At 54.4% G+C, this 57,671-nt stretch carries 46 protein-coding genes and 1 tRNA gene; 24 read left to right on the top strand and 23 right to left on the bottom strand.

Going from position 1 to position 57,671, the window contains the following annotated elements; translation table 11 throughout:
- Window positions 1-227: 227 nt before the first annotated feature.
- Both A6X21_RS01475 and A6X21_RS01470 read left to right on the top strand, forming a co-directional pair.
- Complete coding sequence (locus A6X21_RS01475; protein ID WP_068845549.1) at window positions 228-2,831, top strand: redoxin domain-containing protein; 2,604 nt, start codon at window positions 228-230, stop codon at window positions 2,829-2,831.
- 222 nt (window positions 2,832-3,053) lie between these two features.
- On the top strand, window positions 3,054-3,959 hold the full coding sequence (locus A6X21_RS01470) for a TylF/MycF family methyltransferase (protein ID WP_165603649.1): 906 nt from the start codon (window positions 3,054-3,056) through the stop codon (window positions 3,957-3,959).
- On the opposite strand, the gene A6X21_RS01465 is transcribed toward A6X21_RS01470, so the two are convergent.
- Window positions 3,935-7,465: a hypothetical protein gene (locus A6X21_RS01465; protein WP_131818133.1), complete on the bottom strand. Its 3,531-nt coding sequence runs from the start codon at window positions 7,463-7,465 to the stop codon at window positions 3,935-3,937. The genes A6X21_RS01470 and A6X21_RS01465 overlap by 25 nt on opposite strands.
- 87 nt (window positions 7,466-7,552) lie before the next feature.
- Complete coding sequence (locus A6X21_RS01460) at window positions 7,553-8,470, bottom strand: hypothetical protein (protein ID WP_131818132.1); 918 nt, start codon at window positions 8,468-8,470, stop codon at window positions 7,553-7,555.
- 239 nt (window positions 8,471-8,709) lie between these two features.
- On the opposite strand from A6X21_RS01460, the gene A6X21_RS25695 reads away from it, so the two are divergent.
- Window positions 8,710-8,808: a 50S ribosomal protein bL37 gene (locus tag A6X21_RS25695; RefSeq protein ID WP_369299131.1), complete on the top strand. Its 99-nt coding sequence runs from the start codon at window positions 8,710-8,712 to the stop codon at window positions 8,806-8,808.
- A 211-nt stretch (window positions 8,809-9,019) separates the two neighbouring features.
- Here A6X21_RS25695 and A6X21_RS01455 read toward each other — a convergent pair whose 3' ends face one another.
- Window positions 9,020-9,328: a branched-chain amino acid aminotransferase gene (locus A6X21_RS01455; RefSeq protein ID WP_068845545.1), complete on the bottom strand. Its 309-nt coding sequence runs from the start codon at window positions 9,326-9,328 to the stop codon at window positions 9,020-9,022.
- A gap of 772 nt (window positions 9,329-10,100) precedes the next feature.
- Here A6X21_RS01455 and A6X21_RS01445 point away from each other — a divergent pair.
- Both A6X21_RS01445 and A6X21_RS01440 read left to right on the top strand, forming a co-directional pair.
- Complete coding sequence (locus tag A6X21_RS01445) at window positions 10,101-10,343, top strand: hypothetical protein (RefSeq protein WP_013112178.1); 243 nt, start codon at window positions 10,101-10,103, stop codon at window positions 10,341-10,343.
- A gap of 97 nt (window positions 10,344-10,440) precedes the next feature.
- Window positions 10,441-10,527, top strand: a tRNA-Ser gene (locus A6X21_RS01440).
- 136 nt (window positions 10,528-10,663) lie between these two features.
- Here the strand turns inward: A6X21_RS01440 and A6X21_RS01435 are convergent.
- The 5 genes from A6X21_RS01435 to A6X21_RS01415 form a co-directional block, all read right to left on the bottom strand.
- Complete coding sequence (locus tag A6X21_RS01435; protein WP_068845541.1) at window positions 10,664-11,929, bottom strand: tyrosine-type recombinase/integrase; 1,266 nt, start codon at window positions 11,927-11,929, stop codon at window positions 10,664-10,666.
- Window positions 11,930-12,091: 162 nt separating this feature from the next.
- Window positions 12,092-12,358: a helix-turn-helix domain-containing protein gene (locus tag A6X21_RS01430; protein WP_068845539.1), complete on the bottom strand. Its 267-nt coding sequence runs from the start codon at window positions 12,356-12,358 to the stop codon at window positions 12,092-12,094.
- Window positions 12,359-12,431: 73 nt separating this feature from the next.
- Complete coding sequence (locus A6X21_RS01425; RefSeq protein WP_131818131.1) at window positions 12,432-12,917, bottom strand: hypothetical protein; 486 nt, start codon at window positions 12,915-12,917, stop codon at window positions 12,432-12,434.
- 141 nt (window positions 12,918-13,058) lie between these two features.
- Window positions 13,059-13,535, bottom strand: a complete 477-nt coding sequence (locus A6X21_RS01420) for a hypothetical protein (protein ID WP_068845534.1) — start codon at window positions 13,533-13,535, stop codon at window positions 13,059-13,061.
- An 85-nt stretch (window positions 13,536-13,620) separates the two neighbouring features.
- Window positions 13,621-14,070: a hypothetical protein gene (locus A6X21_RS01415; RefSeq protein WP_068845533.1), complete on the bottom strand. Its 450-nt coding sequence runs from the start codon at window positions 14,068-14,070 to the stop codon at window positions 13,621-13,623.
- Between the two features lie 728 nt (window positions 14,071-14,798).
- On the opposite strand from A6X21_RS01415, the gene A6X21_RS01405 reads away from it, so the two are divergent.
- Window positions 14,799-16,403, top strand: coding sequence for a DNA cytosine methyltransferase (locus A6X21_RS01405; RefSeq protein WP_068845530.1), 1,605 nt, complete (start codon window positions 14,799-14,801; stop codon window positions 16,401-16,403).
- Window positions 16,400-16,813, top strand: coding sequence for a very short patch repair endonuclease (locus tag A6X21_RS23530; protein ID WP_083233320.1), 414 nt, complete (start codon window positions 16,400-16,402; stop codon window positions 16,811-16,813). Before A6X21_RS01405 ends, A6X21_RS23530 begins: the two co-directional genes overlap by 4 nt.
- A 74-nt stretch (window positions 16,814-16,887) precedes the next feature.
- Here A6X21_RS23530 and A6X21_RS01395 read toward each other — a convergent pair whose 3' ends face one another.
- The 8 genes from A6X21_RS01395 to A6X21_RS01360 all read right to left on the bottom strand — a co-directional run bounded on the left by A6X21_RS01395 (window position 16,888) and on the right by A6X21_RS01360 (window position 27,318).
- The gene (locus A6X21_RS01395; RefSeq protein WP_068845526.1) at window positions 16,888-17,499 is read right to left on the bottom strand and encodes a hypothetical protein; all 612 of its coding nucleotides are present in this window, start codon (window positions 17,497-17,499) and stop codon (window positions 16,888-16,890) included.
- Window positions 17,492-18,406 (bottom strand): hypothetical protein, encoded by a 915-nt coding sequence (locus A6X21_RS01390; protein WP_068845524.1) that lies wholly within the window; start codon window positions 18,404-18,406, stop codon window positions 17,492-17,494. Before A6X21_RS01390 ends, A6X21_RS01395 begins: the two co-directional genes overlap by 8 nt.
- Window positions 18,403-20,493, bottom strand: a complete 2,091-nt coding sequence (locus tag A6X21_RS01385; protein ID WP_068845522.1) for an ATP-binding protein — start codon at window positions 20,491-20,493, stop codon at window positions 18,403-18,405. Before A6X21_RS01385 ends, A6X21_RS01390 begins: the two co-directional genes overlap by 4 nt.
- A gap of 125 nt (window positions 20,494-20,618) precedes the next feature.
- Entirely contained in the window at window positions 20,619-21,368 is a 750-nt protein-coding gene (locus tag A6X21_RS01380; RefSeq protein WP_068845521.1) for a hypothetical protein, read from the bottom strand.
- Between the two features lie 4 nt (window positions 21,369-21,372).
- Window positions 21,373-22,119, bottom strand: a complete 747-nt coding sequence (locus tag A6X21_RS01375; RefSeq protein ID WP_068845519.1) for a hypothetical protein — start codon at window positions 22,117-22,119, stop codon at window positions 21,373-21,375.
- Window positions 22,109-24,070: a hypothetical protein gene (locus tag A6X21_RS01370; RefSeq protein WP_068845517.1), complete on the bottom strand. Its 1,962-nt coding sequence runs from the start codon at window positions 24,068-24,070 to the stop codon at window positions 22,109-22,111. Before A6X21_RS01370 ends, A6X21_RS01375 begins: the two co-directional genes overlap by 11 nt.
- Before the next feature lie 17 nt (window positions 24,071-24,087).
- Window positions 24,088-24,684 (bottom strand): hypothetical protein, encoded by a 597-nt coding sequence (locus A6X21_RS01365; protein ID WP_068845516.1) that lies wholly within the window; start codon window positions 24,682-24,684, stop codon window positions 24,088-24,090.
- Window positions 24,685-24,804: 120 nt separating this feature from the next.
- The gene (locus A6X21_RS01360) at window positions 24,805-27,318 is read right to left on the bottom strand and encodes a recombinase family protein (RefSeq protein ID WP_068845514.1); all 2,514 of its coding nucleotides are present in this window, start codon (window positions 27,316-27,318) and stop codon (window positions 24,805-24,807) included.
- Between the two features lie 446 nt (window positions 27,319-27,764).
- Between A6X21_RS01360 and A6X21_RS24205 the strand changes: the two genes are divergently transcribed.
- The 4 genes from A6X21_RS24205 to A6X21_RS01330 all read left to right on the top strand — a co-directional run bounded on the left by A6X21_RS24205 (window position 27,765) and on the right by A6X21_RS01330 (window position 31,303).
- Entirely contained in the window at window positions 27,765-28,073 is a 309-nt protein-coding gene (locus A6X21_RS24205) for a hypothetical protein (RefSeq protein ID WP_131818130.1), read from the top strand.
- A 220-nt stretch (window positions 28,074-28,293) separates the two neighbouring features.
- Entirely contained in the window at window positions 28,294-28,578 is a 285-nt protein-coding gene (locus A6X21_RS01350; protein WP_131818129.1) for a hypothetical protein, read from the top strand.
- Between the two features lie 1,016 nt (window positions 28,579-29,594).
- The gene (locus A6X21_RS01340) at window positions 29,595-30,110 is read left to right on the top strand and encodes a hypothetical protein (RefSeq protein WP_131818128.1); all 516 of its coding nucleotides are present in this window, start codon (window positions 29,595-29,597) and stop codon (window positions 30,108-30,110) included.
- 770 nt (window positions 30,111-30,880) lie between these two features.
- Window positions 30,881-31,303: a protein-tyrosine phosphatase family protein gene (locus A6X21_RS01330; protein WP_068845497.1), complete on the top strand. Its 423-nt coding sequence runs from the start codon at window positions 30,881-30,883 to the stop codon at window positions 31,301-31,303.
- Window positions 31,304-31,382: 79 nt separating this feature from the next.
- On the opposite strand, the gene A6X21_RS01325 is transcribed toward A6X21_RS01330, so the two are convergent.
- A complete protein-coding gene (locus A6X21_RS01325) occupies window positions 31,383-32,606 on the bottom strand; it encodes a molybdopterin-dependent oxidoreductase (RefSeq protein ID WP_083233319.1) in 1,224 nt (407 codons plus the stop codon).
- A gap of 402 nt (window positions 32,607-33,008) precedes the next feature.
- Between A6X21_RS01325 and A6X21_RS01320 the strand changes: the two genes are divergently transcribed.
- The 11 genes from A6X21_RS01320 (at window position 33,009) to A6X21_RS01270 (ending at window position 48,059) form a co-directional block, all read left to right on the top strand.
- Entirely contained in the window at window positions 33,009-34,286 is a 1,278-nt protein-coding gene (locus A6X21_RS01320; RefSeq protein ID WP_068845495.1) for a class I SAM-dependent rRNA methyltransferase, read from the top strand.
- Between the two features lie 267 nt (window positions 34,287-34,553).
- Complete coding sequence (locus A6X21_RS01315; RefSeq protein ID WP_068845493.1) at window positions 34,554-35,768, top strand: FG-GAP repeat domain-containing protein; 1,215 nt, start codon at window positions 34,554-34,556, stop codon at window positions 35,766-35,768.
- 83 nt (window positions 35,769-35,851) lie between these two features.
- Entirely contained in the window at window positions 35,852-36,421 is a 570-nt protein-coding gene (locus A6X21_RS01310; RefSeq protein ID WP_068845491.1) for an REP-associated tyrosine transposase, read from the top strand.
- 139 nt (window positions 36,422-36,560) lie between these two features.
- Window positions 36,561-37,616, top strand: coding sequence for an SMP-30/gluconolactonase/LRE family protein (locus tag A6X21_RS01305; protein ID WP_083233318.1), 1,056 nt, complete (start codon window positions 36,561-36,563; stop codon window positions 37,614-37,616).
- Window positions 37,616-37,930: a hypothetical protein gene (locus tag A6X21_RS01300; RefSeq protein ID WP_068845489.1), complete on the top strand. Its 315-nt coding sequence runs from the start codon at window positions 37,616-37,618 to the stop codon at window positions 37,928-37,930. The genes A6X21_RS01305 and A6X21_RS01300 overlap by 1 nt, the downstream gene beginning before the upstream one ends.
- A 25-nt stretch (window positions 37,931-37,955) precedes the next feature.
- Entirely contained in the window at window positions 37,956-39,476 is a 1,521-nt protein-coding gene (locus tag A6X21_RS01295) for a Fic family protein (RefSeq protein WP_068845487.1), read from the top strand.
- A gap of 59 nt (window positions 39,477-39,535) precedes the next feature.
- Complete coding sequence (locus A6X21_RS01290; RefSeq protein ID WP_068845485.1) at window positions 39,536-40,675, top strand: glycosyltransferase family 2 protein; 1,140 nt, start codon at window positions 39,536-39,538, stop codon at window positions 40,673-40,675.
- A gap of 156 nt (window positions 40,676-40,831) precedes the next feature.
- Window positions 40,832-42,130, top strand: a complete 1,299-nt coding sequence (locus A6X21_RS01285) for a Gfo/Idh/MocA family protein (RefSeq protein WP_068845483.1) — start codon at window positions 40,832-40,834, stop codon at window positions 42,128-42,130.
- Between the two features lie 144 nt (window positions 42,131-42,274).
- Window positions 42,275-42,766: a DinB family protein gene (locus tag A6X21_RS01280; RefSeq protein ID WP_068845481.1), complete on the top strand. Its 492-nt coding sequence runs from the start codon at window positions 42,275-42,277 to the stop codon at window positions 42,764-42,766.
- 87 nt (window positions 42,767-42,853) lie between these two features.
- Window positions 42,854-44,644, top strand: a complete 1,791-nt coding sequence (locus tag A6X21_RS01275) for an Hsp70 family protein (RefSeq protein ID WP_068845479.1) — start codon at window positions 42,854-42,856, stop codon at window positions 44,642-44,644.
- 121 nt (window positions 44,645-44,765) lie between these two features.
- Window positions 44,766-48,059: a PSD1 and planctomycete cytochrome C domain-containing protein gene (locus tag A6X21_RS01270; RefSeq protein ID WP_083233317.1), complete on the top strand. Its 3,294-nt coding sequence runs from the start codon at window positions 44,766-44,768 to the stop codon at window positions 48,057-48,059.
- A gap of 123 nt (window positions 48,060-48,182) precedes the next feature.
- Here the strand turns inward: A6X21_RS01270 and A6X21_RS25690 are convergent, their stop codons facing one another.
- The 6 genes from A6X21_RS25690 to A6X21_RS01240 form a co-directional block, all read right to left on the bottom strand.
- The gene (locus A6X21_RS25690; RefSeq protein ID WP_438822572.1) at window positions 48,183-48,665 is read right to left on the bottom strand and encodes a DUF3885 domain-containing protein; all 483 of its coding nucleotides are present in this window, start codon (window positions 48,663-48,665) and stop codon (window positions 48,183-48,185) included.
- 167 nt (window positions 48,666-48,832) lie between these two features.
- Window positions 48,833-49,696, bottom strand: coding sequence for a hypothetical protein (locus A6X21_RS01260; RefSeq protein WP_068845470.1), 864 nt, complete (start codon window positions 49,694-49,696; stop codon window positions 48,833-48,835).
- A gap of 328 nt (window positions 49,697-50,024) precedes the next feature.
- Window positions 50,025-51,590: a sulfatase family protein gene (locus A6X21_RS01255; protein WP_068845469.1), complete on the bottom strand. Its 1,566-nt coding sequence runs from the start codon at window positions 51,588-51,590 to the stop codon at window positions 50,025-50,027.
- Between the two features lie 12 nt (window positions 51,591-51,602).
- Complete coding sequence (locus A6X21_RS01250; RefSeq protein WP_083233316.1) at window positions 51,603-53,708, bottom strand: S9 family peptidase; 2,106 nt, start codon at window positions 53,706-53,708, stop codon at window positions 51,603-51,605.
- A gap of 202 nt (window positions 53,709-53,910) precedes the next feature.
- Window positions 53,911-54,378 (bottom strand): hypothetical protein, encoded by a 468-nt coding sequence (locus A6X21_RS01245; protein WP_131818127.1) that lies wholly within the window; start codon window positions 54,376-54,378, stop codon window positions 53,911-53,913.
- A 206-nt stretch (window positions 54,379-54,584) separates the two neighbouring features.
- Window positions 54,585-55,157, bottom strand: a complete 573-nt coding sequence (locus tag A6X21_RS01240; RefSeq protein WP_013112152.1) for a DUF2617 family protein — start codon at window positions 55,155-55,157, stop codon at window positions 54,585-54,587.
- A gap of 423 nt (window positions 55,158-55,580) precedes the next feature.
- On the opposite strand from A6X21_RS01240, the gene A6X21_RS01230 reads away from it, so the two are divergent.
- Together A6X21_RS01230 and A6X21_RS01225 are read left to right on the top strand one after the other, a co-directional pair.
- Window positions 55,581-56,579: a cell division protein FtsQ/DivIB gene (locus A6X21_RS01230; protein WP_131818126.1), complete on the top strand. Its 999-nt coding sequence runs from the start codon at window positions 55,581-55,583 to the stop codon at window positions 56,577-56,579.
- Between the two features lie 126 nt (window positions 56,580-56,705).
- A complete protein-coding gene (locus A6X21_RS01225; protein ID WP_068845460.1) occupies window positions 56,706-57,182 on the top strand; it encodes a hypothetical protein in 477 nt (158 codons plus the stop codon).
- The last annotated feature ends 489 nt before the right edge of the window (window positions 57,183-57,671 follow it).

Here is a 57,671-nt window from a genome sequence, read left to right as displayed (position 1 = left end):
TCACGAAGCATCACCTGGTTTGCGTTACCAGCCAGGTGATGCTTTGAAGACTTTGTGATGATTGAGCCGGAAGACTCTCTGCAGGATTCGCTCGTTTCCCGCCAGATTCAAACTGCAATGTCCCCGCCTGGGGATATACTTTTTTCATCGGCCTGATTCTGTCGATTTTTTAGAATCGCAGGATTGAACAAATCTTTTGATTTCCCCGCCATTCCCGGAAGCGATCCATGTCGCAGACTTCCCACCTGCTGAACCCTGCACAGTCCCCTGTTTGTTCTGGCATCACGGTCACAATTCTGGCTGCGGCATTCTGGGCAACCCCTCTTGGGGAGGCTGGGTTCGCTGATCCTTCGCACTCTTTGAACGCTGCTGAAGTACCGGCCAGTGCTGTCGCGCCAGAGAACGCTGTTGTTGCCGGGCATTCTTATCATGGCGATGCCTTCGATCAGGGCCCCAGGCAAGCGGCGTACCTGATGGGGACCACGGGGCAGATCTATTTTCCTGTGACAAGTCAGCACAGCCAGGTGCAGGCATGGATCAATCAAGGCGTCGGTCAACTTCATGGCTTCTGGTATTTTGAAGCCGAACGATCCTTCCGGCAGGCTGCTCAACTTGATCCCGATTGTGCGATTGCCTATTGGGGCATGGCGATGGCCAATACCAATAATGAATCCCGGGCCAGAAAGTTCATTGAAGAGGCCGTGAAACGCAAAGAGCAGGCCAGTCCTCGCGAAAAGCTGTATATTGATGCCCTTGCGAACTGGTATGCCTTTGATACCAAAGGCGAAGGTGACAAGAAGCGAGAACGGGCTCAAAAGAGTATCAAAGACTACGAAAAGATCGTCTACGAGAACCCTGCTGATCTCGAAGCCAAGGCCTTCCTGGCATTGCAGACGTGGCAGGTGCGGAATGATCTGCCAATCACCAATCATCTGGCGATGAGTGCTTTGCTGGATTCGATTCTTGCGAAAAATCCACAGCATCCTTGCCATCATTTCGTCATCCATCTATGGGATTACGAACGCCGCGAACAGGCGCTGGCTTCGGCAGCGCAATGTGGTCAGGCAGCTCCCGGGATTGCCCACATGTGGCATATGCCTGGGCACATTTATTCGGGAATGAAACGATATGCCGATGCAGCCTTCCAACAGGAGGCTTCCGCGAGGGTGGATCATGCTTACATGATGCGTGACATGGTCATGCCCGACCAGATTCATAATTTTGCCCACAACAACGAGTGGCTATGCCGAAATCTGATCTTCCTGGGGCGGATGCACGACGTCATCCATGTTGCCGGCAACATGGCCGCGATGCCTATGCACCCCAAATACAACCGCTTTCCCAGCAATGGCAGCCAGCACTTCGGGCGTTTGCGGTTGTGGGAGGCATACTCACAGTTTGAACTCTGGGAAAAACTGATTGCATCGGCCCATCAATCGGTCCTTTCGCCGACAGATCATACTCCGGAACAGATCAAGCGATTGAGAGCCCTGGCCCGCGCCTACGATGCGACAGGCAATCTCGCGAAATTCAATGAAACCACTGCCATCATTCGCGGCTGGCGCGAGCGACTGGTCGAAGATCGCGAACTGGAGATGACGCGGGCAGAAGTTAAAGTTCTGGCCAAAGAGCCGGGTAAACCTCGCGATGAGAAGGCGATCGAATCGGCTCGGAAGTCGGCCGTTCGATCGACGGACGATACTTTGCGGCAAATTGATCGGGCCATCGATGAAATCACGGCGATCGAACTGGCACGAAAAGGGGATTACGCCGAAGCCATTCGCAAGTTGAACACCGCTGGAGGAGCCAGTGCGCGTGAACTGGCCCGGTTGAGGCTGGCAGCGGGTCAGAAAGAAGAAGCCCGGAAGGAACTTGAGAAGTATGTCAGTCAGCATGCTGAAGAAGTGTTGCCGCTGGCCTGGCTGGTGGAGTTACTGATCGAACTGAATGATGAAGCCGCGGCTAAAACTCGTTTTGAACAGCTTCGTTTGGTGGCTCATAGTGCTGATCTCGACGCTCCCGCCCTGCAGCGGATTTCAAGCAAGGCGCGAGCCTGGGGTTTTGCCGACGACTGGCGTATCCCGCGAATTCTGCCCACAGATATCGGTGCCCGTCCGACACTCGCCTCGTTAGGGCCCATCCAGTGGACTCCTCCTGCGAGTGCCACCTGGCAGCTCCCCGGCCATCTCCCGGGTTCAACCGAAATCAGTACGGTTTCCAGTCACGATTATCGTGGCCAACCGACGATCGTCATCTTTTATCTGGGAGCCGGCTGCCTGCACTGCGTCGAACAGATCCAGAAATTTCTCCCGAAGGTCAACGACTTTCAAGCCGCTGGAATCTCAGTGGTGGCCATCAGTACTGACGATCTGAGTGACCTCAAAAAATCGATCGATCGCTTTGGCTCACAAATCTCGATTCCCCTCCTGAGCGACGACAGTCTGGAAGTTTTCAAACGGTTCAAAGCCTACGATGACTTCGAAGGCCAGCCCATCCATGGCACCTTTTTGATCGATGAACAAGGTCTGATCCGCTGGCATGATCTGGGCGCGGATCCTTTTATGGACGTCGATTTTCTCCTGGAGGAATCTCAGCGATTGCTGCATCCCACTTCAGTGAAAAGTGTGACCTATCCTCAACCACGTCCTGCGGGCACACCCGCCTCGGCTCTGGAGCCACTCAATCAGCCTGCAAAAGATCAGCCAAAAAGAGATCAACGGCGAAAGGATCAAGGCTCTTCGGATCCGTCCGAAAAAGAAAAATCGACTTCACCCGCAGCGGCCCAACAGCCACTGGCACCGCCGACTGCCATCAAGGCTGATGTCTCCTGAATTTCGCGACTTCAGGTCGACCGGAGGCGAGAGCTTTCAGGCTCACGGGCTGAACTCCAGCTTCTGAACGGTCTTCACGTCGAAACTGTCTCAATTTCTGATATTGGAGAAATTGGCGATTCACTGTATGAAGTCCCGCTTCAGCATGAAGACGGACTTCAGCCTGCTGTTGTCGTCACGATGACAGAAATGCCCAACCACGTTGAGACTACGGAAACTGCGATGTCCCATCTGGCAGCGCCATTGACGGATATGCCACCCTTGACGGGTGTCGCTGGTACTGACCCTTACATTGAACTGCTGAAGAACGTGCTCACCGGGGCTGTCTATGAAGAGAGTGCCTGGCGCCGTGAAGATGGTTATCACCGCGATAAGTTCCGTCCACTGAAATCTCTGAGACAGTTCTTCCTCAAGAGTTGGGCAAAACGCGGCTATCTGGTCGTGAAAGCCCAGCACTTCGATGCCAAGAAGCGAGAACTGGGAACAGACTGGCCTCTGTTTGGCTACTCTATGGTCGGAAAACGACGGCTCGATCAACTCGAAGTCGCCATCCGCACCATTGTGGCTGAACAGATCCCCGGGAATATTCTCGAAGCGGGCGTCTGGCGTGGCGGAGCCAGCATGTTCATGAAGGCTCTACTGAATCATCTGGGCGAAGGTCATCGTCAACTGTGGCTCGCAGACTCTTTTGAAGGGCTGCCCAAACCGCGTCTGGCCCCCGATACCAAAGATAAGCGGCACGATCTTTCCGAATGCGATTTCCTCAAGGTCTCGATCGAAACGGTCTCGGCGAACTTCGAACGATTTGGCCTGCTCGACGAGAACGTCAGGTTTCTCAAAGGCTGGTTCTGCGATTCACTCCCTCATGCCAATCCGGGGAAACTGGCGTTATTGCGGCTGGATGGCGATTTGTACGAATCCACCATGGATGTTTTAAAGCCGCTCTATCAGAACGTAGTCCCTGGCGGGTTCGTCGTTGTGGATGACTATCTGGCCTGGAGTGGTTGCCGGGAAGCGATTGACGAGTTCCGCGAACTTCACAAGATCAAGGCCCCAATGTTCAACATTGATGGCACTGGCGTCTACTGGCGAGTTCCGCAGGCTCAACCTTCAGTCGCAGCGGCCTGATTTTCAGCCGGTTGATCTTCTGCCGGGAAGACCATGATGGAGGGCAACAATCGAGGTTGTCCTCCATCAGTCATTAATTCAGCGGGCTTCTGGCATTCCCAGGCAGCGACCCACGCATCCCATTCGAGAGTCTGATCCTGATAAAGGACTTCATCACGGCGAATCGACTCAAGGCCATTCGCTTTGGCAACGGCGCGAGGACGCGGATGAATGACGGGCTGATCGGTGAGTGAGTAGATCACTTCTTCGCGATAGCTGGGATCAGGCCACAGAATGATCCCTTCCGTCCCAATATCGTAACGCCGATTATGATCGCACAGCCTGGCTTCAATCTGTTCGCGAATGACAGTCACGGTGCCGGATTTGTAAAAACCCAACAGGGCCAGTCGTAAGACCTGGCTCTCAGCCTCAGGAAGATGTTGAATCCAGCCCGATTTTCTCCAGCCCGCCACAATCAGCCCGGATTGTTCGGCAAATTCCAGTTCGGCATCTTCATCGAGAGATTCAGGATCACTCGTTTGAGGCTCACGGAGTTGAGGATTACTGAGTTGAATGATGATTCGATTGGTCGCAATCGACATCGCTTTGATCTCTGGCGCTGGCCTTGTCCACAGCTCGGAAGCCTCCAGAAACCGCAACAGGTCACGCTCAATAAAGTGCTGCAGCGACTCGATCAGTTGCTCAAGTTGAGTCTCTGTGCGAGCCAGTTTGCGCAGGCGATCTTCCGGCTTATCGAGCCGGGCGGCTTTGCGTCTGCGCGCAAAGAGCTTCGGGATGGTTCCGGAGTGAAAGCCAGGCTTGAGTAACCGGAGCATGGTCTCGCCATGATGTCCGATAATGGCTGGCCCGACCTCTTTCCTGCGATTGGCTTTATAGAGTCGCCAGTTCTCTTTGAGTTCCCAGACCAGAAAACCAAACACACCCGGGATGCAGGTAATGATGATGGTCCCCATCGCATTGGCCAGCCAATGACCAAATCGATGACCGATAAACGCTGAAAAAATGGGTGATAACAGCGGAGCACTCCACTTGGTCAGGGGAATGGCTAACGGCAGCAACAGCTTGTGAGAAACTGTCACCACAGGAAAGTGCTTGATGGGGTTGACCTGTGGCTCAATCAATAGAGTGACACAGAACCTGACGACGGAAGCGACAATTCCCCAGAACGCTCCCAGCACGGCCTTGAAGCCCAGCGAGATGGCCGATTCCCCCGAGCGGAATCGCAGCCATTCATCGACGGTGTAAAGAACACGTTCAATCAGATCCATCAGACGACGAAACATATCAAGAATGAATGAAAACAGCGCTACAACCACTCGAACGCGGAACTGATGCCAGATTTCTGAGGCCCATTCCGTCACGAGTTCTTCGGTGTCTCGTCCCATGCGCGAGTTGAGCAGCAACAGGCTCAGTACGAATGTCCCCATGGCCATCCAGTTCCATCGCTGAGGCAGTTGGCCACTGGCCCAGACAGCCAGCCAGATGGCCATTGTCACCAGGGCTGGAGTCCATAGATACCGGCGGATGATTTTCACTGGCAAGCTGCGTAGAAAAGCCTGTACGAGCTTCTGTTTGAGTAACCAATGGGGAATGTCATAAGCCACTGCTCGCAGAAATTTCCAGGTCGATTCGGTCAGGCTCCACAGCTTCTGCCGAAAGGCCGGGACATGAATCAGCGCCAACAGAAACGTACCGCAGACAACGACACTTTCCAGCGTCGCCAGATGCAGATGATGTTCCGTCATCCATTCGACAATCGGCCCGATGAGATGCTGCAAGCCTTCGAGGATCACGTATGCACCGCCATAAGGAAGTGCGACAAATTTGGTGAAAATCCGACCAGCAGGTAAACCAAAAGCGAGCGAACTCAACCGCTGAAAACCGCGCAGGTAGAGCGGCCCGCGCTGATAGACGCCTGCCAGCGGTTTTTCCAGTGCGCGATCAGTTTTCAGCAAGGCGTCTCCGCCAAAAAACTCCTTGACGCTTGAAAGATCAGAGAGCTTGAGAGCGTTCCGCGAGAGTGCATCGCGCACATGCCCCAGTCCAAAGAAGCCACGTTCAACAACGTGATCAAGCAGTTCATCGACGACTCTGCCAAAGGCCATCGTTTCGACAAAGTTCGTACTCACCAGCCCCGAAGATCGCAGGGCTTCTTCAATCAAAGGCTTCAATTGCCGGCGTGCCAGTTTCTCGGCGGCATGGGCTGCATCCTCCAGCAGCAGGTAAAGTTCATCGCGATGCCGGGGAGCAATCTGTGCGGCTCCGATGCGGGAAATCGCCAACCGCAAATGGCGGGTAATCAGCACGAGCTTCTGATTGGGTAGTGGCGTTTTCAGTGGTTTACGTCCGAAGGAAAACAGCCATTGCCAGGTATCGATCTGATAGGTTTCCCGTTCGGAATCGATGCAAACTTTCTGCAGGTCGTAAACCAGTCGCGAGGCGTTATTCCAGAATCCATACTGGGCAGCTTCTGTGAGTGAAGCGAGAACTTCCTTCCAGCGAGCATGGGTCGAGGCTTCCAGCTCGAGAGCGTGAATCAGCCGTGTTGCGAGGCGATCCAGATGAGTTTCGAATTGCGACTGAATGTCCCGAGTCATCTCCGCCGGTGCCGCTTCGAGTGCGCTGGCCAGAAGAATTGCCGCACGAGCATCGTTACCTCTCGCGGCGGGCTTGATGGCAGCTCTAACAAACCATCTGGCTCTGACGGCTGATCGTTTCGGTCGTTTTCGATGGCCGGATTCAGGTACCGCCTCCGTGGGGATGACCTGATCTTCCTGATTCTCTGTGGTCTTCAGCTCCTGTGGGCATGTTTCCCGATAGATCTCCTCGACAGCAATCCCTTCGCGCAGCATGGATTCAAGTGCAGCGTTGATGCCAAGGGAAGGAAAGTAGTACGACAGCAGGTCGGGCTCAAAAAATTTCAGTTCGAAGAACAAAGCGGCGAATTCGGCGTAGATCTGCCGGTGGTTTTCTGGATCGAGAAGCAGACCTTCACTCTTTAAGACTCCTTTGATCTCATCGAATTCTGTTTGACCAATCTGGTCGATTCTCGAACGCAGTTCCGCCAGAGAAAAATGGCCGGGCTCGACCTTTTGATACATGGCCAGATCGAGCCGGGCATGAAAGAGCGCCCGCCAGTACAGCCTCAGCAATTGAGGCTTGTTCTCAATGGGTGAACCTGCGAATCGATCTTCGCGTGCAATGAGAATAATCGTATCGGGCAAACTTTCGCCGATCTCGATTCCCAGCTCATCACGAGCCACAAACCAGACCAGCCTGTCGCGAGGAATCACATAGGTTCTCGAGTGGGGGACACTCAACCAGATGCTCGACAGCTCCAGTTCACTGCGAATCACCCGGCGAAGGACTCGCGGCATGACAACAAAGGCCCGGTGGTCCAACTGATGGATTTCCGCTTCGACATCAATGGTCCAGTCAGTCGCTGTGAGAGGATTGGTTCCTCCATCTGCGAATCCCGTCTGACCATTTTCAACTGGCGAACCCATCGTCGAGACTTTCTGCTTCAGGTTCGTTTCCACCGCGCCTGGTGTTCCCGATCATCAAACATTATGCAGGTTCTGACCAGCTTCGTCTCAGGAAATCAATCCTTCTCCAAAGGCATCATCTTCTGGCTGTGGCATTTTCGCAGGCTTCGTCACAGATCGTTTTTTATCGTCGGCAGGCTGTTGAATCGGCTTTTGTGGACGCCCCTGAGGGCTCTGCTGAGATCGCGTCTGCTGAGCGACCGATGTTTCCGCGAGATCAAGTCCGGCTGCAAAATCATCGCTTGATTCTGGGGCACCAGCAGGCCTGGCACTTAACGGGTCTGAACTTGTCGGGCTCAAACCTGTCGAGCGACGAGGCTCTTGATTGGGGAAATTTCGCCTGGATTCCCGTGCTGCCGATGCAGATTTGATCTCAGGAACATCGGGCGGTAGGGCTGGTTGTGGTTCCAACTCATGACGGAGATCAGGTTCCAACAGTTCCTGATTCTGACTGTTGGGGATTTCCTCAACACCTCGACGTTTTCGATCGGATCGATTCTCGTGTGTTTCTCGAAAGCCAGCCGCATTGCGAGAGGGTGTTCGGTCTTCGGACTTCGCTGCCGATCCGGGTGTTTGCGGATCGATGGGGGCTGAGGGCTGGCGAGAACTGGCAGCAGTTCCTTGGTAAGGAGGCTTTGGCCCTTTAGGAACTGTGCGAGGTTGCACGACACCGGGCTGAGAAATGCGATGAGGGTCAGCATCCTCCAGAAATTGAGGGCCGCGTGGCGCGTGAGGATCGAATTCAACAATCGGACGCAGCTTCCTGAGGCTGGCTTCTTCGAGAATCATCCACCGGGGGGAATCCTGAGAACCCTGACCAGAACTTCCCCGAGGCCCACTTTCACGCCCAGAACATTGGCAAACGACCGAAGTGATCGTGGCTGGCAATAAGCGCTGTGCCCCGCATGCCGGACATTTCCAGACGCGGCGGCAATCGGTCTGTATGCGTCCCCATGGCCCTTTCATTGTCCCGCACTTTCCTGAATTCAGAACCTGACCCAGCCAAAACCAATGTCAGAAGAATATCGCTTAGATCGCAATAACGCCATGCATTGAATGAAGTTATGCCATTCTTCCGGGCAGAGAATCCGGCTCTGGCTGCACTCGCTTGGCAAAGGGAATGGACTCGATTACACTCTTTTCTCCTTGATGACCAAGGAAAAATTCCTGTAGTTCGTTTAGTGCTTTCTCAAAAGTAGCCCAACATGGCCAAGAACACACGCAAGCTGAAGCCCGCCAATCATGGTACACGTCCTGCCAGTTCGAAGGCCCGTAAGGCCAAGCGAGCTAAGGTCCGTACGTAATTTTGAAATGAAGTCGTGCCACGTCCCGCCAACAGCCACATCGGTTCGGTCAAGGTGGCGTGCTGTAACGTGATTGCCTATTAAAAACATTCAAGCAAAAGGCCTGTTGGATTGCCGTCCAACAGGCCTTTTGCTTTTGGGTGTCTCTCATTCTGCCATCAATGGTGCGTTGCGTCGTTCGAGAAGCGTTCAACAAGTTTTTCAGCCGGCGTTATGGACGTTCACCGGAGAAGTCACCGTTCGGGACGATGTTGCAGTAGTTATCACAGAAGTCCTGACGATCACTGTACTTAGAGCCGTAAGTGCCACCCATGTGGCCATCCAGTCCACCGACTTTGTAAGACTGGTTGATGTTGCCAAAAGCAGCCCCAACGTCTTCGAGTTCGTTGTTGATGTTAAGGGCGACTTCGGACAGGCCGACGATCATGGCCAGGACAGCAATGGTCGAGACGAGGACGAGTTCAGCGGAAACAATGAAACCGGCTTCGTCGTTCATCAGTTGGTTGAGCAGGTGAGCCATGATTCGAGATCTTTCTGAGTCGATGTTTGGTGTTTACTGTTGAGTGTTGCGAGCAGTGTTGAGCCATTGCCGGGTGATGACAAACTGTAAAGCACCTTGAATGCCAAACTGAATTTGCCGTTCCACAAACTGAACACCTCCGAGACAGGTTATTGCCCGTAACTCATTTCTAGGTTTCATGTTACGGCTTTAAACCCTGCTTTGGGCATCCACCTCCTTTCAAATCGATTCCCCTTGTTCCTGTTGCCAGAAGACCACAGGGAATGAAACCCCAGTCGCCATAATTTCGACGTAAAGCATTTCATGGAATTGTCTTGTGGAATATGAATCCCACAAATGCCACTGGGGAAATTTGGCAACAGGGCTTTGAGGCGAAAACGAGACATTTGTGGCGAAAGCCATCTGCCAGTGGCGAAAAGTCACCAGGGAGTTCAACCAACTGAACAAGCTCGACCAAACTCTGGAGAATCCGCCGCAGCCATAGGGTGCTGCATGGGCCTGCTGAAAAATCTGATAGGCCGTGGAGTTGAAGGACTGCGGTCAATCTGCGAAACTGCCCAGTTCTTTCGTGGGCCAAGTCCCGGCATTGCGTTATTGAGGTGCCGGTTCTGATCTGCGAATTCTGTTCATCATGGAATGGTTGCACTGAACTGGCTCTGGCCAGATTGCCACAAAAGATTTCCACAGACCTTAGCCCAGGCCAATTGAATTCAACTCTGCCTTTGTCGTATGTCTTTGCAGAAGTTGAAGCTGTATCGAAAGGTTTTTTTTCATGCCACTCAGCCGTGAAGTTCTCGAACGTCAGCTTTCCTCCGCCCGCAAAGCACTGGCTCAGCAGGCTGAAACTCTGGGCAAGGCTGGCGTTGAGCAGTCGAAGTTCTCGAAGTACCCAGCCTACCGCGAGCTTTCAGCCAACTGCCTGAAGATCTCCCGCCGGCTGAATGCAGTCGCTGTGATTGAAAAGAACAACGAACTGGTTGCTGCCCGCAAGGCAGGCACAGAAGCCGCTGAGTAGTGATGTCGATCAGTAGAATGGCAGCCACAAGCTCCGTGATGAGCTGGTGCATTCTGGAACTGACGATGGGTTTAGAATGGCTTTGGCCATTCCTTCTGGAGAGGTGGCAGAGCGGTCGATTGTGCAGCACTGGAAATGCTGTGTACTCGAAAGGGTACCGAGGGTTCGAATCCCTCCCTCTCCGCTTGAACAAACTCCGCCTTCCGCAACCCCTTGATTATCAGGCAGTTGCGGAAGGCGGCTTGTTTATGTCTCAGTCACTGGGACGGAAACTGAGACAAATCGCCAGCATCCTCATCTCTGTGGCAGGGTCTCTGCCGTCATCCCTCTTGGCTTTCTCGCGGCACCTCCGGTTCAGGTTGATTGCCGGACGACACCGTGTCGTCCGAAATGAAGTTGATTGACTGCATCCGCCGCTGACTGTCGTCAGGTCGCAGATGCCGGTAGTGGTGGACCATCTCCGAACTCCGGTGGCCCACCCAGTCCTTGATCTCTGCTTCGGTCGCTCCCTGACGGAAGGCTTCACTGACGAAGTAGTGGCGGAACGAGTGGATCGTGCCCTGAGCGAAACCGATCTCACCACGAGCCACCGGGAACTCGGTCTTCAACGCGTTCCGAATCTCCCGCTTGAAGATGTCGAGTACACGCTTGGCACGCACTCGTGCTCCCTTGGCCCCGTGGAACACGTATCCGTCGGAATGTCGCTCCAGTTCATGGAGCACGGACTCCAGCGCCGGATTCAGGGGAACGGAACGGCTGCGCTTGCCCTTCGTCGTCCGATTTCGGCCCCGGATTTCCTTACGTCCGCTGAACCGCTCATCGGCAATCCGGATCGACTTTGAGGCAAAATCGATATCGGTCCACCGCAGAGCAATCAGTTCCCCGATGCGCATTCCGGACGTCGCCAGGGCGACCAGGATCGGACGAATCCAACGTCCCGGCTCAGATGTCTGGCAGAACTCCAGCATCCGGGCCATCTGCTGGCGGGAGTAGCAGTACGTGTCCGTCCCTGACGGCTTGGTCAGGGTTGCCTGGATGCGGTGTTTGGCGTCAAGGAGCTTCTGGTCGATCAGCCATTTGACGACCGACACGATGAGCGTCATCTCCAGGTAGATCGAAAGGGATGCATACTTCTTTTCGTCGAGCCAGCGGCCGTACTGTTCGGTCTGCTGGTTGCCGAATTGAGACCACTCCCGGATCGACTTTTGCGTACAGAACTCGATGTGTTTGTCGCGAACCGCACGGTAGCGTTTCAGTGTATTGCGGCTGACGCCGCCCATGACCGCAGGACGGTCACAATGCTCGATGAATCTGGCCCAGCCGTCAGCGATGCTGATCGGAGCTTTGGAGTCAGACACGACCGCAGGCTCTGATTCGCGTGGAATCAGGCCGGTTTTGCGGGCCATTTTTTCATCGAGGAACTGCAATTTCTGGAGGGCATCCTCTTCGGTTTTCGAATTTAAGCTGTGCTTGCCCAGGTTAGTCGCGTTACTGCGACCGTCGGCGTAGTAGATTGTCCCGCGACGGAACAATTTCCAGGTGTAATACCTGCAACGGATGATCTTGCTGGAATTGTGCCTGCCCATTGAAGAATCGATTCATGAGAAATCTCCAAGTAAGGGTAGGCCGGCATGCTGGGGCATCGTCCCTGCCAGCACGCCGACGGCCGTCTTTCCTCCAAGTTCAAGACGACAGGTTTGTGAGTAGTCAGTAAACCCGCCAAGGGGTTCACGAGTTCGGAAAAAAGATCACTGCGAAAATTCGTCGGCCTGCCATTTCGGCTTGGGGCCAGGGATCGGCTTTTCAGTGATCTTGTTTCTAGGTGCGGTGTCGGTCGTAGCTTCAGTCACGGTTTCCAACAGCGTTTCGGGAAACCGGACGAAGTGACGCTTTCCCCCTGGTTGAAAGTACGGGAGGCGTCCGTCGCGCTTGAGGCGATAAACCGTCGACAGACTGACATCGAGGGCTTCGGCGAGGTCTTTGGCGGTCAGGTTGTTCTCTGTGGCGCGACGCATTTCGTGTTCTCTCTCGGGATCGGCCCGCAAGTGGGCTGCCCTTGAATATATTCTGCCCACATCAGGGCAGTTGTCAAGAGTGATCGCCGGAAACGGTACGAACGCGATCACGAATCTCGCCGAAGTTCAGCTCGACGATCACCTTGGGGGACACGGTGGCGACCGTGTTTCCAGGCACTTTCGTGTCGATCCAGTTGCCCGTTCCACGGGAGGTGATCCACCGAAGATATCGGCCGTCTCCGAACTGGACCCGCGCCGCACCATTGCCAGCGAGGACAATCCGGGCTTCGGGGAAATTCAGCGGGTTCCTTTTCATTTCCGGCATGACATTGCAGGTGGCTGTCAGAAAGTCCCGCACGGATTCTCGTTTGTACCCCGCGTTCAGCAGGTAGGCGGCGCTGGCGATGAAGATGCCCGCGATCTCATCGAAGGCTCTCGCTCGCCCGACGGAGTATTCTCCGACGACCCAGGATTGCTGGGGCACCAGCTCGTGATCCATCACGTACCGGATCTGCCGGACGGGAATCGAGGTTCTTTCACTGAGGGTTTTGATATCCATGAGATCTGCCCCTTTCTGGGCAATATCGTGTGGTGTGGGAATGGGTAAGTCAAGTCGGGGTGTTGGCGAACGCGCCACTACCCCGGCAGACCGCTTTGGTGGTTGACCACCGGACCGCGGCGAAGCGAGTTGTCTGGGCCGTCAGCGGCAGATGATGGTCCGAATGGTCCCCAGGTCGACTTCGACGATCACATTCGCGACGTATCCGCCCGCTGTCGCCGCCGTGGTCGAATCGGAATCGATCCACTCCGTGATGGTCTGGTCGAAGATCCAGCGGACGTACCGGCCGTCAGCGAACTGAACCCTGACGCAACCGGGGCTCGACAGCGCCAATCCGATGGCCAGGGCTTGAGCGTGGGTATGAGGCTCAGGGCTGGTTTGCATCGAACAGCAGATCGCATTGATCAATCCGCCGATGCGCTGTTCGAGATAGCCAGCGTCTTCCAGGTAGGCTGCACATCCCAGCAGAATCGCAGCGATGATGCCGATGTCCTCAGGCGACTCAGCAACAGACTCACCGGCCTCTGGTGTGCGGATCGGCACCAGCTTCTGATCGAGAATGTGACGGAGCTTGAGCGCCGGAATCTGGAGCTTTTGACTCAGACGATCGATGTTCATGGTTATTGCCTTTCATGGGTTGAGTTTGAGGTGAGGAAAGGAAAACGCCGGGGCAACCTGCTGGTCAGGTCACCCCGGCGTTCGATCAGTTCTGTGTTGGCCGGGCCCCCCGCATCTGGCTCAGCAGCATCACGAGCAGGGGATGCACCTGAGGAAGCAGGAGAGTACGAATCGCTGACGGACAATCCAGGAACGGCACGAACCGAAACTGGCAGTCCGACTCGCTGGCCGGTGGGCTCTTGCGATAGGCAAGGTATTCCTTGGCCTCCCACCAGATCACGCCGAACCCTTTCGGGATCATCAGAGCAGCCTGGACCACGTTCGTGGACTTCTCGGAACCGGGATGATCGCTGTAGTGCCCTTCGTAGATGACGAGCCCGAGGACGGCCGTCTCCCTCAGGACTCGCATCTTGGCGAGTTCACCGATGGCGTTATTGATGTCTGGTACTCGCGCTTCAACCTGGTCGAGCTGAGCACGCAGTGACAGGGTGTGATGACACAGTTGGTCCACAATGGCGTGGCCGGAATTGGACATTCAGGTGGTCTCCGAATCGGGGTGGGGAGTCTTCGTAGGAGCGTCAAGACGCTTTGGGTCGCGGTGGGTGGTGTGCCGTGTGGTGTTGCCCCGCCTTGAATTTGCGGCTGAGGCAGCAGGCTGGTTGTCGGCGTGCGACTGGTCGATGTGGTATCTGGCAATCAGGGATGCCAGTGTGTCGAGAAATTGAACTCGACGTTCGTCAGGGGACGGTCTGGCTGCGGGCATGTCCTCACTTCTTTTGAAGGCCCAGAAGGCGCTGGCTGCGATCGGAGGCACCTGCACTGATCTTGCGACACAGGACTGTTCGCAAGCGGCCAGCATGGCAGGTCCTCACCAGCGTCTTGAGACACTTCGGATGGCGTTTCGGCAGGGGATACGGCATGGGTTTCCTTGTGAGAGGGAAAACAAAAAGGGACCCGACAATCGGGTCCCTTGGTTTGCAAAGTGGTCTGTTTGAGGGGGAGGCTGGATCAGGTCATGGCTTTCCTCCTGTCAAATGGATTGGTAATTGGGCAGCCACGCTCACTCGCGTAACGCTTCAAATGGACGTGTACGTAGCCACTCATTGGTCGAAGCGTGGCCGTCAGACTCGCCGTTCACTGCAACCCTGCGACGAAAGCCATTAGAATGAGGTGCTTTGCGCATAAGAGAGCAGGCATCTCATTCAGCGGAAGGGTGATTCATTTGCTGCAACTCGCTGTCTGAGTGGACGTTGGGGACATTTCTTGGCTGTCGTTCGCCGTACTATTCCTGTCGTTGATCTGTTTGCCGGCCCCGGTGGGTTAGGCGAAGGTTTCAGCGCGTTCGTTGCTTCCGGTCGAAGCCCGTTTCGAATCGCGCTGTCGGTGGAGAAAGACCCCTACGCACATCAGACTCTGCGTCTGCGCAGCTTCTTCCGACAGTTTCCGACAGGTGAAGCTCCAGACCTGTACTACCGAGTGCTCAGACGCGACGTGTCTCTTCAGGATCTCCCCGTCGAGGCCGCGAAGGTCCCGGAACTCTTGGCGGCCTGGCAAAAGGCTGATCGTGAGGTCATGTGCGCCGAACTCGGCCCGCAGAATCACGAGTCCGTTCGCTCCCGAATTAACGCGGCCTTGGGGACCAGTCCGACACCCTGGATCCTGATTGGTGGCCCACCCTGCCAAGCCTACTCCCTCGCGGGGAGAGTTCGGAACAAAGGGATTGTGAACTACAGAATTGAGGACGACAAACGCTCGAAACTCTACGAAGAGTATCTGCACATCATTGCAGAGCATCAGCCGACGATCTTTGTCATGGAGAACGTCAAGGGGATGCTCTCCGCAACCGTCGAGAATCAGAAGATTTTCGAGAAGATTCTGTCCGATTTGCAGTGCCCGGCCGGGAAGAACTCCTCACTTCGTTATCGCATTGTTCCCATCGTTGCGGCAGCTGAGGCGAGCCACTATCCGGAAGAAGATCCGCGGCGTTTTATCGTTCAATGCGAAGAGTATGGCGTTCCCCAGCAGCGCCATCGTGTGATTCTGGTGGGGTTGATTGACACAATCGGAGCCGTGTCACCGCCGCCTCTCATCCGCTCTCCAGCGCCCACCGTGAAGTCTGTTATCGACTCGCTGCCCAAGTTGCGAAGTGGCTTGTCAAGAAGCCGCCAGGGCGGTAAGTATGTCACGCTCGTTGACAATGAAGATACTTGGTGGGAATCGATTCGTCGGCAGGTTGGAGCCAATGGACATCCATGCCCGGCTTGGCTCAACGAAATCGACGATGAGTTGGCGAACCGACTTTTTTCAACTGTTGAGCAGATCACCCGACCGCGAAATGGCCGAGGAGACGAATTCCTCGCGGCTAATGGCGCTCTGGACAGGACGCACAGCCTGCACGATTTTCTGTCGGATTCACGGCTTTCTGGTGTGTGTAACCATGCGACCAGGGCACACATGGATTCGGACCTGATCCGGTACCTGTTCTGCGCGGTGTTTGCGAGACAGCATAGCTACTCGCCCCGCCTCGAAGACTTCCCACGGGGTCTGCTGCCGAACCATCAGAATGCGACGACGGGAGACTTCGATGACCGTTTTCGTGTCCAGCTTGCCAATGCAGCCTCCACGACAATCACCTCCCATATTTCGAAGGACGGGCACTACTTCATCCATTACGACCCGACTCAATGCCGGAGCCTGACAGTCCGCGAGGCCGCCCGACTCCAGACCTTCCCCGACAATTACCTCTTCTGTGGCCCGAGAACACAGCAGTACACGCAAGTTGGCAATGCAGTCCCGCCTTGGATTGCGATGCAGATCGCGGAATCCGTTTTCAAAACGCTGGTCAATGCAAAGCTGATAGACCAATGACGGATCGTATTTCACCGGAACACCGAAGCTGGAACATGTCCCGCATCAGAAATCGGGACACGAAGCCAGAGTTGATCGTACGATCGCTGCTCCACCGGATGGGATATCGTTTCCGACTGCACCGCAAGGATTTGCCCGGAAAACCTGATATCGTGCTCCCCAAGTACCGGACAGTCATCTTTGTGCATGGCTGCTTCTGGCACCGGCACCACAATTGTCGTTATGCCAGCACGCCACAATCTCACACCGCTTTCTGGAATGCTAAATTCGCCACCACTATAGAGCGTGACCGCGAGGTACGGCGACAATTACGCAAGCTGGCATGGCATGTTATCGTCGTCTGGGAATGCGAAATTACAGCAGAACATTCACTTCAAAAGAAGATATCTACATTTCTACGGCACTATTAACATTCAAGAATGCGTGACAAGGCTAAGCCCAAACGTCGCGGCTATGAAACACGGCAATTGAGTCGATGCTACATTCAGCCTATATATAGGTTGCACATCACGTGCACCGCTTCCACTTCATCTCCGCAACTGTGCTTATGCCTTGATGTAAAGCTCCACTTTAGCGAGCAGTCGCATGTTGGGCCAGATTGCTGCAAGGGAAGGATTGTGTCCAGTCGTGTCCTCAGAGACTTAGTCAGGCCCGATATGTTCTCATTCTGCACATATACAATAAGAAGGCCACGCCCCTCTCTGCCTGTCGTGTACCTGCCAATCAGTTGGGTCATCCCTTTGATGTGGTAAGCGGGGCCGGAATAAATCTTGGCTTCCCCGAGGACGATACGCGGAGGATTGCAGTGGTCTGCCTCGACGGTCACGTCAACATGGCCATTAGAATTCGTTTCCTGAGTGACCGAAAGACCTGGCATAGACAAAACTCCGACGAGCACGGCTGTTAATCCCTCTTCGCCTAAGCCGCTGAGATTTCTAGCATTCTTCTCAAGGTGATTCACCGCACGTGCGAGCAGGCTGTCAAACGCGACAAGAAACTCGACTTCTGTGGAGGCGGTGAGCAGATCTAGGTACTCCGGGGCTTTGCGCTGAATCAGCTTCACCAGCTCGAATGCATTGCTTGTCGCACTACTCATCTTCTCCCCCCGCGCTCTTCGTATCCGCAAATAGCCACTTGATGATAACCGACTCGGACCATCGGCTCCATTGTTCGTCGCTCATCTCATTCCTACGCCACCAGCTAGCAAGTGTTCTGGAAAACTCCTCAGTGGTAACGTCATTGCCAGTGAGGGATGATTCAAACACAAATCTAAGGACTGCCGATGACGGCTTTGTCAACTGGGATAAAACCGCGATGACTTCAAGAATATCGCAGGACACGGAGCTTGCGACGTCGACTGCATCGCTCAAAAGAAACGATTCGTCATTACGAGCGCACATAACTCCAAAGATGGCTTCAGTGATAGCCATCCAGATATCACCTTGTCCGAGTTGCGATCGGATCAATACACGCGATTGCTGAAGAAGTCGGAAATGTGGTAGAAACCGCAATATCTCATTTTCGAGTTGGTTGCCCCACCCGAACGAGGGGCGGTCTGCCCTTAATGGCTTGCTCATTCTTGAGAACTGCGCGATCTCCTTAAATCTGTGGTCTGTGGAAGTTACCTCGTTTATGAACAAGTCCGCCAAATCAGGCTGATCATCTTCCGGCGGGCTCGCAAACTCACTAAGAGGAACCCGCTGGTCAGCGTACTTGCTCCAGACTACGACCCGCAAAGGGCCGTGTTCTGGTGAGATTGTCTTCAGAAAAACGGACGCGGTGTGCGAAGCGTGAGTCTTCTCCGATCCGTAGTTGCCGAGATGGAGATCCGTAAATACTAGACGAACATTTCGGAAGTGCTGCCGCGGTGTGGTTTCGAGATCAGTTCCACGGACGTGAACTGCCTGAATCCCCAAGTGAGATAGCGCATCAAGAAATGGCTGATAGTCGTGCCGTTCGTCGTCTATAAGGCAGACTGTTGCCAAATTGTGCTCTTGTGTCATGGCTGCTCCTTGAAGTGCATCGCTACTACAGCGCCTGTGCAGGCATTCGGAAGTTCGATGTCATGGTTGCCGGGGAACGCAAGCAACCCACCGTGCACTCTCATGACCTCGTTCACGATATACAGGCCAAGTCCCATTCCGCCGGGCCTGCGAGTAAAAAACGGCTCAACAAGATCTGAGGGTGAGTCATCACCAAATCCCGGCCCATTATCGGCAACAATGATTGATGCACCGCCATGAAGTTCGTTGGATGTCCCAAGGTATAATGTCTTCTGTTTAGACGCCTTAATCTCAAGCCAGTGGATTGCATTATCAATCAGGTTTGTAATAGAGGCAATCAGCATCTGCTTCGAGCCTTCTACGGGAAAATCGACGTTACCAGTCTCCTTCCCCTTGATCAAGGTTACACCGTGACGCCTCAGCCGCAGTTCGGTCGAGAAAACAGCCTCATCGATTAACTTGAATGCAGTTGTCTTGGCTTTGCCAGGATTCTTCAACAGGTTTGTGACGGGCCGCATTGCACGATACAGTTGATCCACGAGTGCTTTGATTCGCTTAGTGTCAGTAGGACCGGAAGCAGCTAGTCGTAACTCATCAAGGATTTTCTCTGCACCGTGTATCATCAGCCCGAGAGTCAGTCCCGGCACAGCCGCATGCAGAAGTTGGTCGCGGTAGACTTCCATCTCCTTCTCGACTTCAATAAGTCGGGGCTCAACATCTTTGAGCACACCCTTTTGATCTAGCAGGTCTCGTAGGTCTGCAAGCCGTGCAAAAACGGTCTTTCGATCACCTTTGCCGAGCGACTCCCGCAGTCGTCGCTGGTCTTTGGACCGCTCAGCCTCAACTTGAGTGAGAACGCTAATGACTGCCGCGATAAAGGCTTGGTAGGCGGGAGAGTCGATAAAGCCTTCGCGGTTCGATTTTTCTCGAAGGCCGGCGCTCAAAGTGGCGTCTAGCCGTAATGCCCCGAGAATCTGATTGTTACTGGTTCTCGCCGTTGGCGTGTTGACTCGCCGAAGGTCCAGATTCAGCCAGTCGTTGCCTGGTTCGCCGAAATCATAGACCCGGATTCCGTCGCGGTAGACGCGGACACCTCCGTTATCATTAAGATAGCCTTTGAGTCCGCTGACGTCATCTGTTACTAGTCTGATCAGTCGGGGGTCGAGATCGAACAGCAAGAAGTCGAACTCAACTTCACCAATATCGTGACCATCCAGATTAAGAGGCAAGCTCTTTCGGCCCTCACGCGCCTCCAGTGCAACGGTAATACGGTTATTGAAGCGAGGCTCGATCTGTCGGGCTAATGAAGAAGGAGGAGTAAAGCGATAGGAAAAAGTTGCTGACTGTCCGGAAAAGTGTCCGTGTGCATGGTATAGCGCGCAATGTTTGACATCATTTGCCCCGAGTAGGCCGTCAAGCCACTGTTCACTACCGGGGGCGAAGAGGGAAACGGTGAAGTTGTCTGGACTCTTAAACGGAGAGCAGAGACCGGCGATTGCCCGATGCAGTTTTCTGAGGTCCCCTCGTGTCCATGATTCGCGGAGACGTGTAATGATTAACTCGGTCCCATGTTTATTTCCTGGAAAGGACCTCGGCGTTCTACTTGCCAGAGCAACTGGAGTGATATTTAATGCCGTTGATGATTCAAGGACGTCCCAATTGAAGTCCATCACCAGTTCTTCGCCTCGCGGCATGCGGGTGACTAGTTGAATAGACCTGCCCAGTTTATGAATCGAAAGTCGACCGAGCCCTTTTTCCCCTAGGGGAAACCGATGATACGTTGGTGAACGCTGTTTTGCTTCACGTTGCTTTGCTCTGAAGTCTGTCCCGATTACCATCCAAGAATCGCGAAGCACGTGGGCATCCATCCCTGAGCCGTTGTCTCGGATTAGTATTCGAGCTTTCTCTGGGTGGGCAGGGTTCTCGATTCTGACAGAACATTCCGTTGCATCAGCATCATAGGCGTTTTTCACAAGCTCGTACACAGCCAGCGTAGCATCCCGTATCAGTTGGTCGCCCAGCAGGGTCAACAGTCGTGGCTTGACCTGAAAGGTGAGCAGCTCAGATTGACCATTGGTTGGTGTCATGCAATTCTCCGAACGCCGAATCGCAGCTCTAGGTTCGACGACGATCTGTTAGGAGAGGACTGTCTACAATTAGATCGCCAGAAAAATCTGCTGCATTCCGGATAAAGCTAATGAGGTAAAATGGGTTATGATCGAAAACGAGTGAACTCGGTTGGGAGCAGTGTAATAACTGCTTCGGTTTCCATCGAATACAGATCCCAGGCAAGATCAAATTGTTTGTAGACGTCGACGAGACGTCGGACTGTTCCCGGCTTGCCACGAGTACGGTCGTTGAGCTTTTCGGTGGACGCCGCCCCTCGCTTGGGCAGTGCGGTTGTTCCGTCGAGGTAAAGGGCAGTTGCCGTCGCGAGCAGAGATGCGTTCGTGACCAACTCCTGCCGGGATGCCAGTTGCTCGACAATATCTCCCGGCTGGTGAAGAGGTCCACAGAGGAGAATCATCGCCCTTTCGGGGTTGGTTCGATGAGCGTGAAAGATCCGGTAAGGGCCGGCAAGGAGATGACGGTAATAGCGAAAGGCATGTCCGGAATCTGGAACCCAGCGGGCATCCTCGCCGGGCGTTCGCTTCCCCTTTTTGTCCGGGGGGCAAAGCTCTTCGAAGTAGAACAGCGACAGCCACGCCCAGAGCCCTCGATCCTGATCGATGTTGCCGAGTCCCGTACCGCTGAGCCGCTCATGCAGGTAGCGGGCCGCTGTAAAGCGACTGCCGAACGTCCGTTGCTCGATGTCGACTTCCACGTCGCCAAGGTCTTGCGAGGTCGAATCATGGTCGAGGATTTCGACCGGGGCGGCTAGGCTGGGGTCAGATTTCACGGCGTGGAGAAACTCCAGAAGCCTTGCCATGCCTTGCTCGTTCAATCTGCGGAGCGTTGACATCACCTCATCCTTTCTGCCAGGCATTCATGAAGGATGTGAGGACTTGTTTCTGCCGTGCAAAGGAAGAGACGACATCGTCAATCCAACCGGTGCGGGCATCTTTGTCCTCGGGACACTCGGCGACACCAGGAAGTGACATGGCGAACCGGAGCCATCGTGCATGAGGGGATTCACTGTCATCGGGATCGCTGGCATCATCGATCACGAGCAAATGCGTCAGCACCGAACGCAGAATGGCTGGTGCCGTGAGCGCCTGAAATATCGGCGATGTCGCAGCGGCCCGCCAGTCTCCTACATTCCTGTTGATCAGCAGAACCGGAGGCTGCTCCATCTCAACGCGATAGACTTCGTCGCCGATATCGGCTGGCCTGACATTCAGCAGCGGCGATCTCTCATCGTCGTCGTCCATTTCGCCGACCGGACGAATCTGATCGGCTTCACCAAGCATTTTTCCCGAGTTTTCACCCGCTGCGGTAACCCTTACCCGAAACCGGATTTCGTCTGGCGAATCGAACTCCGTGAGTTTGGTGTCAACAGGGCGGACGATTCCTTTCACTGATCCGAAGGGAAAACGCATCCACGTTGTCTGCCGGTATGCCTCCACGAAGACCAGGGAATCCGCAGGGAAGTCGTAACCGGCTAATTTAAGTTCGGCAGCGAACTCGGGCGGGCTATCCTTGGTCAAGGCGATTTGGACATCGCGACGGTTGATCTTCCGTAACCCGGTGTAATTGAAGCGACTAATTGCCATCGGTCGCCTCCTGTTCCAGAACTCGTACGAATAGGTTTCGGCGCTCGTCAAAGCCGGTCACGTTCAGTTTGAATTCCGGCTTCAGGACTTGGGCGATGAGACGGTTCCCTCCAGCAGAGACCACCTTGATGTTCTCCGCCAGTTCTTTTGGGGCACTGATCGAGAGCTTTGCGAGGTCAAAATCGGTGCGATACCACGACTTCAGTGGGTTTCTCGTCCGATCGTCGTAGGCGACTTCAACGAGCAACTGTTCGGGTTGCCTTGCTTCCGGGTCTCCGCTGGTAACGGAGAAACCACCCTTGGACTTCGTGACTCGAAATCCTTTGGGCTTTGGCGGTGGTGGTTCAACTGGATCATCTGGAGTCGAATCTGGATCATCCTCTTTCTTTGGCTTCTTCTTCCGGGTTTTGAGTGAGTCGTCTTTCTTCGGCATCGGCAGAGAGAAGAGATCGATCAGAACAGTCGGGTCTTCTTCTACGTCAGACTCGGTGATCAGTCGAAGTATCTCGGCCACGCTGTTGGCGACAAACTCAATGTTTGCCACACCCGTCTCATACTTGTGGCGGTAGTGAGAGCATTCCTTCTGCCACTGTGTATGTGCCGGATTTTCAGAGTCCCCGAGCAAGGTTGCCAAAGGCCGGTCAGTGACCAGCACCAATGAGGCTACGCCGTGGGTTGTTCTTCCCCGGACATCGGAGATTGTGATTCCGTCTCGGACGTAGATAGGGCGTCCACGCTTATCTGACCCATCGGCTGTGAGGAAAACATCGAACCAGGACCACTGCGTCTCCTTCTTTTTCTCACGCACCGGCATGGGGATGCGAATTGCGATGCGGTCGCCAGCCTTGAACCGGCTGCGGAGAACTTCAACCCCCTTCTCGGGGAAAAGATCGGGCGACCATTTTGGTGCCCGATTCGCCGGAGGGCGACTCAACAGAAACCTGTCCGATTCCTTGAGGCTTCTCGCCCAGTCAGAGAGCTGAATGACAGGCATCAGCGGGCGGCTGCGATCAAAACGATTCGCGGCGTCAGCCAGATTGGACTGATCCAAAGTTGTTACGACGTTATCCGGGCCAACGATCTCGACGACCAGCTCACCCGAGAGAATCGGGTAGAAGTATCCGATCACGACAGCATGGAGGATGGTTTCGGTTGTGATCTCATCTTCGTCGTAGAATGGGACCACGATCGAGAGCCCCGACTCGTGACCGCGCAACAGTCCGAAGGTTTCGCAGAACTGAGCGATCGTCTTGTCATCAGAGACGGGAAGAACGATCGAACTGTCATCCGCCTTGACTCCAAAGTATCCATCCGGGACGCACGTTGTGCCATTCGCGAGATCGTGCGACTTGAGAATTGTCCTACCCATCAGAAGTCGCGCATCATCCAGCTCGCGCCTCGTAAGCGCCCAGAATGAACTGATGCGACTCGCGCGAGGAAAAACGGTCTTGCCAACTCCCCACCGCCCCCGGTCAGCTTCGCTCTTGTCCGAATGGCCCTCAGCGCGAAAGAAATTAAAGAATCGGTTCTCGCATCCGGGCACTTTCTTCCACTGGGATGGGTCGCCATTCAGTCCGGAAGTTCCAAAGTCTTCGAATGTCAAGAACGTACAGGGCTGGTCCTCCTTAGGCGGTATGCTCAGCCCGTTTCCAAGAACGTGAAGATGCTCCCAGTTACCAGCAAGAAAAGGGGCCGAGAATTGTGGGGGAATTGCCTGAGAGCTGCCAGAAATCCGGATTCGGACTCGAAGCACCTCTTTTCCCCAGGGCGTGGCCGAAGTTGTCCGTCGGGCGTCGAGTGAGTTTTGGATTCCTTCCCGAACCAAAGCATCAGCACTGTTCTCGATGGCCTCCGTAGCAAAGAACTCGCCTTGTATGGGATCGCGAACAGTGTCGCCCTGCTGGAGACTTTTGTAATGCCATGTCGGCAGCGGCCCGCTGATCTGTGACATCTAGGTTGTTCCCGTTCTCATCGTTTCGGAGGCAGATTCTTCCACGCTTTTGAGGTCTCCACAAGGAGATCAAGCCCTCGCGGAACGAAGTATCCTTGACGCCCCTCCTTGGTGATCAATCCAGAATCACGCAGCCATGCAAGACAAAGATAGGACTGATACGACGGAACTTCCACTCCGTCACTCCCCTGTAGGGGGAGGATGTCCTCCGATGTAAACTCCTTGCTGCCCCATGACTTCAATCGCTGGCACAGCAACTCGACGATGCCCCACGGGGCTCGATGCAAATACTCTTTCTTTTCCTTTTTAGACCAGCCGATTTTGACAAGCTCAGTTCGAGAGCGTGCAAAGCGGGGATAGGCTGGACGGGACTTCGAAGATGAGAGGCGCTTCGAAGCACTCCCGGCAACACTAACGGCGACCGGCTGCTCAACTTCCTCTGCCCGCTCTGGGGTGTCTTCGGCCTCACGTCCCCCTCTCAGGCGACCTAGTGTTCTTGCCCACTCGGTCATTGTTTCGACGGCATCATACTGACCCGCTGCTGCCGCTTCCGCTACCAGACCTCTAAGGCTTTCTTCGCACTTTTTCAGGGCATCATGGGCCTTGGACAGCATTCAGAACCGCTCCTTACAGTACAGGCACAATACAGTACAGTGAGAAAGGGGCGAATGCAAGGGCGCGTTTTTCGGCGGCATCCCTTGGTGAATCGCTCCGGAAGACCGTCGGCAGGGGCTCTAACCTTGCGTCAACCGGAGCCGTTCACGGCGTATCGTTGACTGACTCACGCCGGTGCGAGCTGCGATCTCAGGAATCGACAACTTACCCTCCGTGAGGCAGGAGTGGACCTCGCGAATTTGCTCAGGTTTCAAATGGCGATATGCACCGCGAACTGGCGTTACGCCGTTCTCCATCGCTTTTCGAGCGCAGCATGGATTCGCGTGATCCCAAGCACGGCGGACGGTCGTTTCTCCGATTCCAAGCTCAAGGGCGATTTTTGCGAATGATTCCCCATTCGACCTGCGGGACACCACTTCATCGCTGTGAGACATGAACTTTTCACGGTTTTTGTCGCTGCGATTGGGGCTTTTTTTCTTCTTCGGCCACGAAGGACGCTCACCCGTGGCGGCGAACCGAAGGATCATCTTCACCTGATCCCAGCACAGCCCATGTGCGGCCGCGATTGTTTGGATGCTGGCACCTTTGTCATGCAGTTCCCTGAACTTTGGGGCCAGTTGCTCGTATTTCGGCACGCTTTCGACGGGAACGGACACGGCGGCGGGCGTTATCCAGTTTCCACCACACAGGTACTCCAAAGTGACGGAATCTGGACAATCCTTTTCCTGCGTGACGTGACGCAGAATTGCCAGCAAATCCGGGGAAAACGACGCGATCCAGCGGGCACCGCGTTTCTTTCCGGGGATGGCTTCCTGCCGAATGGCGATCGGGCCGGTCAGACGGCGAATGGCCTCCGCCGCCACCGGGATTTCCTGGTTCAGGATGGCCCGCAGTTCCGGCAGGTAAGACCGCAGGGTTTTCTTGGACAGCTTGGGGGGCACGGGTGCGTTGGTCTGCTCCGTCTCCCGAAGTTGCTTCTTCAGTTCATCGACCTCCGTCTGTTGTTGAATGATGCGACGTTCGTAACCTTCACGCAGCCCCTCTTCCGACTCCTTCAGATTTTCCACCCGTTGAACAAACGAGTCGATCTTCTTCTGGAGGGAAGCGATCCGGGACCGGAGCGGCGTGACATTGACTTTGGGACGGCTCGCCAGTGACTTCAGGTGCTCGTTCGCACGAGCAACCAGTTCGTCAATCGACTGCTCCGTCAGCACGGTGTCGCGAAGAAAGCCCAGCAGGCAGTCTTCGATAACCCGAGTGCTCTTGGACGTGCAGAGCTTACAGCCATAGACGCCAGACCGGCCATTGACGCAGTACATGTTCTTGTACTGCTGGGCGGAGCGGTACAGCAGCAGCTCGCGACCGCAGTCGGCGCAGACAAGTGTCCCGCTGAACAGGGTCGTCGCCCGTTGCTGATTGCGACTGACCGGCTGCCGTAAGCCGGGCTTGCGCTTGGTCTGGGCGAGTAGCTTCCTCGCCGCACGCCATTTCGCCAACGGGATGATGGCCTGCGATGGCTCGTGAGTGACGATCCATTCCTTCCGGGGATTTTGGACGGTGACGTATTTTTCCTTGTCGAAATCGAACTCACGGCGAGTCCGATTCCAGATGAACACGCCGATGTAGGCGGGATTCCAGAGCATGTTCTTGATCGTCGATTCCGACCAGGTATCGGTCCCGTCGATCTTCTGCTGATTGAACTGCTTGGCGATCGCATAGGCCGACATCCGGCGGTCTACGAACAGCTCAAACAATTGCTCCACAAACTCTCGGGAGACAGGGTCGATGCTCCAGGTAAACTGCGGCCTTCCGCTGGGACGGACAATCGGGTTGCCATCCACATCACGCATGAGCTTACGCGTAAACCCCATCGGCGGCTTGCCGAGACAGGTCCGCCGCCGCGCAGCCCCTTTCATTCCACGCCCAACCTTCTCCTGAAGGCTGCGGATGAAGAGCCTGCTCAGGAGGCCGTAGATCGTGATGAAAATGTCCCAATTGGGGGACGACAGATCGAAACCATCCGAGGCTCCGATCATCCGCAGGCACCTACGCTTGCAGAACCAGCCGAGTTTCCACCACTCCAGCGAATCGCGGGAAGCCCGCGTGAAGTCGTCGATGTAGACCGTGTCGATCGGCTTCTCTGGTGCGTTGATCAACTCCTTGCAGTTCAGGTAACCGCGGCGCCCCGAATCGAGTCCACTGACGGAGTAATCCGTGAAGATAAACTCCCAGGGAATGAACCGCCCCTCGGCATGCGCCTTGTGCAAGCAGTTGACCATCTGATCCACGATCGACGTCGGGGAACTGTTATCGCAACTGTACCGGGCGTAGGCCGCCGCCAGCTTGAGCTGCAAGCCATTGGACCGGTCCATCGCGGTGGTCACATCGAGCCGCTGGCTCTGATGGCACTCCTTGTAGTGAGCCACCATCTGCTGGATGACATCATCAGTCATGGCTGAAAGAACACCCTGCGTCACGGGCACCGGCCAGAGGCGATGCTGGACTTCCAGATAAGTCCGGGCCAAGTTGGCCAGGTCGTGATCCGACGCCAGACCACGTTCGGCGGAACTCCGTTTCCGCTTGCGGGGAGCACGGGGCTGAAGATCGCTTGAGGAAGAGTTGTGGAAAGACATGAGACACCTCCGGGGTGGAGGTGCCGCTCAAAAGCGTTTGTCTCAGTGAGACAAAGTTGGTGACAACGGGAGAGAATCCTGACGACAGAAGATGCAAGATGCGTGAGCGCAAATCCTTTGCTTGTAGCCGCTTTTCGCGGTAAACTTTGTTCTACGAAGAGTTAAAAAAAACGAGGGGTATCGAATCCCTCCCTCTCCGCTTGGATGTAACACTGAGGCTCTTCGATAACTGGTCGAAGAGCCTTTTCGTTTTTCGAGCGGGCGTAGAGCCTCGATATTGGGTTCCAGCCGCCTTACGTCAAACGATTGGTGTCCCAAGGATCGTGCAGTTTTCTCATCTCGATGGTGAGGCACACGAGATCGCATGCTGCAGAGCCGCCCGGTTTCTGAAGGTTATGTTTGTTGCGACTGGTTGCCTGTGTCGTTCGGCGGCAGAGGATGTTCCGATGGCAGAGAAAGGGTTGACGGTTTTTTGGATTAGGTCGCCGCTTTCGCACGCCCCTCTCGGATTCGGCGTCACTGCCTTTTCCCTGGACGATGCAGTCGAGATCATCACGGCTCTCGACTATGGCCAGTATTTGACGAATGATTTAGCGGAGCTACAGATTCAGGCGGGCATCACGGTTGCCGAACTGGACCAGCCACACGTGATTGCCAACATGGGTCCGATTTCGGTTCGCGGCATGCGGTATCCGTTTGTCGCGCTGGGCGTCCCGCTATGGGCCGAGGAGCGTCGATCCCGTCGCTCCACCTGATTACCACCCACCAGCCGCCTATAAGTTTCCGGGATCGTAACAGTTGAGCGATGGGTATAGGTACCTATGTCGTTTTGCAGCGGAGGCTACGGTGGTGGAAGAGGATCGACAGTTGACACTCTGGGACGAGCTGAATCCGATATGGATGTTCCGCACCCGCCCCGAGGACTTCCGTTGGTTCGGGCGATCGATCTGCCCGGGTGTATTCTGGCTACCCGGAATGATATGGTTGCTGGTGATGCACGTGGCCAGCTTCGAGGCGTGCTGGCTCTTGTGGCCAGCCTACGCTTATTGGGCACTTCTGGTGCTTGTACCCATCGGCCTCCTGTGGGTGTGGTTTGTGGCGGCCGACGTACGATTCCGTCTCCAGCGCCCATCACCTCAAGAGCGAGCTGGCTTCGACAACGCAGTGGTCAACTGGTTCGGGTTTCTGGCCACATTGGGCTCCTACTTCGTTGTGTTACCCTTGGGTCTCATGCTCTTGATTGTGTGGTGGTTCGCATAAGAGTCATCTCTTAACCAAACGATGCGCCGGATCACGGCTCGTTGCTCGCCAGATCGCTATAGTGAAGACTGCCGCATAGTATGAGGGAAAAGTGCGGTGTAGCGTGGGATCTCAGGCGACGAATCGTCGCAACTCGTTTGAGATGCTGACACTTCAAAAATGACATATCCATACGACACCGCCAAATTGCAGTAAAACTCTACCGCACTTCGGCGGTCGAAAACCTGTTAGACACCAACCGTAAAGCACCGATACTCTGTTGAATACTGAACGTCCCACTGATCCGAATTCACCTCGCCGAATCTTTACTCTTGGGGGTGGCTGGCAAACGCTCCTTGTGCTTGCGTTGCTCGTCTTTCTGCTGCAGCTCGGTAAGCTCTTCGCCCCACTTCTGCTCCTGTCCATACTTGTTGTCGCCGTATACTTTTACATCTATGGGGCATTTCGCCTTGGTAGACCCGTTGGTAGTATCGCAGTACTTTTGCTATTCGGCGCCGTCGGCTGGATAGGCATCGTTCAGTTTCGTGCTCACACGTCACATACCGAATTTGTCCAGTCGTTATCGCGATTTGACACGGTCACGGTCCAGACACACAGCATGTTGCCCTCCGCCCCAATTGAACAGATTTCACTCAAGAACAACGTCAGCGATGCAGACCTACAAGCCCTCGTGTCAATGCCTCAATTGCAACATGTCACACACGTCTATCTCGATGACTGCGATATTACCGATTCCGGTCTGTCGCTCGTTGACCGCTGGCCCCATCTTGAATACGTCTACATTGAATCCAGATTGATAACCGATTCTGCTATCGTGGACTTTATCAAACAGCACCCCCAATGCTCAGTCATCCCTCCCGGGCGTAAACTGTGGTGACGGGGGTGCACAAGGTGACACAGGTTGCTCGTCTTCGAGCGACCTGTGCGCAGGAGGTAAAGAGGTTTGGCTGCCGTAAGAACTGCCATGTGAGTCTCTGAAGATCTCAGATTCAACTCTGCAAGTGCCATCTTGTGGCTTGGCCACCCCGGTAGAAATCGGAATTTCAACCGGGGCCACCCTGCAAAATCTCACGAATGGCCGTCGAGGAATAGCGTTCAATAAGAAAAAATTAGCACAACCACCGCATTCAGGGGTGCGTCGGTGGTCATCAGGACCCGAAAACAAAGTCAATGCTCGCAACCACTTGGTGCAGATCATCAGGACGCTTCACACTGTGGAAAATATCGCAGAATTGCTGTTTCGCCGTCGAGCTAGTAATCTACCGCCAACCGCGCTTGTGGAAGTATTTGCACGCTTGGTTTGGACGATGGACGACAACGGCACAGAGATTTTTCACACGTTACGGCAGTGGATTGAGTCCGGTGATGTGGAGCGTGCCCGAATCGCTCTTACTTTCGACGAGGGGTTTCTCTATGGTACGCTTAATAAGACCGTCGAAGCCTTTAATCGCCTATGCTTACGATTTCCGGAGTTGCGGGCAGCTTGTGACAAGAATCTCGCTGCTTGGGATCAGCAGCACAGAACCTCATGATCCTACAACTGCGTAGACATGCGTTTTATCGAATAGTCGCGCTGCTTCACGATTCATTGTCGTTTTATTAGGTCATTTCCCTTCCACTTATCGCCCGCTTCGTGGCGGTCGTTGAGTTCGAAACGGCTAGATGAACATGAACTCCATCACCCATTCCAGGTTCGAGTTGTTCGCAGAGGCGTTTGTTCGCAAGTATTGGGAGACGGTTAAGAGTGGCGCTTTCCGGATGCCGCCCGATGAACCGGTTGAGGAAACGATCGAGGAACTGCTCTCAAAGATTTCACATCAGACGGAACCGGGAAGTGCTTCTGTTCATGATGCTCATTTATTTGCGTTTCGGATGACGAACACGCACGGGGATTGGTGGCTCTTCACTTTCCGAGACAAGGGTCAAGCATGGGAACTCGTTGGGGCATTCGCCCGCTCGGATTCTCAAACACCACATGACCTTCTGGATTCAGTTTACTCCCGGTATTTTGAGCCATTTCTCCGCCACATCGAAAGAGCTGCAAATGACGCAATAAGCATTTAGTAAAGCCGCCGGAGGGGATAGCATTTCGTTGGTCAGTTACGGTTGAAATTCTAAATTGTCCAGGGGTAGCGATAACGCAAAATGAGTGTAGACCATGGCGCCTTGCGGAGATAAGTCGAAATGAATAAGGAAGGCAAGCGGGGGCCTTCCCTGTGGGGGCAGACAGCGCGTGCTACACTGTGAAAGTATTGCGGACTTCGTAAAGGCGGCAGTTCGAAGTCAGGGAGTTGTCGAGGCGATGAATCAGATTAAACCTCACCCCATTTGGATCGGCCACGCAGGAGACGGGCAAGCGTTTCGGGCGATCTTCGACGCCGGTATCAGGGCGATCGTACAACTATCCGTCGAGGAACCGCCTATTCAGCCGCCCCGGGAATTAATCTACCAGCGGTATCCACTCCTCGATGGGGAGGGAAATGACCGTACTATGCTACGCCTCGCCATTGATGCGGTCAAATGGCTGATTATGGCGCGCATACCCACGCTCGTCTGCTGCGGGGCGGGAATGAGCAGATCACCGATTATCTCCGCTGCTGCCTTATCCGTTGCGTACCAGATCGACTTTGAGGACGCTCTCCAAACGGTCGTGGAGCATCGCCCCGCCGATATTTCACCTGCCCTTTTGCACGAGATCAGAGCGACTTTGATAGGCGAGCATTGAGATAGCTGGGGACGGGTAGGTAGCAGTAACCCACCCATCAAGAACCCTATACGACCTCATTGAGCGTCGTGAATCTGGCTTACGCCCCCTGACCGGCACCTGCTACGGGGAGTGTGTGCCAGGAGTTGAGTTGATAGCCTTTAATATTGAACTTCTGTGATTCGGGCTGTGAGTTTCCTGCACGATCAAAGGCGCGGACAGTGACTGTCTTCACTCCCTCAGCCGGGATTGTCGCTGACCATAATGACCAGGTGTTCTTCCCGGGAGCAGTAATAATCCGGGCGGGCAGCCAGTTCTTGCCGCGATCGGTACTGATTTCTACACGTTCAATCGCGTTGCCCAGGCTCCCTTGAGCGAGTGCGAAGCCGCGAATACGCAGGTTGTTATCGAAGCGGCGAATTTCAGTGATCGCCGAATTCAAAATGAACTCCATGATCGGAGTCGCATTCGCTGTCGATTCGGGTTTGTCGTCGTAAACAACCTTGTACACATCCTGCACAAAGAAATTCGGCGAGGGTTTGTCACTCACAACAATTTTGGCCAGCCATTTCACACTGCGGGCACCAATATAGCCTGGGACAACATTACGCAGCGGGAAGCCATGTTCGGGAAGCAGGGGGTCACCATTCATCCCCCAGGCGAGCAGAGTCTCTTCTCCCGGCTGCTCCTGCATCGCCTTTTCGAGGGGAATCGAGGCCCCGAAAGGAAAGGGGTCTCCATGGCCTTCGACGGCATCGAGTCCCTCGAACCAGATGTGTTTGGTCCCGGCTTGAACACCGCAATGCTTGAGAACTTGAGCGAGCGAAACGCCTTGCCAGTCACACGTTCCAATCGCACCAACATCCCAGGGAACACCCGGCGCTTTGCGTCCGCCGAGTGCGAATTCATTGCGTCGATTACCGGCACAAACCATGGTGGCGAGAGTCGAGGTGGCGGGGAAGCGTTCTTGAAGTTCCGGCAATGAGAACGTCACGGGACGCTCGACGAGACCACTGATATTGAGCCGGAAACTCTTTTCGTCAATCCGGGGAATCTTCCCATGACTGCGGACATACAGGCTGCGGGTGGGTGTGAGCCATTGCGAAGTCAATTCCGGAGCGGGTGGCTCGGCATTGTAAGGGGTGGCCTGCCTGGTAATAAGCCGCTTGATATCAGCACTGATCAGGTCGAGAGCCGGTTCGTCGGCACGCAGTGGGCGCTCGAGTTGCCCAAAGTTGGTATTCCACAGACCCATCGCAGCCAGAAGCCCTGCCGATTGACCCATAAACTGACGACGGCTGGAGGCGTGAGGGATGTGCAGCATAGGTGAAGCCCTTGATGATTCTCGGGGAGTTCGTCGATACAGGGTGCATGTCGCTACTGGGTGAATCTGCGGGCATTTCTGAGCAGGGAGTGAGCCCACATGTTCACCAGATTCAAAAATCTCGTGGTCTGATTTCTGTCAATCTGCCGGGAATGTTGAAGAGATGAGTTTAGCTGGAAACGGTCCGGCATGACAGATCGAACCGGGGGCAGAACAACCTCGCCGACCGCAACCACCCGTCGTTACATCAAATTTGACGTTGAGGGGCGTAAAGACCACGCCCTTTCGCACTGTTTTGATTTTTGGGCTTCAGGGTCGTGCCACCCAAGGCTGCGTGAAAGGTTGTGTGCCAAGGACGTCCGACCGCTGGCGAGATGGGCGATTTCTTGTCAAACTGGCGAGATGTCGCTGATTCGTCCTGTTGATCGTCCCCCGGTTCATTTACGCCTGGCGCGAGATTTATCGCGTTCCATTCGGAGAGGGCATCCCTGGGTCTATGCGGAGTCTTTGCGCGAGATTCCGAAAGTTCCCGCGGGATCGAGAGCCGTCTTGCTGGATTACAAGCACAATCGCGAGATTGCCAAAGGGTATGTTGATCCGAACAGCCCCATTGCCTTCCGCGCCTGCACAAGCGACGAGAAAGATCGACTTGATGATCGCTGGGCCAGGCGGCAATTTGACCGGGCCTATCGTTTGAGAAAGGCGCTGTTCCGCAATCCTTTTTCGCGAGATGGTTCTGCCCGAGATCAGATCGAAGGTGCGGCCCCTGTCGATGATCTTGCAGGACGCCCGAATCTGACCACCGGTTTTCGGCTGTTCCATGGCGAGGGAGATGGCCTGCCGGGATTAGTCGTGGATGTATATGGGGATGTCGCCGTCATAAAGCTTGATGGCCCGGCAGCCACCACCTTCTGGCAGGCCGAAGGGATTGCCGAGTGGCTGATGCAGGCGACTCGAGTGAAGGCGGTCGTACAGCGGGAACGCGATCGAGGGAAGGAAGCCCGCGTGATTGCGGGTGAACTGACAGAGGCGGCTGTCCCTTTTCTGGAATATGGCCTGAAGTTCACATCGGACGTGCTGCATGGCCAGAAGACCGGGTTCTTTCTCGATCAGCGGGAGAATCGGGCACTGATCCGGAAACTGTCTTACAATCGACGTGTGCTGAATCTCTTCAGTTATACTGGTGGATTCTCGATTGCTGCAGGCGTGGGTGGTGCTCAGCATGTGACGAGTGTTGATGTCGCTGAACCAGCGATTGAAGTGGCCCGGCAGCATTGGGAACTCAACGAACTTCCCGCCAGTCAGCACGAGGCGATTTCCGCTGATGTCTTTGACTTTCTCGCAGAGGCGAAGAAATCTGGCCATCGCTGGGAAGTGATGGTGGTTGATCCGCCCTCGTTTGCGCCGTCGCAAGAATCGCTGACCCGGGCGATTGCCAGCTACGAGCGGCTGTTTGGCATGGCGGCTGAACTGGTGAGTGCCTCCGGTCTGCTGGCAGTCGCCTCCTGCTCGAGTCATTTACGGGACCAGCAGTTTTTAGAGATCTGCGAGGAATCGTTGAGTGCAGCCCGCCGGCGCGGACGGATTCTCACGTTCAACGGCCCCCCGGCCGATCATCCCGCTCCTTTGGCCCTGCGAGAATTCCGCTACTTGAAATTCGCCCTCATGCAACTGGATTAGCGCAGTGCGAATTCGCAGGGCAGGCTCTTGCCTGCCTTCCTCCGATGCTCCTCTCATTCAGTCGCTTTTGGAAAGTGTTCATCGAATCGGCAGGCAGGAGCCTGCCCTACTGCTGCCTGCTCTACATGTGATGATTTGCTGGTCGATGAAATAGAGAAGGTGGGGCTGTCATTTGTGGTTCCGGTTGCGTTACAACAAATGTCCTTCAGTTGATGGGTTGTCACTCATTCGACTGTTGATGAGCCAACAACAGCAGAGGTTGCTTCCATGCGTTTCCATATGATGACCTTTTTGATTGGTGTCTCGCTGTGGACACCTGCCACCGCAGCCGAGTTCCCCACCTTCCGCAGGCAAGTCATCGATCCTGAAATCGGCAAGGTCTGCTATGCTGTCAGTACGACTGATGTGAATGGTGATGGCAAGCTGGATGTGGTGGCGGTGAGTGAGAACCGCATTCAGTGGTATGAGAATCCCACCTGGCAAAAGCATGTGATTCTCGAGGATCAGACCGAACGCGATAACGTTTGTCTGGCGGCTCATGATATCGATGGCGATGGTCAGATTGACTTCGCAGTGGGAGCGGGCTGGACAAAAATTGGCACGTTGCAATGGATCAGCAGGCAGGCCGATCCCAAGGTGCTCTGGAAGGTGAACTTTATTGGTCAAGAACTCAGCACGCACCGGATGTCGTTTGCCGATGTGCTGGGAAAGGGAAAGCCGCAACTGGTGGTTTCACCGCTCAATCGCTCTGTGGCGGAAGGAGCCAGGCTGCTGGCCTTTGAGATACCAAAGCACCCGGTAACTGATCGCTGGCAAGCGATTCCTCTCGACTCGACTCTCAACCGATTGCACGCGCATACGCATATCGACTGGAATCCGGGGCGCGATATGGAAACGTTGACAGCTTCACAGGAAGGTGTGCACTTAATCGACTTGAAGCGGCCTGCTGCTTTTGCAAACCGTAAGCTGGTCGAAGGTGCCAGTGGGACATCGCCGGAGCAAAAAGGGGCTGGTGAAGTCAAGTCTGGTCAGTTGAGATGGAATGCCAAGGGGGGATCGATCCTTTCGAGCAGACAATATCTGGCAACGATCGAGCCGATGCATGGCACGGCTACCGTGGTCTACATTTCGGAAAATGATGAAAGAACCCAGTGGAAACGAGTGGTTCTGGAAACCGGCCTGAAGCAGGGGCATGCCTTGTGGACAGTTGATCTCAATCATGATGGTTACGATGAAATCGTTGTGGGATTTCGAGAGAAAGGGGCGGCTCTGACCAACGGGCCGGGATTGATGGTTTTTGAGTGTGTTGACCCCAAAAACTCCGATGGGCCAACAGGTTCAACATGGAAAAAACATATCATTGATGACGGTGGCTGCGCAGTGGAAGATGTACTGGCAGCCGACCTCAACGGCGACGGCCAACCTGATCTGATAGCCGGCGGCCGCGCCACGCATAATGTGGTGATCTACTGGAATGAGTAGGGCAGGCTCCCGCCTGCCTTCCTATGCACACAATTTTGTAAATATCCATTACGCGAATTCACGACAAACAATCTCGTGCTGAAATGCCCAATTATCGACGATTTTTTGTTCCGGGAGGGACGTATTTTTTTACAGTCGTCACTCATCAACGGAGACCGCTATTTCATATTGATGTGAATCGAGTTTTACTCGGCGACGTGATTCGAGAATGTCAAAAAGAGTGGCCATTTGAAATGAAAGCCATTGTGCTTTTGCCCGACCACTTGCATGCCATCTGGACGTTACCAGTGGGAGATCAGAACTACTCTGGTCGCTGGAGTGTGATCAAGAAAAACTTCACGACTCAATTCCTGGCCAATGGTGGTTCAGATGGCTCGGTTTCTTTTGGCAAGCAACGCGAGCATCGACGGGGAGTCTGGCAAAGACGCTTCTGGGAGCACACAATTCAGAACGAAGATGATTTTCAAACCCATTTTGACTATATCCACTTCAATCCAGTGAGGCACCAATTGGTGAGTTGTCCGAAGCAATGGGAGCCATCCAGTTTTCGTCGCTGGGTGAAGGCAGGGGTCTATCCCGTTGACTGGGCTTGCGGGACAGCCCCAAAGCCGACGTTTCCGAGTACTCAAGAGAATTATGGTGAAGCCTATTAACTAGGTATCTACGATCTTCGTCGATCAATAGAAGAAAGGCAGGCGGGAGCCTGCCCTACGAATCGATCTACTTAACCCGCAGGCGGGAGCCTGCCCTACTGCCCCACGTTTCTCACCATCCATATGAAAGGCATCTCTGATGAACTTGCGGCTTACGCTCCACCGCTGGTCTCTCTTCACCTGCACCATGGCAGCCACTCTCGCGATGGGTGTGGTTTCTGTGGCCGAGGCTCAGAACACCACCAACTTTCCCATACTCGGTGAAGTGATTCGCGTCTCACCAGAACTCGATGAAGTGCTGGCACCCGATGCGAAGATCGAAGTGATCTCCAGTGGCTTCGAATGGGCCGAAGGGCCTGTCTGGAATCGCGAAGGGAAGTTTCTGCTCTTTTCGGATATTCCCCGCAATAGCGTAATGAAGTGGGAACTGGGCAAGGGGTCGTCATTGTTTCTCAAGCCTTCTGGCTTCACCGGCCCCACCGGTTATGGCAATGAACCCGGCTGCAATGGCTTGATCTTTGACAGCAAAGGCCAGCTCGTTTCTGCCGAACATGGCGACCGCCGCCTTTCGGTTCTGACGCATCAGGGCGGCAAGCGAACTCTCGTCGATAATTACGAGGGCAAGCGGCTTAACAGCCCCAATGATATCTGCATGAAATCCAACGGCGACTACTACTTCACGGATCCACCTTACGGGCTCCCCAAAGGTGCTGAAGATCCATTGCGAGAACTTGACTTCTGCGGTGTTTACAGGTTGGCGTTGAAAGCCGATGGTCGCCATCAGCTCACGTTGCTCACCAGGGAAATGACTCGACCAAACGGAATTGCGTTCTCGCCTGATGAAAAGTTCTTGTATGTCGCCCAGTCCGATCCGAAAGCCGCCATCATCAAGAAATTTCCCGTGAAGGAGGATGGCACGCTTGGTGAAGGGACGACACTGGTCGATGTCACCAGTATGGTAGGGAAGCACAAAGGCTTACCCGATGGTCTCAAAGTTGATGCACAGGGTCGGCTATGGGCCACAGGGCCGGGCGGTGTGCATGTCTATTCCCCCGCAGGAAAACTTCTGGGAAGAATTGATACGAAAGAAGCCACAGCGAACTGTGCCTGGGGCGACGATGGTTCGACGCTGTATATTACGGCAGATATGTACCTGTGCCGGATTCCAACCAAGACCAAGGGAGCAGGCTGGTAATGGCCATTCGAGTGATTGCTGTTGATCGGACCGATGTTGCAGCTTGCGTCATGCCGGATCGTTTTCGGCATGACGTGACCTACTTTGCCTCTCCTGCGGGGACAGGCGACGCCCCCGCCCAGTTATCGCCCCGGGAGTATTGGATCAATGCAGCCGATGCCAAGGTCACGCTGGAGGATGGAGTGCTGACCATTGTCTCACCACTCGACAGCAGCAGCCGCACGGAACTGGAGATCACGGAGGACCAGGAGCGCTGGCTCGAATGGCTGGTCAAGCACAACATTCAGCACATCCGGCTGGAAGTGGGTGGTTAGGGCACAACCCGAGGAGAATCTGTTCATGTCGTCGCAGGAGCCCGTTTCCCGACAGTGGTCGCCCATCGAAGATCTGCCGGAAGACTGGCGCGAAACGCTGGTTGACAAGTCTGTTCAAGCTGCGATGCAGGCATGGATTGACCGGGCAGAAGAACTGAGGCAGAGCGAGGCTTATAAGGAGTTTACCGAGAGGTTGCACCGCCGCTGGTCGATTGAAACAGGAATCATCGAAGATGCTTACACAGTCTCAAGGTCTGCGACAGAGACATTGATTCAGCATGGACTCGATGCCGCTTTGATTTCTCATGAAGACGTGGGCAATGAAGAGCCCATCGAGGTACTACGGAAGATTGAGGATCATCAAAGGGCGATTCAAGGACTCTACTCGTTTGCGTCGGATCAGCGTCCGCTGGGAGTCAGTTTTATTCGCGAATTGCATCAGGTACTGATGGCTCACCAGCAGACATACCTCGCGGTTGATCAATTTGGAAATCGCGGCCCCCGGCAGTTGAAACTGGGTGACTGGAAGACGTGGCCCAATCATGTCGATCTTCCCGGAGGGGGACGGTTTGAATATTGCCCACCTGAGCAAGTTGCCTCGGAGATGGATCAACTTGTGGAGTGGCACAGGAAGCACTTGGAAACAGGTGTCCCCCCCGATATTGAAGCTGCCTGGCTGCATCACCGCTTTACTTTGATCCATCCGTTTGAAGATGGTAACGGACGTGTCGCGAGAACGCTGGCAACGATGGTTCTGCTCAAAGGCCGCTGGCTGCCGATGGTGATTGATCGAAAGGAAAAGCCGCAATACATCGATGCGATTCGCAAGGCGGACAAAGGAGATCTTCAGCCACTGGTGAGGCTTGTTAATCTTAATCAGATTAAAGAAGTCCGTACTGCGGCCAGCCTAAGTATCATGATTAGTAAAGGCGTAACGCCTATTAATGAACGGATAAAATCAATTGCTAATCGATTAACTGAATTAGCAGATTCTAATGCGATTTCCCACAATGAAGGGATTTATCGAAGTAGTGTGCTTTGGACCAGTGCGAATCAGGTGCTCAAGCAGACAGCCAACGATTTGAACGAAGCACTTTCAGAAGTAGATCGAAATTCAATTATAAAAGGCCGTTTACGAGCAGAAGTGGCGTTCAGTGCATACTCTGATTATCAAGCAAATCTATATACAGAACAATTGATGGCAGCTGCTAGTACACTTGGTTACTCCGCGAATTGGATAGCCCATCACCAATGGTGTGCATTGTCACTGAACCTAAAGAATGCATTCAAGCTAATTTTTTCCTTTCATGCAATCGGACAGGCGGCGCTGGGACTCTTTGGGTGTCTGCCATTTGTCTACAAGCGTGAAGGCGCACTCGATGATCGCTCGGAATTGACCACGACGTGGAGCGGGCCATTCCTGTTGAGTGAGTCTCCGTTCGAATTTGTCGACACGGAGGATGTTGCCAACATCGTGTTGCGTTTCGATCCATGGCTGGAGGCTCGTATTTCTGAGGCTTTGGCGATTTGGGAGCGGGATCTATAACACTTTGAGTGCATGTTATTCACGGTTCAACCTTACACTCGCCTTTCAAGGAATTTCTTTTGCTGCTGTTTTTGCTGTCATTGGCGAGTCTGTTCCTGGCTGGTGGGCCGGCGTTCATGTTTGTCATTAACTGGATGAGGTATCGCACACCGTCACTTGCGACGGAGCCGTTACCACCCGTTTCGATCCTCATTCCGGCACGGAACGAAGAGCGGTCGATTGGCCGGGTGCTGGAAAGTGCTCTGCAGACGAAGGGCATCGAATTTGAAGTCATTGTCCTTGATGATGCCTCAACCGATCAGACAGCCGAAATTGTGCGGGAATTCAACCAGCAGGATCCCCGGGTCCGGCTGGAGTCGGCACCCTCTTTGCCTCCGGGCTGGTGTGGCAAACAGCACGCCTGCTGGGCACTTTCTCAGCGTGCCCGCTATGACCTGTTTCTGTTCATCGATGCGGATGTCTCGCTCGAACCCACAGGTGCTGCTCGCACAGTCAGCTTTCTGCAGCAGACTCAGGTTGATCTGGTGAGTGGTGTGCCGCGGCAGGAGTTTTCGGGCTTTCTCGATCGGCTGCTGATTCCTCTCATCCATTTCGTGCTGCTGGGTTTTCTGCCAATGGGACGCATGCGGAAGACCACTGATCCGGCTGTGGGCGCAGCCTGTGGCCAGTTGATCCTTTCAACCCGATCGGGCTACGAGAAAACATCTGGCCATGAGCAGGTGAAACAGTCTTTGCATGATGGACTCGAGTTACCCCGGCTGTACCGTCGTCATGGCCTGAGAACTGATCTCTTCGATGCGACATCGACAGCGATGTGCCGCATGTACCACTCGGAATACGAGACGTGGAAGGGATTAGAAAAGAACGCCACAGCAGGCCTGGGGTCTCCGGCTCTGATTGTGCCGACGACGATCATCTTGAGTATGGGACAGATACTGCCATCGCTGTGGGTGATTCTCGCCCTGCAATGTGATTGCACCTCGACGCTCGTGGTCGCAGCAGCGAGTCTCTTTTGTTCCTGGCTTCCGCGCACGCTGGCCTTGGTAAGCTATCGCCAAAGTCTCCTGGGTTGGGTGCTGCATCCGCTCTCCGTGCTGATCTTCCTGGCCATTCAATGGTCGGCCATGGTGCGAAAACTGCGCGGGCTTCCTTCGGTCTGGAAGTCACGAGATTACGTCCAGAGGGCAATGGTGAAATAGCGGATCCGCTGCGTGAACCCTGCTTACAGATGGTGACCCTCCCACAGATGCCCTCATGGTGACGAATTCTGTCATGAAAAGAACAGGCTGTCATCTCATCAAAAGATTTGCATATACTGCAAGGACATGAATCCGCACCCAGGGAGATTGAGAGTCATGTCCGAGCCAAGCCAGCCTTCACGTCGATCGTTCCTGCAATCCAGTACTGCCGCGATCGCAGCAGCGACAATTCTGCCGGCCCATGTCCTGGGGCGTGAACAGACGACGGCTCCCAGTGAGAAGATCACGCTGGGTGTGATCGGGATTGGCCCGCGTTGCACTTACGATCTGAAAGCGATGCTGCAGTTGCCTGATGTCCAGTGCGTCGCTATTGCCGATGTGCAGGCGAGAAGACGGGATGCTGGCAAGAAACTGGTCGATGAGCATTACAAGAACAGCGACTGTCGTCTCTACAGCGACTTTCGCGAACTCCTCGATCGCAAAGATATTGACGCGGTGATTGTCGCGACGGGGGATCGCTGGCATGCCGCTGCATCGATCCTTGCTGCCAAGGCGGGTAAAGATGTCTACAGCGAGAAGCCTTGCGGCATCACCATCGAAGCCTGTCAGCAATTAGCGGATACGATGCACAGTCAGCAGCGTGTCTTCCAGGCAGGGACACAGCGGCGGAGTGTTCCCAACTTCCAGAAAGCGGTCGAACTGGTTCATACGGGGAAGCTCGGCAAACTGCACACCATGCACGCCTCGGTCTATATTCCTGTGCTGGATAACACGTGGTTGCCAGCTCAGAAAACGCCCGCTAAGCAGGAAGTGGATTGGAACTTATGGCTGGGGCCAGCCGCTTGGCGACCGTTCAATCAGAAGTATGTCGATGGTGGCTGGCGTGGCCAATGGGATTTCGATTCGGGAGCCCGATTGCTCGATTGGGGTGCCCACACGATTGATCTGTGCCAGTGGGCTAATCAGGCCGACAACACGATGCCAATCACTTATGAGCCACAGGAGAAAGCCATCGTCTGTACTTATGCCAACGGTGTGAAGCTGATTGTCGATTTCCTGGAAACACCCTTTGGAGAACGTTCGCCTCAATTCATCACCCGCTTAGGAACCTGCCCGGTGCGCTTTATTGGCGATGAAGGGTGGGTTGAAACGGGCGATAGTGGAGAGTTGGTTGTTCAGCCAGAAGCGCTGGCCAAAGATCAGCCACCGGCCGAAAAGCGAGTGCGGGGCCTCGATGTTTCTGTGCATGCCCGAGACTTTTTCGATTGCATTCGTACTCGCGGCAAAACAGCCTCGAATCCGGATGTCATGCGGCGGTCTCACATTGCCAGCCATGCCGCAGCGATTGCCTGGATTCTCGGGCGTAAGCTGACTTTTGACCCCGTGAGCGAGAGCTTCGTGAGCGATCCCGAAGCGAATCTGCTCAGATCGCGACCCGAACGACACTGGGCTTGATGATTGAACTTCCGGAGTGTGTCGAGTATCGAGCATGGCTGGTTGGGTGCCTCCCGCAGGTTGGAACGCTAAACTCTCCGGGAGGGAGAAACTATCGGCTGTAGCCAGCAATCTCCCTGAGATCTGAATTCCGGGAGAGAAATCATGCAGGCGATGCAGATCGCGGTCGAGAGCCTGAATATGAGCTCCATGGTACTGAAAACGTACCTGGATGATTTGAGTGAAGAAGAGTTTCTATTACCCGCAGGGCAGAGTTGCCATTGCGCTGCGTGGCAACTCGGGCATCTGGTCAGTTCAGCCAACCATATGCTGGAAGGTCTTCGACCCGGGAGTGGTATTGAACTCCCTGAGGGCTTCTCGAAGGCATATTCCAAGGCCGCTCTTGAAACCGGTGTCACACCGGCTTATCTCGCCAAGGCGGATTACTTCGCATTGTTTGATCGTGTGAATGAGGCTGCCAAAAAACTCTTTCTGTCGATGACAGAAGCCGATCTCGATCAACCGGGCCCTCCCGGATTTCCTCCCATGTTTTCGACGGTCGGATCGATTGTGGTGCTCATCGCCAGTCATCCTCTGATGCATGCCGGTCAATTTGTGCCTCTTCGTCGTCAACTGGGCAAACCGATCCGCATCTGACCTTATCCAGCTAAGCAATTAACCGATCGCGAGACGGGACTTCGGCTCGACGATTCATGAAATATCTTTTCGAGGAAACGGATTTCAATGGCACATCAATTTGCCGTAGGCATTGATCTGGGAACAACCAACAGTGTGGTTTCCTACGTTCGTCTGAGTGATGAAAAGCCAGATGTCGGACTGTTGCCAATTCCGCAACTCGTCGCACCTCAGACAACCGAAGCACGCACTTCACTGCCATCGTTTCTGTATTGTGCCGGGCCACATGATGCTCCTGGTTCACTTGATGTTCCCTGGAGTAAAGATCGCGATTTCAGTGTGGGTGAACTGGCCCGCCGGCAGTCGGCCGATTACCCCGAGCGAACAGTCATGGCGGCCAAAAGCTGGCTGGGACATAGCAAGGTGGATCGTCATCAAGCCCTGCTGCCGGTCGGAAGCGAAGAGAGCACGACAGGGATCGTCACCAGGATTTCGCCGGTAACCGCTTCCCGCAGATACCTTGAGCATCTGGTGAGTGCCTGGAAGCAGGCGTTTCCCGATGCGCCGATCAGCGAACAACTGGTCGTGCTGACTGTTCCCGCTTCGTTTGATGCCAGTGCTCGAGAATTGACTCGTGAAGCGGCTTTTGCTGCGGGTTTACCTGATTCGCTGATTCTTCTTGAAGAACCTCAGGCTGCTGTCTACGCATGGCTGACGAGTCAGGGAGAGAAATGGCGCAAGCAACTCAAAGTGGGGGAAACACTTCTCGTTTGTGACGTGGGTGGCGGTACCACAGATTTAACCATCGTGCAGGTGCTCGAAGAAGGTGGAGAGCTTTCACTTCAGCGGATGGCGGTGGGGAACCATCTGCTGGTGGGTGGCGATAACATGGATCTGGCACTGGCCTTCCATGTGGCAGAACTATTTCAGGCCAAGGGGGTACAGCTCGATCCGTGGCAATCGATTTCTCTCTGGCATACTTGCCGGCAGGCTAAAGAAGTGCTGCTGGCCCCTGATGGCCCCAAAACGCACACCATCTCGATCAAAGGACGGGGCAGCAAGCTGATTGGTGGTGCCGTGAGTGTCGAGGTTGATCGAGCCGCTGTGGCACAGCTTTTGACGGACGGGTTCTTCCCGGAATGTTCGCTGGATAGTCTGCCGCAAAAACGTCGGCAATCGGGTTTTCAGGAACTGGGATTGCCCTATGAAACCGATACTGGCATTACCCGGCATGTGGCGGCTTTCCTGGCGACACATGCTGCCGGTGTTTCCACAGGGCCCACTCATCTGCTGCTGAATGGTGGTGTCTTTAAAGCTCCCGCGTTGGCTCATCGATTGGCTCAGGTTCTTGGAAGCTGGTATCCCGCCACCCCGGTGAAACTTTTGGCAGGAGAACCAGATCTTGATCATGCAGTCGCTCGCGGTGCCGCCTATTACGGCTGGGCCAAGCAGCATGGCGGGGTTCGCATTCGTGGTGGGACAGCCCGCTCTTACTATGTGGGGATTGAAACAGCAGGGCTGGCTGTTCCCGGTGCTCCCAGGCCATTGCGCGCGTTATGTGTTGTGCCTTTTGGGATGGAAGAGGGAACAGAGGTGGATGTCCCTTCCGACCCCATTGGCTTAATTGTGGGTCAGCCCGCACAGTTCCGTTTCTTCAGTTCATCAGTTCGCAAGGATGATCGTGCGGGAAGTCGGCTGACAGCCTGGTCACCCGATGATCTTTCCGAAACCGACTCACTGGAGACAATGCTTTCGGCCGGAGATTCGGCCGAGGAACATTATGTCCCCGTCAAGTTTCACTCGAAGATCACTGAACTCGGCGTGTTAGAACTCTGGTGTGTCAGCACACGCAGCGAAGGGAAGTGGAAACTCGAATTCAGCGTACGCGATGAGGATTGATGGGTAGCAATATGTCGTCCTGATCGGGCCACCGACCGGATTGGATTTTCGTTGCATCGAAGGGCGGGGTGGCGTATGACAAAGGATTCCTGCCGAGCTTCCACTGCTGCCGAGATGTGACATGCCCCAGCCGCTTCCCGCCACCTGTCTATTCGCCTGGTGTTTCAAGTCATTGATGATTTTCGGCGTATTGCTTGCATGGCTCAATGGCAGCCCGGCGGCAATCGCTGAGGAAGCACCCAACTTTCCGCCAGAGCAGATCGAGTTTTTCGAAAAGAAGATCCGGCCTATCCTGGTCGAGAACTGCCACAGCTGCCATGGAGCCAGCCAGCAGAAAGCCGGCTTGAGGCTCGATTCACGCGATGCGATTTTGCAGGGCGGTGAATCGGGTGCTTCCGCCGTTGCTCAAAAACCCACGGAAAGCCTGCTCATCGAGGCCATTCAATACGAAGCTGATGGTTATCAGATGCCCCCCAAAGGGAAGCTTCCCGCTGAAGCCATTGCCGATCTGACTCGCTGGGTGGAACTGGGAATGCCGTGGCCCGCGGGCGATGTTCCTGCCGAGAAAGGGACGACAGCCGAGTTCAATTTTGAAGAACGGGCGAAGCACTGGTCGTTCCAGCCGATCACCAGACCTGAAGTCCCGCATGTTCAAGAGGCTGGCTGGGTTCACAATCCTGTCGATCAGTTTGTGCTCTCCAGGTTGGAATCGGCCCAGTTGCCACATGCTCCTCAGGCTGCACCGCTGGCTCGTTTAAGGCGTTTGGCAATTGATCTCACGGGGCTGCCACCTACCGCCCAGGAAATCGCCGAGTTCCAGAATGACGTTCGTCCAGATGCGTGGCAGCATTGGGTGAATCATTACCTGAGTTCACCTCACTATGGCGAACGCTTTGCCCGGCACTGGATGGATCTGACACGTTATGCCGAGACGCACGGCCATGAGTTCGACTACGAGATCCCCTATGCCTGGCCTTATCGTGATTATCTCATTCGGGCCTTCAATACCGATGTCCCTTACAACCAGTTTGTCGCTGAACATGTTGCGGGCGATCTCTTGCCGCAACCACGGCTTGATCCAGCCACAGGTTTGAATGAATCGATCTGCGGAACGGCCTTCTGGTGGTTGTCTCAAGGGAAACATTCGCCTGTCGATATCCGGTCGGAAGAGTGCGATACAGTCGACAATCAACTCGATGTCTTCAGCAAGACATTCATGGGAATGACAGTCGCCTGCGCACGTTGCCATGATCACAAGTTTGACCCCATTCGGATTCGCGATTACTACGCACTGGCGGGGTATCTGCAAAGCAGCCGACGGGATGTGGCGAATCGAGTTCCCTTAAGCACCTATGAGGCGATGATCCATGATGCCGCCCGGCATCATGATGGACGATGGACTGCGATCCTAGAGATTCAGCCGGAATTGTTCAATCAGCCTGCCAGGTGGTTGAACGCGATGAAGAACAGGCATCAGAAGCGGATTACGGCCCATCCAACCGACTGGCTCTCGCCCTGGCTGCATCTGGGATCTCTTTCAAACAAAGATGAGTTTGCCGCTAAAAAGCAGAACATGGCCCGTGCGCTGGAAGTTCAGCAGCAGCAGGCTTTGGCGGCTCGCAAGGCTGCCACAATTCTCGCCGATTTTAAGCCAGGAACTTATAACGACTGGATTAAAACCGGTGCAGCGTTTTCATTGAACGAGAACTCGGTTCTGATCGACGACAGTCGTCCCGGTGAAGGTGAAGTCTCGCTGCAGGAGGCAGGGACGGCTCACTCCGGTGCAGTTTCTCGAAAGCTGGTCGGGACACTCAGTTCACCGACTTTTGAACTCAAGCATCGTTATCTGGATCTGCGAGTTGCCCGACTGGGAGGGCCGCCACAACCCGGAAGGCAGATCAAAAATGGGCAAGTCCATGTGATCATGGATGGCTTTCAACTCATTAAAGACCCGCTCTATGGATCGTTCACGTTGAATGTTCCCAACGACGGCCAGTGGCGGTGGTTTCGGCTGGATCTCTCCCGGGCAATGGGGAGCAAGATCTACATCGAGATTGTCGATGAAGCGGCCGATGGCTGGATCGCTGTTGACGAAGTCCGAGTGACAGATGGCCCGCGAGCGGTTGACGACGTTCCCTCAGCCCTCCTGGAATGGCTCAATGATCCAGCGATTGTCGAACCCGAACAGTTGGCCGCTCGATATGTCGCATGGTGGCAAAGCGGTGGTGGGCGGGAGAAAGAGGAGTTTCCTTCGAGCACATTCACGCAGGCTCTGCGCGATCTCTGGCAAGCGGGAGTCCTGGATGAGCAGCTCTTTCCTGAAGGATCTTCCTGGAAGTCGAAGCGTCAGCAAGTCGAGCAGCAGCAGGCCCGCTGGCAAGCGGTTATGAGCCAACTGCCCGAGCCAGAGTTTGTTCTCGCGATGGCCGATGGTACTGCGGAAGATGATCATGTCCTGCTGCGGGGAAACCATAAGAAGCCTGGCCCTGTCGAGCCTCGTCGTCCATTGGAAGTGCTGGGTGGTTTGAAGATCAAGGCACCCGATCAGGGGAGTGGGCGGCTCGAACTCGTCGAGAATCTGGTGAGCCCGGAAAACCCGCTGGTAGCAAGAGTCATCGTGAATCGAATGTGGCATTACCATTTCGGGCGAGGATTGGTTCCCACGCCGGATGACTTTGGCAAGATGGGCCAACCCCCTTCGCATCCTGAACTCCTCGATTGGCTGGCGAGTGAATTGATGGACTCCGGCTGGTCACTCAAGCATCTCCACCGCCTGATTCTGAACTCGGCCACATGGCAGCAATCGAGCGATCTGGCGGCCAGTGAAATCGAAGCGAAAGATCCACAGAACATTCTGCTGCATCGGATGAATCCCCGGCGACTCGAAGCGGAAGCTGTGCGGGATTCGATTCTGGCTTTTTCAGGCCGCCTCAACAGGACGATGTATGGCCCACCCATCCCGCTTCATTTGACACCTTTTATGGAAGGTCGGGGGCGTCCGGGGCAATCTGGCCCACTCGATGGCGATGGTCGGCGAAGTTTGTACCTGAGTGTGCGGCGAAACTTTTTGAACCCAGTCTTTCTGGCTTTCGATTTCCCGACGCCATTCACCACCATGGGAAGACGCTCCACCAGTAATGTTCCTGCTCAGGCACTTGTGCTGCTCAATAATCCTTTAATTCTTGCTGAAGCCGATCGAGCTGCCCAGCAGACGAAAACATTAGGACCCGCCTCTCGGGTCGAAGCCTTATGGATCGCCGCCTATGGTCGCCCGCCAACCTCAGCCGAATCGCGCGAGGCTCTGGAATTCATCGATGAACAGTCGAAAGAGTACGGCGGCAACGACCCATCCCCCGCCTGGCGCGACCTCGCCCATGTGCTGCTCAACAGCAAAGAGTTTACCTATGTGCCATAGCGATTGCAGACCTGGATTTTAAACAGGAAGACAATTCATTTTTGTTTTAATTGATTTAATCTTCCATATGACAATGGGTAACGCTTGGAAGCATCACTTGCTTCAGGGTGTTCTCCTGTAATTTCATAGGCCCAAAGGATGTAACGATCGCCACGGAGCAAATTGTTCCGAGAGTTTCTGCAGAAGTGCTGCATCGAATGAGAATCCATCTGCACCTCCATCATACGGAATAAACACGTTGTCAGTCGTTTCTGAAAGAAACGCGATGTGTTCTTCCTGGTCTTCAGCAATCGCTAGAAGTAGTTTTCGGAGAGCCTGTGAATTCCAAGTTATATAACCCCTGGAACAATCCCAGTGATATGCCTCGTCTTCTATGACTTGATGAATCGGCGTCCATTCTATCTCTGGTATGAACGCTTCTCTGCTTTGGAACCCATTCAACCTTGATCGGATGATCATGCACCGGGCATCTTCACCGAGCAACTCTGTACCAAACCGTGAATATCGCTCAAATATTATCTGCCTCTCGAAATCATTCTCTGGATATCGCTTGGATTCTGGCAATGAATGAATTCGCAGCCAGTATTTTGGAAATTCCACTCGCATCAGATGTGCGATCGGAAATACTTTACAGAATGGTTGATCAAACCAGCGACTATGCATAGATGCCTATCATTGCTGTGACTGGTGAACGAAACGGTAAACATAAAATCAAATTTCACTTGTTCCGTGATGCCTGTCTGATCTGCCTGTCGTTCACGCATCTCCTGTCATCAGGAAGAGCTGTTTCCTTTGGCGGCTGCCGCTATCGAGAAGATCGCCTGTGCAACGGCAGCAAGAGAGCCCAGTGAACGTGATCGGACTGTAAACATTGAGCTCTCCGAGTCGAACTCTAATTGCTCCAGCGTGCCTGGTGACGTTTTGCGAAGCTGCTGTTGCACGGCTTTTTGCAGACCCAATCCCGAGTTCGCGGGACGCTGCAAACCACCAAATGAGGTGACAACGATTGAATGGACTCCGTCGTCGAATGTGATAAAGCGAGGGGCTACAGTTCCTGGACGATCTTCCGGTGGTTCTTCTTTGACCTTGACAACCAGCGGCTGGTCAACATCGTCGGCTTCCAGTAGACGTTGCACACAGGCCGCTAGATACTTGTCGAGGGCTATGCCAAGATTAGCGGGGTACTTCGCCTTCGCTCGATCACATGCGAGATCGAAAGCCTCTCGAGTTGGAAATCGAACGGGATGCACATAGCGCGTGCGGAGTTGTTCCCAGGGAGTCTCTGACAGGATATCTGCCTTCTCACGAATTAAGGCGAAGTCCGCTTCCGCCTTACTTCTGAACTCGTCCCGCACGGGCTCGGCAAAGTGACGTTTAACGGACTCAAACCACTTGAAAAACACTTCCTTCCAGTAGTCCACCTCCTTCTCTGAGACTGGCAGACTACGACGTGAAGCCTCCTTCGCCAGTAGAGCGAGGCCATGAATGGCACCGGATGCGGGCATATCGGCTTTACGACTGCCGTTGAGTTCATCGATAAGTTCTCGTGCACACTGAGTCGCCACCTGCAACTGCCTCCTGAAGCCATTACTGCCACCGGGAGTTCGATGCAGATCAGAGATGTCAATACTGGCCATAACCACAATTTCCGCAAATGATATCATTGGAAGGAAACAGTTTGAAACTGGGCACTACAATGAATTGAGTTTAGGCAGATTCGATGAGAAGCGATTTCAGTCCTGAACACGACTGAACCAGACTTATCTTTTTATTATTGAGAACCATCGGTGATCCGCAGAGAGACCGTGTTAGAAATTAACGTTCCTCTCCAGATAGGTGTGACGGCGGCGAAACGGGACCGTTTGGCTAAAAAAATCATACCAGTCTCTTTCACCTTCAAAGTGATGTACAAATCGAACAGAATTATCGAATATTTAGGGTGTATAGAATATATGTATAGATTAATCATCGCGTTGGTCGGCTGCGGCCATTTGTTTTGGACTGCTCGAGAAGTGTCTTTAATTTCATTGTGACTTCTGGTCGGGTGTCGTAGAGATTTGTGGATTCTCCCGGATCCGTCGAAAGGTTGTAGAGCTGACCTGGAGCATCGGGGGCGGCATCGGGTAGAAGGAAAGGCTTCAGGCCGGGATCATTTTCGTAGCGGTTGCCTCCTGAGCCGGCGTGGTCGAGGTATTTCCATTCCCCCTGCCGGATTGCGAGAGTGCGCGAGCCTCCGAAGGATTGTGTCAGCAGGTAAGGCCGAATCGGCGGCGAACTTTCATCAAGCCATGCCGGGAGCATGTTGAAACTGTCTTCGGCGGCATGGTCGGGGAGTTGAGCATCCACAATCGCGGCCACTGTTGCCATTACATCGGTAAGACTCGTCAGTTGCGGATTGGTTGTGCCGGGCCTGACTCTACCAGGCCACCGCACGATGAATGGGACGCGATGCCCTCCTTCCCAGGCATCTCGCTTCATTCCCCGCCACGGACGCGCTCCATCATGACCATGATCGCTTCGCATGTGAATCACGCTCGTTACTTCCGGGCCATTGTCACTCGTGAAGATCACCAGCGTCTTCTCCGCGACATGAAGTTCTTCTAACGTCTTCATGAGTTCGCCCACGATATAGTCCAGTTCGAGGAGAAAGTCGCCGTGTGGCCCGGCCTCTGATTTTCCCTGAAACTGTTTGGCAGCAAATGAGGGGAGATGAACTGCCTGTGTCGAATGGAAGAGGAAGAATGGTTTGTCAGGCGACTGGCGAACATGCTGATTGAGAAACTGTCGACTCTTTTCCAGAAAGATCAGATCGATGTTTTCCATGGTGAAGTCTGGTGCGATGAGTCCCGGACGGCAGTCATGGGCATAAGGGTGTTTGGGAAGTGCTGATTTTTCGAGTAATCGAGTGGGGGGCACAGGGACGCGATCATTCTCGATGAATGCATATAACCAGTCGGTTGTGGGACAACAGGCGGTGCCAAAGAATGAATCAAAGCCATGATCAACGGGGCCGCCTCCGATGCGGCGACTGAAATCGACCTGCCTGACTGCTTCAAGGGCATTACTATGAACGGGACGGCCTTCACGGTCGAAGAATGTCAGCCCGACATGCCACTTGCCGACGCAGGCTGTGGAGTAGCCCCGCTCGCGGAGCATCAGCGGCAATGTCAGTCGGCCCGGAGCAATCAGGGATGGCCCGCCAACTCCGGTGAAGACTGTGCCGCCATTGGGTACTCGAAAGGGCATCTGCCCCGTCATCAATCCGTAGCGAGTCGGAGTGCAGACTGTGCTGGGACTATGCGCATCGGTGAACCTCATTCCCTCGCTGGCAAGACGATCAAGCTGGGGTGTCGATACTTTCGCCTGACTGTTGTAGCAACGAAGATCGCCATACCCGAGATCGTCGGCCAGGATCAGCAGGATGTTCGGCGGCTCAGCAGCAACGATCGATCGATCAAGATTCAAGAGCACCAGAGTGCAAAGAATTGCCAGACAATCGCAGAACCAGCCTCTTGTTGTTCGATGACTCATGGGCTGGCGTCCTTATGGATGTGTGGCTGGTTGCGGGCCCGCGGGAAGATTCTGCATCAGATATCTCAGTATTAGCATCCGGACGTGCACTTGCGTACCATCTCCCTCACGCAGCCCATGATCACGATCAGGATAAACCATGTAATCGAAGGGCTTCCCCAGCGCAATGAGTCGGTCGACCAATCCTTCAATGATCTGAATGTGAGTATTTGTCTCACCCGATCCCGTGATAATCAGAAGTTTTCCCTTGAGACCTTCTGCGTAATTGATCGCAGCGGCTTTCTGATAGCCATCGGGATTCACTTCACGGGTGCGCATGAAGATCTCCTGGAACCAGGCGTTGTAAAGATGCGGCTGTGGCTTGGGGACGACAGCAATCCCGACATGGTATGAATCGGGCTTACGAAAGAGAGCATTGAGTGTATTGGAACCGCCGCCGCTCCAGCCCCAGATGCCCACGCGGGATGTATCAATAAAGGGATGTCCCTTGGCCAGAGCCTTCAGACCGGCTTCCTGCTCTTCCGTGGAAAGTAATCCCAGGCAACCGAAAACATCGCGTCGCCAGGCTGCTCCTTTCGGAGCAGGAGTCCCGCGATTATCAATCGATACCACAATGTATCCGTGCTCGGCGACCACGCGGTGGAAGTCGATCTGTGCAGCGCCCCATTCGTTCAAGACCGTCTGCGAATGCGGCTCACCATATACGTAGATGAACAAGGGATACTTTTTTGAGGGATCGAAGTCTTTGGGCTTGAGCATCCAGGCATCAAAAACAAGCCCTTCGCCGATATCGAGTTTCAGGAACTCAGTAGGTCGTGCGCCGATCAACTTCATCCGTTCACGGAGATCGTCATTGCCTTCGAGAGAGCTGACCACGCGGTGTCCCTCGACTTCGATGAGTTCATGCGATGGAGGCGAATCCAGCGTGGAATACGTATGAATGGCCCAGGTCGCATCGGGTGAAAATTGGTAGCTATGAGTGCCGATCTGATCTGGCGGTGTCATTCGCTGAAGCTGGCCCGAGCCATCCAGCGGGACTCGATAAAGATACTTCTGCGTCGCGTCATCGGGCGAGGCATAGAAATAGTACCAGCCCCGTTGTTCGTCGATGACAGCACGATCGATGATGTCATAGTTTCCTGAGGTCAAGAGTTTCAATTCGTCACCATCGCGTGAGCAGCGATAAGCATGACGCCAGCCATCTTTTTCAGTGATTACGACAAATGCCTGGCCCTCTTGAATCCAGACGAGTCCGGAATTTTTCCCCTGGCTCGACTCCACCCAGGCCTCGTTCGATTCCGAGAAAATCGTCTTGATCTGACCAGTGGTGGTGACCAGCAGGAATTCACGCTGATTACGGAAGCGACTGAACTTTTCGACGAGGATTTCTTGAGAGTTGCCTGCCCATTCGACCTGACCGAGGTAAATGCCTTCACTGGGGCTCTCGACGGGGAGCCAGACGAGTTGCTGGCCATCAGCATTGACGACGCCAATTCTTAGTTTCTCAATGGGGCCGCCGACTCTGGCAAAGCGATGTTTCTCGACCCCCGGGTAACTGGGATCACCCGGCACAATGACTGATCGTTGTCGTACATCTGTGAAGTCGGCCTCGATGAAAAGGACGCGCGAACCATCGGGACTACAGACGGGATTGCGATAGGCTGCGTGGCGATCGGGTAAAGCTGACGCCAGCAGAACCTCCTGCTGATTGGCCTGATTCACGGACAGCAGTTTTCTGTCGCGTATGACGAGTCGATGAGTCCCTGCGGGTGAGAGTGTTCGATCTGCGGGGGACGGCACTTTTTCATCGGCTGGCCATGCTCGCCTTTGTCCTGAAGATGCTTCGTAAAAGAATCGAGTCGCCTGTTTTGTCTGTGGGTCCACCTCTTCGATGACAAAGCCTGAACTGTCGGGGAGCCATGTGGGTCGGTAATTCTTCGCGCGAAATTCGCCACGGTCGTAGATCGCCTTCAAGCGAGTTTCCGCGTGGCTTTGCCAGCCTGGTGCATTTGTGACTTGAGCAGTCAATTCATGCATAAAGCCGAGGAGATAAACGGAGATTGCCCCGCACAATAAATTTCGTAGGGAGAGTCGTATGAAAACTTCGCTATGGCGCATGAATCGCTGGTCCCGGGTTCAAACCTGAAATGGACTTATTAAGTGGCAAGTTCTTTTCGCATGAACTGCCTGACCTGCTCCACGGCGGCTGTGTTAAAAATGGTATGAATTTCAATTCACCTGGTTTTGCTAATGGCCCAAAGCAACACGATGTTTTCCAACTGAGAACACGCCGAATCGTATCACCTGAATAGTTTGAGAATCACTCGATGGATGTCTCAGACAGTTCGTTGAGTAGCTTGGCCTCGTGCTCTTGGAAATGCTTTTTGTAGTCTGGCATTCTTTGCTGTAATTCACGCGATTCGTTGATCAATGAAATCTTCTCAATAATCCATGCAGGTGTGGTATCAAAAAAGTCCCAATCCCAAGTACAGCTACCAGCGCTGGCGGCAGTCAATTTCTGATTCCATGTAACAACAGTCAACCCATCATAGCTTCCTTTAGGGGTGTAGTGGTAAATCACACATTTGCCATACTCCTCCTGCCAGACACAAGGTTCGATTTCCAACAGTTCTTTTACCGAACTTCCCGGTCGAAGGCGGCCTGAATCGAGTGCGATCATTACCGGCGAAGCCCAAGATCTCATCGCCAGATAGCGATCAATATCTCTTCGAGACCAGATCCCTTTGGAGGCACAAAAGATCATCGGCACCGTGATCAGTGTAACCATGATCAACAAGATCAACGTAAGAATTGCATGTCGATTGACGGTCATGCTTTAACTGGCCTAATCAAGCATCACTGAGCATTGTTGATCCCGGTCGGGCAGGCTCACACCTGCGTGTTGAGCGTTGCACTCATGCAACATGGTCTTTTCAGGTCACACACAATCGGCAGGCGGGAGCCTGCCCTACTGTTCTGGCTGCTACACAGAGCTTATAAGCTGGTGAAGCCGGGCATGGGATTGAGTTCCAGCAGTGATTGGGTCCTGACGATGCCGCAATGGGCAGGGAAGGAATGGAAGGAGTGGACCGAGATTGCGTGGCCAGTCACTTCGAGCATCAGGAGACTGAGTGGTGCCGGACTTAACCGGTTGCGCGTGGGAAAGACGTGGCTGATGGTTGCCCGGTGCAGATCGCTGAGCAGATCTTCGTGAGCACCAAGGAACTGATCGGGTTCCAGGAGTTCGAGTTGACTGCTGACAGAATATTCCCAGTTCCCGGTCGCTGGTCGGACAATGTGCGTTTTGCAGCCGCGAATCTTCTGCAACAGGCAGGAGCGAGTGGCGGTTGACGCCAGGGATTGTTCGGCAATCAGTTCACAGAGAACACTGGATTGACGCTTCCAGATGACGGCATGGCCCATGGGTGTCAAAGCCACTTCAGCCGTTACATCGTGGGTGCGAAAGACATCCTTTTCCACAGACTTGAGAAGTTCCGGGTGAGGAGCTTTCTGACTGACCTGAAGGATCAGCGATGTCACGTCGGGCCGGATGGAATCGACGCGCATGTTGAACTTTCTGCTGAAGGGTGTGGAGTTCATGACCATCTGACAGATGAGACCATTACTCCCGGACATCTTTCACACTAACGAAGTGGCCAAGCAGTTTTCCAGAGAGGAACAGGGCTCTTGAGCAAGCTTGAGAAAGTTTCTCAAAAAGGGAGGTATCTGCTTGAAATTGATTTTCGGAGTGTCCTTGCGTGGCTTGATCACCCCGTGATCGGAACTGTTGGACCGATATTCCTGCATTCGATTCAAGTTCATCGGCATTTTCTGCCGATCAACGATTGATAAGCAGTTTTGTATCGAGCCTGGTATTGAATCGTACTGTCTTCCAGCAAGGTGGCTGGCTCTCATCACTCCGGTCGTCAAGGTTTCTCAATGAGGAGAAGCTTTTGCCCATAGACTCGATCTGATGATGGAGTGGCTCTGATGATGACTCCAGCCAGCGAGGGAAATTCGATCTGGATGCGATTGTTTCGCCCTCGTGTGCTGTTTGTTTTGGCTGTATCGCTGGCGGCTGTGGCCATGCTCCCTTCCTGGCTGAAGCGGCTACCGCGCCTGGAGACTCGGACTGATTATCGAGTGACATGGTCGCAGATTGAACTGCCTCCCGGCCCGAAAGAACTGCCTGTCAATCTTCCTCAACAACTTGAGCAGATGACGGGTGTGGATAGTCTTTCGCTGTTCGATGATCGGGCTGCTGAGAAGATTGCCTGGGCACTTTCCAAACATCCGTGGGTGCAGCGGGTTGATGAAGTCAGACTGGCCTTCCCTGCGAAGGCCACTGTTCGGCTGACCTATCGAGAACCGGTGGCGATTGTCGAGAGGCCGCAAGGGATGTACCCCATCGCTCATGATGGAGTGCTGCTTCCGCCAGAAGACTTTCGCCCATCCAGTGTCGCCACTTATCCGCAGATTCGAGGCATCCATTCATCTCCGCAGGGTGCCGCGGGAACCGTCTGGGGAGACCCTGTTGTGGAAAGTGCGGCACGACTGGCGGAACTGCTTGCGGCTGACTGGGAGCGACTGGGGCTGAAAGCCATTGTACCGGCGACAACTGCCGAAGATGCCGCCCATGTGCGTTCGTGGGGCGAGGTTTCACGTTCGGAACGGCGGCGTGAGGTCGATGGATTTCGTGGCCCGGCTGTGCTCAATGAACCAGTTGCTCCAGGCGATCAATCTGCGGAAAAAGATCATCCTCCGGAGTTTGTTGTTTTCACACATTCCGGGTCTCAGATTGAGTGGGGACGCGCACCAGGAGACGATCGACCTGGTGAGCCGACTGCTGCACAGAAGCTGGGGCGACTCAATCGTTACGTGAGCGAAATTGGCGAACTGGGGTCTGGTTATGCGATTGATTTAAGGCATTGGCACGAGATCAGTCGCCGGCCGATGACAGCGGGCCGTGGAGTTCCCCAACGCCGCTAGAGTTTGCGAGTTTGATCGGTTCTGGGCAGGTGAAGCGTTGTTTTGACTTTGGATTTGAGTCCTGAGATCCCGATAACCTCAGAAAACAGCGTCACAAATCGAAGTTGGCGCAAGAGGAGAGGTTCTGTGGCGCATTCTCACCTGGTGATTCAGCATCTGCTTAAACAAATCGAGGGGCAATCGCAGGTTCGCAAAGACAAGCGGCCAAAATGGCTGATTGCTGCTGCTGATCGCTTTGCCGATGCCTTTGATCCACTGGGCGAAGTGGGCCGCGTAGGCTATGAATGCGAGTGGACGGACTGGGGCTGGGAACTGCGGATGTACCTGGGCATGACCGAAGTGGTCGGCGGCAAGTACGATGGTGACTGGCAGGGTTCCAGCTTTGAACTCGACGTCGCAAGGCTGGTGGCGGTCTTCGATGAACCACCCGCCATTGCCTGGAGCGTGAGTGCTTCAAAACCCGAATCGAGCCGTTCGTTCCTGACAATTACTGGTACCAGCGACAACGAGCCCTTGCGGCTGAAGGTCTATTCGCTGCCCCCGCGCGAATCGTCACCTGTCCTGACACGCCGACCCGATGGGAGCATCGAGCCGAAGGAATGAGGCCGGTCGGATATCGAGCCGAAGGAATGAGGCCGGTTGACCAAGCGCCGAAGGAATGACGATCTCAGGGGTGGCTGGGGTCAAACGTCCTCGTTTGCCCCCAGGTCATTCGACTTTGATTGTCCCTGGGAAGCTTTTTCAACTGCCATGAAGCATGTTTTCAGATGCATTCGTGCTGGTGAACTCGATTGAACAGGGTGGGCACATGAAGACATCCGACCTAGGTCACCCGACAGACATTTCCAACGAGGACGCGGGCGCCGGTTTTTCTCCTTCTCCCGTTCTGACGGGAGAAGGCCGGGATGAGGGGAGCCCAAACGTATTGAGCGCGCGATTCACAACAGGCTTCATTGCAGGAAGCTTCTTGACGAGAATCGCTCCGGTCAAAGCCTTCGTCCTGAATGCACATCGATCGAAAGACCAAATGCCAACCCCACTGTCGCTTCTAATAATGCCGGTGCGTCGTTGATTCCGTCACCCACATAAACA

The organism is Planctopirus hydrillae (assembly GCF_001707835.1).
Taxonomy (GTDB): domain Bacteria; phylum Planctomycetota; class Planctomycetia; order Planctomycetales; family Planctomycetaceae; genus Planctopirus; species Planctopirus hydrillae.
The sequence above is the reverse complement of the archived record's forward strand: the minus strand, read 5'-3'. Positions and strand labels throughout refer to the sequence as shown.

Coding starts and splice junctions, on each gene's coding strand:
- A6X21_RS01475 (WP_068845549.1), top strand. CDS start 228: ATGTCGCAGACTTCCCACCTGCTGAACCCTGCACAGTCCCCTGTTTGT.
- A6X21_RS01470 (WP_165603649.1), top strand. CDS start 3,054: ATGTCCCATCTGGCAGCGCCATTGACGGATATGCCACCCTTGACGGGT.
- A6X21_RS01465 (WP_131818133.1), bottom strand. CDS start 7,465: ATGGGTTCGCCAGTTGAAAATGGTCAGACGGGATTCGCAGATGGAGGA.
- A6X21_RS01460 (WP_131818132.1), bottom strand. CDS start 8,470: ATGAAAGGGCCATGGGGACGCATACAGACCGATTGCCGCCGCGTCTGG.
- A6X21_RS25695 (WP_369299131.1), top strand. CDS start 8,710: ATGGCCAAGAACACACGCAAGCTGAAGCCCGCCAATCATGGTACACGT.
- A6X21_RS01455 (WP_068845545.1), bottom strand. CDS start 9,328: ATGGCTCACCTGCTCAACCAACTGATGAACGACGAAGCCGGTTTCATT.
- A6X21_RS01445 (WP_013112178.1), top strand. CDS start 10,101: ATGCCACTCAGCCGTGAAGTTCTCGAACGTCAGCTTTCCTCCGCCCGC.
- A6X21_RS01435 (WP_068845541.1), bottom strand. CDS start 11,929: ATGGGCAGGCACAATTCCAGCAAGATCATCCGTTGCAGGTATTACACC.
- A6X21_RS01430 (WP_068845539.1), bottom strand. CDS start 12,358: ATGCGTCGCGCCACAGAGAACAACCTGACCGCCAAAGACCTCGCCGAA.
- A6X21_RS01425 (WP_131818131.1), bottom strand. CDS start 12,917: ATGGATATCAAAACCCTCAGTGAAAGAACCTCGATTCCCGTCCGGCAG.
- A6X21_RS01420 (WP_068845534.1), bottom strand. CDS start 13,535: ATGAACATCGATCGTCTGAGTCAAAAGCTCCAGATTCCGGCGCTCAAG.
- A6X21_RS01415 (WP_068845533.1), bottom strand. CDS start 14,070: ATGTCCAATTCCGGCCACGCCATTGTGGACCAACTGTGTCATCACACC.
- A6X21_RS23530 (WP_083233320.1), top strand. CDS start 16,400: ATGACGGATCGTATTTCACCGGAACACCGAAGCTGGAACATGTCCCGC.
- A6X21_RS01395 (WP_068845526.1), bottom strand. CDS start 17,499: ATGAGTAGTGCGACAAGCAATGCATTCGAGCTGGTGAAGCTGATTCAG.
- A6X21_RS01390 (WP_068845524.1), bottom strand. CDS start 18,406: ATGACACAAGAGCACAATTTGGCAACAGTCTGCCTTATAGACGACGAA.
- A6X21_RS01385 (WP_068845522.1), bottom strand. CDS start 20,493: ATGACACCAACCAATGGTCAATCTGAGCTGCTCACCTTTCAGGTCAAG.
- A6X21_RS01380 (WP_068845521.1), bottom strand. CDS start 21,368: ATGTCAACGCTCCGCAGATTGAACGAGCAAGGCATGGCAAGGCTTCTG.
- A6X21_RS01375 (WP_068845519.1), bottom strand. CDS start 22,119: ATGGCAATTAGTCGCTTCAATTACACCGGGTTACGGAAGATCAACCGT.
- A6X21_RS01370 (WP_068845517.1), bottom strand. CDS start 24,070: ATGTCACAGATCAGCGGGCCGCTGCCGACATGGCATTACAAAAGTCTC.
- A6X21_RS01365 (WP_068845516.1), bottom strand. CDS start 24,684: ATGCTGTCCAAGGCCCATGATGCCCTGAAAAAGTGCGAAGAAAGCCTT.
- A6X21_RS01360 (WP_068845514.1), bottom strand. CDS start 27,318: ATGTCTTTCCACAACTCTTCCTCAAGCGATCTTCAGCCCCGTGCTCCC.
- A6X21_RS24205 (WP_131818130.1), top strand. CDS start 27,765: ATGGCAGAGAAAGGGTTGACGGTTTTTTGGATTAGGTCGCCGCTTTCG.
- A6X21_RS01350 (WP_131818129.1), top strand. CDS start 28,294: ATGATATGGTTGCTGGTGATGCACGTGGCCAGCTTCGAGGCGTGCTGG.
- A6X21_RS01330 (WP_068845497.1), top strand. CDS start 30,881: ATGAATCAGATTAAACCTCACCCCATTTGGATCGGCCACGCAGGAGAC.
- A6X21_RS01325 (WP_083233319.1), bottom strand. CDS start 32,606: ATGCTGCACATCCCTCACGCCTCCAGCCGTCGTCAGTTTATGGGTCAA.
- A6X21_RS01320 (WP_068845495.1), top strand. CDS start 33,009: ATGTCGCTGATTCGTCCTGTTGATCGTCCCCCGGTTCATTTACGCCTG.
- A6X21_RS01315 (WP_068845493.1), top strand. CDS start 34,554: ATGCGTTTCCATATGATGACCTTTTTGATTGGTGTCTCGCTGTGGACA.
- A6X21_RS01310 (WP_068845491.1), top strand. CDS start 35,852: ATGCCCAATTATCGACGATTTTTTGTTCCGGGAGGGACGTATTTTTTT.
- A6X21_RS01305 (WP_083233318.1), top strand. CDS start 36,561: ATGAACTTGCGGCTTACGCTCCACCGCTGGTCTCTCTTCACCTGCACC.
- A6X21_RS01300 (WP_068845489.1), top strand. CDS start 37,616: ATGGCCATTCGAGTGATTGCTGTTGATCGGACCGATGTTGCAGCTTGC.
- A6X21_RS01295 (WP_068845487.1), top strand. CDS start 37,956: ATGTCGTCGCAGGAGCCCGTTTCCCGACAGTGGTCGCCCATCGAAGAT.
- A6X21_RS01285 (WP_068845483.1), top strand. CDS start 40,832: ATGTCCGAGCCAAGCCAGCCTTCACGTCGATCGTTCCTGCAATCCAGT.
- A6X21_RS01280 (WP_068845481.1), top strand. CDS start 42,275: ATGCAGGCGATGCAGATCGCGGTCGAGAGCCTGAATATGAGCTCCATG.
- A6X21_RS01275 (WP_068845479.1), top strand. CDS start 42,854: ATGGCACATCAATTTGCCGTAGGCATTGATCTGGGAACAACCAACAGT.
- A6X21_RS01270 (WP_083233317.1), top strand. CDS start 44,766: ATGCCCCAGCCGCTTCCCGCCACCTGTCTATTCGCCTGGTGTTTCAAG.
- A6X21_RS25690 (WP_438822572.1), bottom strand. CDS start 48,665: ATGCGAGTGGAATTTCCAAAATACTGGCTGCGAATTCATTCATTGCCA.
- A6X21_RS01260 (WP_068845470.1), bottom strand. CDS start 49,696: ATGGCCAGTATTGACATCTCTGATCTGCATCGAACTCCCGGTGGCAGT.
- A6X21_RS01255 (WP_068845469.1), bottom strand. CDS start 51,590: ATGAGTCATCGAACAACAAGAGGCTGGTTCTGCGATTGTCTGGCAATT.
- A6X21_RS01250 (WP_083233316.1), bottom strand. CDS start 53,708: ATGCGCCATAGCGAAGTTTTCATACGACTCTCCCTACGAAATTTATTG.
- A6X21_RS01245 (WP_131818127.1), bottom strand. CDS start 54,378: ATGGTTACACTGATCACGGTGCCGATGATCTTTTGTGCCTCCAAAGGG.
- A6X21_RS01240 (WP_013112152.1), bottom strand. CDS start 55,157: ATGCGCGTCGATTCCATCCGGCCCGACGTGACATCGCTGATCCTTCAG.
- A6X21_RS01230 (WP_131818126.1), top strand. CDS start 55,581: ATGATGACTCCAGCCAGCGAGGGAAATTCGATCTGGATGCGATTGTTT.